A 57,671-nucleotide genomic window follows, 5' to 3' on the forward strand; every position below is an offset into this window, starting at 1 on the left:
AAAAATGCAATGACTCTTCGTCAAGGAGTATTAGCAGAAAAACTTATAACAAATATTGAAAATAGTGATGAGGAAGTTTGATTTACGCTCATTGGTGCGCTCAAATATCTGGGAACTGAAACCTTATTCAAGTGCACGTGATGAATTCTGGGGTGATGAAGGTATATTCCTTGATGCCAATGAAAATCCGTTTGGAAATAAAAACAGATATCCAGATCCGCACCAACGTACTCTTAAGAAATCTCTTTCTAAAATAAAAGGTATATCAGTTGATAATATCTGTATCGGAAATGGGAGTGATGAGATCATTGATTTGGTTTTCAGAATTTTCTGTGAACCGCAAAAAGATAGTGTAATCATTTGTCCCCCAACATATGGTATGTACGAAGTATCTGCTAATATAAACAACGTAAATATTATTAAAATACCACTCGACAGTAATTTCGAATTAAATGTTGATGAGATTCTCTCACAAAACGCAAAATGTCTTTTTTTATGCTCCCCCAATAATCCCACAGGAAACAGTTTAAAGAATATCGAAGTACTGATGAATGAGTTTAATGGAATTATTATTGTAGATGAAGCATACATTGATTTCAGCGATAAGCCAAGTTTTATTGGTCGTCTCTCTGAGTTTCCCAATTTGATCATTATGCAGACATTTAGCAAAGCCTGGGCATTAGCCAGTGCACGTGTTGGTATTGCATATGCTGATTCAAATATTATTAAGTTAATGGATAAAACTAAACCCCCATATAACGTAAGTAGATTTAATCAGGAAGTGGCACTAAAAGCCTTGTCAAAACCAAAGAAGTTCGAGAGGCGTCTGAAAGTTATATTAGAGCAACGGGATAATCTTCTTAAAGAGTTTACTAAAATATCTGTAATCAAGAAAGTTTTTCCTACAGATGCAAACTTCATACTCATAAAAGTTAGCGATGCGGATAAGTTATACAATTACCTTGTATCAAATAAACTAATTGTAAGAAATAGAAATTCTGTTATTTCAGATTGTATTCGTATAACAGTTGGCACACCAAAAGAGAATGAGGCTCTTATTGAAGCTCTCAAAAATTATACCGAAGGTTGAAAAATCATTAAATTAAATATGAAGAAAGTACTATTTATTGATCGTGACGGCACTCTTATTATTGAACCAGAAGATGAACAAATTGATAGCTTTGAGAAATTAGAGTTTTATCCAGGTGTATTTCAATATCTGTCACGCATTGCAGGTGAACTAGATTATGAGCTAGTAATGGTAAGCAATCAGGATGGTCTGGGCACATCATCTTTTCCTGAAGAGACATTTTGGCCTGTACAGAATATGATTTTGAAAACATTCGAAAATGAGGGTGTTAGATTTAGTGATATTCTGTTAGACAGATCTTTCCCGGAAGATAATCTACCTACAAGGAAACCAGGTACGGCTATGCTTACCCACTATCTTAAAGGAGATTATGATTTAGAAAATTCATATGTCATTGGAGACAGACTAACAGATGTTCAACTAGCTGATAATATGGGCTGTAAATCCATTTTAATAAGTAGCACTTTAAGTGAAAAAGCTACACTTACAACAACAGAATGGGAAGAAATCTACCGTTTTTTAAAATCTCAGCCTAGAATAGGAAGTGTTACACGAAAGACATCCGAGACCGATATCTCAATTAAAATAAATATTGATGGTAAAGGTAAAAGTGAAATCTCAACAGGCTTAGGCTTTTTTGATCATATGCTCGAACAGATTGCCCGTCATGCAAATGCAGATCTGTCAATAATCGTAAAAGGAGATCTGCATATAGATGAACATCATACAATAGAAGATGTGGGAATTGCATTAGGTGACGCTTTCCTTCAAGCACTTGGAAAAAAGAAAGGAGTTGAGAGGTATGGTTTTATGTTGCCAATGGACGATTGCCTGGCACAGGTTGCGATAGATTTTGGAGGCCGACCCTGGTTGATGTGGGAAGTTGATTTCAAGCGAGAATATATTGGTGACATGCCTACTGAAATGTTCATGCACTTTTTTAAATCTTTCAGCGACAATGCTAAATGCAATCTTAACATCAAGGCGGAGGGCGTAAATGAGCACCATAAAATAGAAGCTATATTTAAAGCCTTTGCACGAGCTATTAAGATGGCTGTCAAAAAAGGTGAAGGTACAGGCATACCCAGCACTAAAGGAACATTATAATTGTTTTAATACAGTTAATAACATACAAACGTAATGGTTGCAATTATTAAATACAATGCAGGTAATATTGCTTCAGTAAAAAATGCTGTTGAGAGACTTGGTTTTGATTGTGTAATCACTGATGATATAAATAAAATTCAGAATGCAAACAAAGTGATATTCCCAGGTGTTGGAGAAGCTAAATCTGCGATGAACCATCTAACTAATAACGGATTAAGTGGCTGTATTAAATCTTTACTTCAACCAACACTCGGTATATGTTTAGGACTTCAGCTACTGTGTCAGTACTCAGAAGAGGGAGATACAGAATGTCTTAAGATTTTCGAAACTTCAGTAAAAAAATTCCCTGCAGATGATATCGTTCCTCACATGGGTTGGAACAACATCTCAATAAACACAGAACCGCTATTTAAAGGATTAAATAAAGATGATGCTGTTTATTTTCTTCACAGTTACTATGCAGGAATTTGTGAACAAACTATTGCAACCTGTAATTATATTTTACCTTTTAGTGCAGCAATGAGAAAAGATAATTTCTATGCCACCCAGTTTCATCCTGAAAAATCGGGAGATGTGGGTGAACTTATTTTAAAGAATTTTCTTGAATTATAATGTTAAGATGAGAATTATACCTGCTATTGATATTATTGACGGAAAGTGTGTCAGATTAACAAAAGGAGACTACAGCACACAAAAAACATACAACGAGAATCCGCTGGAGGTTGCTAAAGAGTTCGAAGCTAACGGCATTAAATTTCTTCACCTTGTAGATCTTGATGGAGCCAAATCAAATCATATTGTAAATCATCATATATTAAATGAAATTGCCTCTAAAACATCGTTGAGTATTGATTTTGGAGGAGGCATCAAATCCGATAATGATGTAAGGATAGCATTTGAAAATGGCGCAAAACAAATTACAGGAGGCAGTATAGCCATAATTAATCCTGAACTGTTCACTGAATGGCTGTCAAAATATGGAGCCGATAAAATTATTCTGGGAGCCGACAGCTACAACAGGAAAATAGCAACCCACGGATGGCAGAAAGAATCACAAGTCGATGTAGTAGACTTTATTACCGATTACCAGAAAAAAGGTATTGAAATGGTGATTTGCACAGATATATCAAAGGATGGTATGTTACAAGGCCCTTCTGTGGAGTTGTACAGAGAAATACTTTCAAAGAGCCATATTTCATTAATTGCGAGCGGAGGTGTAACATCTATTGCCGACATACATTTACTTCAACAGATAGGCTGTGAAGGGGCAATAATAGGTAAAGCTATATATGAAGGCAACATCAGTATGAATGAACTCAGAGATTTTAATCCAGATTAAGAAAACCACCAACATTTTTATTGTTGGCAAAAGGATTATAAAGTAGTCAAATTAAAAAAAATATAATGCTAAAAAAGAGAATAATACCCTGCTTAGACATCAAAAATGGTCGCACAGTAAAAGGAGTTAATTTTGTTGGACTTCGCGATGCAGGTGATGCAGTTGAACTTTCTAAACGTTATGTATCTGAAGGAGCTGATGAACTTGTTTTCCTGGATATAACAGCAACAGTAGAAAACAGGAAAACACTTACAGAACTTGTTGAAAAGGTTGCACGTGAGATTAATATACCCTTCACTGTGGGTGGTGGAATAAGATCAGTAGAAGATGCCAGGCTAATAATAAAAGCTGGTGCCGATAAAGTAAGTATCAACTCCTCCGCAGTAGAAAGACCTCAACTTATAACAGAAATTGCCGATCAGTTTGGTAGTCAATGCGTAGTTCTAGCCATAGATACTAAAAAAGAAGATAATGGTGAGTGGAAGGTTTATGTTCATGGAGGCAGAACCCCTACCCCTTTATTAACAACCACATGGGCAAAAGAGGGAGAAAGAATGGGTGCAGGTGAAATACTATTGACTTCAATGAATTACGATGGAACTAAAGCCGGATTCGACATAGAGATAACTGGTAAAGTTTGTGAAGCTGTAAACATTCCTGTAATTGCTTCAGGTGGAGCAGGCACTAAAGAGCATTTTGCAGAAGTCTTTAAGAAAACCAAGGCCAGTGCAGCATTAGGTGCATCTGTATTCCATTTTGGAGAAATCCCCATACCTGAATTAAAGAAATATTTAAAAGAACAAAATATAGAAATACGATGAAAATAGACTTTGAAAAGAGTGATGGTCTGGTACCAGTTATTGTACAACATACCAATACATTACAGGTCCTAATGCTGGGCTATATGAATAAAGAAGCGTTAGAAAAAACAGAGACAGAAGGTAAGGTGACCTTTTTCAGCAGAAGCAAAGGTAGACTATGGACAAAAGGTGAAACTTCTGGTAATTACCTTATGGTTGAAGATATTAGGACAGATTGTGATAATGATACAATTCTTATAAAGGCAAAACCAATCGGACATACTTGTCACACAGGTAAAACCTCATGTTTTGATGGTGATAAAACTACTTCAAAAGGTTTTTTATACGAACTAGAGAAAGTAATTGAGCAAAGAATCACAGATAATACAGAAGGATCTTATACGGCACAACTATTCAGTAAAGGAATTAATAAAGTAGCACAGAAGGTTGGCGAAGAAGCTGTAGAGTTAGTTATTGAATCAAAGGATGATAATCTTGAATTGTTTAAAAATGAAGCAGCTGATTTAATGTACCACTTCCTGATATTACTTAAAACAAAGAATCTGCGTCTGGAAGATATCGAAGAGGTTTTATCCGATAGGCACAAATAGTCAAACTTTAGCTTTTGGATAAAAGCTAGTTTGATAAATCTGTACGCCAGGAAGATAATGTAAAAAAAGGGTGATATCACATAGTGAAATCACCCTTTTAATTATCAACTAAAAAATATTATATTATGGTCCTAGTTTCGTTTAACTGGACAAGGTCAGAAACATATTAAGCTTCTGCTTCTACCATAGGCTGTACTGATACGTACGAGCGATTATTTTTTCTCTTGCGAAATACCACAACTCCGTCTACTAAAGCAAACAGTGTGTGATCTTTTCCAATACCTACATTTTCACCCGGGTGATGAGAAGTACCACGTTGACGAACAAGAATATTTCCTGCTTTAGCTATTTCTCCACCATACAATTTAACGCCCAATCGTTTACTTTCCGATTCGCGGCCGTTCTTCGAGCTACCAACTCCTTTTTTATGTGCCATTTTCTTCTGATTTTAACTGATTAAGCAATAATTTCTTTAACTCTCACTTCTGAAAACTGTTGACGATGTCCGTTTAGTTTCCTGTAACCTTTTCTTCTTTTCTTTTTGAAAACGAGTACTTTGTCACCTTTTACGTGAGAAAGAACTTCTAAAACTACTTTTGCTCCATCCACTACTGGAGTTCCAACTGTGACTTCACCATCTTTATCAATGAGCATCACCTTTTCAAACTCCACTTCGCTACCTTGCTCAGCATTTATTCTGTGGACGAATAATCTTTGATTTTGTTCAACTTTAAATTGTTGACCCTGAATATCTACTATTACGTACATATATAAAATAACTTGACGTTATATGCCTGAGGCGAGCCACTTAGTGCGACTTCTTATAGAGCCTATTGGCAAAATGAGGTGCAAAATTAGATAATTTAATTGTAAATCACAAACTAATCATCTGATTTTTTCGAGATTATTATATGCATTTCCAATATTTTCAATTATATCGGAAGCAACAAATGATCTGGGATTAATTGATTTGGTTGTAAAATCTGCAGTCATACCATGAATGTAAACCCCTACTTTTGCGGAATCAATAGGATTATATCCCTGAGCAAGCAGACTTGTTATAATTCCGGTTAAAACATCACCGCTTCCGGCTGTTGCAAGTGCAGGAGTACCTGTACTGTTCATATAAATATTTTCAGAATCTATGATTAAAGTATATGCACCTTTCACAACAATTATCAAGTTATACTTTTGTGCGAATAACCTTGTTTTCTGAATTTTATCATAGTCGTCGCTCCATCCACCAACCAATCTTGAAAGTTCACCCGGATGTGGAGTTAATATAGTATCAGGTTTCAGTAGTTCTATCCAATTGTGGTTCGAGGAAAGAATATTTATTCCATCTGCATCTATAACCAATGGTACTTTATTATTAATTAAAAAATCGTGGAGTGCTTTTTTTGTCTCTTCATTTTGTCCCATTCCCACTCCAATACCAATTGCATCAGGCTTAATTTCGAAATCAATATTGGAGATATATCTTTCACCTCTATCCTCTATTGCCATCGCTTCGGGAAAATTGATCTGAATAACCTGTACACCACACTTTGGCATATACGCGGTAACTAATCCACACCCTGTTTTCAAAGCAGCCCTCGAAGCTAAACAAACTGAACCACACTTTCCAAGACTTCCACCCACTATGAGAGCATGACCTACAGTACCTTTATGTGCAAATAAATTCAGGGGCTTAATAAGTTTCGATATCTCACTTTTCTCAGTAAAGTAAATATTACTATCAGATTCGGAAATTGCTTGTTCATTCAATCCAATATCAATTATAGTAACATTACCAGTAAACAAGTTATTTTCCGGTAAAAACAGAGCCAGCTTTGGTATTTGAAATGTTACTGTTTCTGTGGCTTTAACAGCAAAAGTTGTTTTTCTTTCAAGAAAGAGACCGCTAGGCACATCTATACTGATAACTTTTGCGCCACTCTCATTTATTTTCCCAATTACAGATTCAGCAATTCCGGTGACATCTCTCGAAAGTCCGGTCCCGAAAATCCCATCAATAACCACATCATATTTACATATATCTGGTATTTGATCTTCATTATAAATTTTAATTATTGAAATATTCTCTGCTTTAGCACGGCGGAAATTATGAGCACAATCTTCGCTATATTGATTCTTATACTCAACAATACACACCTTTACACTGTAACCCGATTTATGTAGTAAACGGGCAATAAACAACCCATCTCCACCATTATTCCCTACTCCGGAAAAAATAAGTACAGAAGTGCTTTTATTAGAATATTTCTCGATGAACCAGTTGTAGAATGCAGTAGAAGCCCGCTTCATTAACTCAAGCGAAGAAATAGCTTCTCTTTTGATGGTCTCGGCATCTACATACCGAATCTGTTGTGAAGTGAGTATTTTCATAGATAGATCTTACCATGAAGAGTGCGCAGGATGAGACTCGAACTCACACGCCGTAACCGGCACTACCCCCTCAAAGTAGCGTGTATACCAATTTCACCACCTGCGCTTGATAAGGTGCCCGGAACAGGGGTCGAACCTGCACGTTGTTGCCAACACTAGTCCCTGAAACTAGCGCGTCTGCCAATTCCGCCATCCGGGCGTCAAATTTACAATTAAAAGAACGTTTTAATTAATATTCTATTTTGCGGATGCAAAGATAGAGGATTTTTCAAACTGTTACCAACATTTTCAGGATTTTATTTAAAAAAAAGAGAGCTATCTTTCACAGACAGCTCTCTTCGTCCACAATGAATGTTATAATGAATGTATAATAAAAATAATGAATCTTATAAAGTAACTGGTGTATAAGAACTTCTATAGCTTCTTATCCTTTTTCTTGCAACAGCAGGAGGTTCATTTTCCCTGTACTCTTCCAACACATCGCTCACCTCAACCGACTTACCTGCAGGTACTGCAATTTCTACTGTAATACTCTGTTTGCGATACCCTTGTTCAGCTGGTACAGAGAAAAACTCCGGCAATAATATGACTGAATCTTTTTGAACAATATTATAGCTGAATTGCTCAGCATCGCTCTTTGCCTGACGTAGATCATTTCCGTATGATGCTGCAATCTTCCTCACATGAAAAAGTGAATCAGTGCTTTGTCTTATCTGCAGATTTATGGAGTTAAAGAGTAATGAATCTTCGTTTACATTTTTATATGGAAGTTCATCTATTCCAGGATTATATCCAAAACCGAATCTATATTCTGCATAATCATTACGATATGGCTCCATCTCTATATATAATTTTCCAGAAGAGGTAGGATTCAAGACCAAAGTCTCTTCATCAGAAGCTTGTGCTTTGAATTTATCAGCCACTTCAGATGCAAGTATACCTGACATAACAAGACCCGAGAACCACAATATTGAGACAACAACACCAATAAACGGGCGTGATTTAGCTTTCATAACACGGCGTATAATCCATATTATAATTGAAATAATAGGTACAACTGTAAGAGCTATTAAAGAAGCTATCAGAAGGTTATTTTCATATCCCGGATCAATAAAAAGCGACTTAAGCGATATTAGCTGTGTGCCTGCAAAAAACAGACCTCCAAAAACTGCAAGTAGTGTCAGTGCAAATATTCCGGCAAATGTAAAAAACACTATTTTTAAGAGAACCATAAAGACATTCATACATCCAGATCTTTCTGAACTAGCCGAATCTGAATATTTCCTCTCACTTTTCGGAGGTTCAGGAGGCATTTGTGTATTATTGTTCTTGAAACTGTTCTCAGAACCAGTATTATCAGCTGCATTTTTGGATTTAGTGCTTGCAACATTATCATTAACCCTGTTTCTGATATTTTTTATATAGTCATCTTCGCCCATCATCTCGAGCTTCTGTTTCACTGTCTTAGCCTCAGGCACAATAGCCCAAAGCACTAAATATAACAATAATACACTGCCATTTATATTCCAGTTAAAATCAACATCCTTAAAAAGGTGACTCAGTGGAAAAAATGATATGATTCCAAATATATTTATAAAAAGAGGCAATATAAAAATCAGACGGGGTATCCATGACTCAATCTTAAAATAAGCTGCTATACCACCACAAATACCTGCTATATACTTATCATTTGGATTTCTGTAAAGTCTCTTAGTCACATTAGATTCAAGCGGTTTAGCTTTAAGTACAATCCAAAGAATTATATATACCCAGAATAAAATCCCGAAGAAAATCACAAACAACAGTCTAATCCATGTTGGATCAATTTTAAAATAATGTGCAACTCCACTACATACACCACCAATGATTTGATCTTTTGAGTTTCTGTTAAGAGTTCGTGGTTCTTCTTCAGACTTAAGTTCAGATTCTTCTGAAACCTCTTCATCTATTTTCTTAGATTCAGATTCTGAATCTACTTTATACTCAGTATCAAAATCTTCAGGTCTACCAATACTGTTAATTATTGATTCAACGTCATCATCAGTAATACAATTGATTCCTAATTTCAACCTATTTCCGAATAACTCAGCAATACGGTTCTCAATGTCGTTAACAATTTCATCACCACCATCCTCTTGGGAAAAATACTTTTTCAGGCTTTCGATATATTGCTTCAATATTTCGTAAGCAGTTTCTTCAATTGCAATAACTTGTCCCTGGAAATTAATATTGATTACCTTTTTCATACGATTAAATATATTTTTTGCAAGTATTCGGATTTATTCGTCGCCATTATTATCAGTTACACTCTCTACCCTATCTTCACTCTTTTCCTCTTCATCTGCTTCTGATGAAGCCTCTAAATCAGCACATATGTCATCAGATTTCTGACGAGTCAATGTCTCTACTCCTGTAGCAAGCTCATTCCATGTAGTCTCAAGGAGCGAGTAAAAAGCACACCCTTTTTCGGTCAGACTAAAATATTTTCTTGGGGGGCCAGATGTACTTTCTACCCATTGATAGCTTAATACTTCGGCATTCTTAAGCCTGTTGAGTAATGGATAAAGCGTTCCCTCCAGAAGTTGTAGACCGGCATTTTTCATCTCCTCAATGATATCTCCCGGGTAAGCTTCTCCTCTTTTTATTATTGAAAGAATACAATACTCCAAAACTCCCTTTCGCATTTGACTTTGTGTATTCTCTATATTCATGATCTTATTTATTTATCTTAAAATATACCTGTGCCCGATTTTTTTTTATACAAATATACTTTAAGCAAGGTATTATGCAATACAAAGTACCAAATGATTTTACTAATTTAACGTTATTTAGCAACAAAGATATTAAAAACAATTATTATTTAGCTATTCTAACACTTTATTTGTTGCAGCAAAATATTTAATCTATATTTGTAATACTAATTTAGAAGTTATGTCGCTAAAAGGAAAACATATAGTTTTAGGTATAACAGGCAGTATTGCAGCCTATAAATCAGCAGTACTTACCAGATTACTTGTAAAGCAAGGTGCTGAAGTGCAGATTGTAATCACGCCAGCAGGAAAAGAATTTATCACTCCTGTTACTTTATCAGCTTTATCAGGAAGAGCTGTGATTAGCGAGTTCTTTGCTACCGGTGATGGTACGTGGCACAGTCATGTTGACCTGGGCTTATGGGCTGATTTGATGATTATTGCACCTGCCACAGCTTCTACACTGGGTAAAATGGCTAATGGAATTGCTGATAATATGCTGATAACTACTTACCTCTCAATGAAAGCACCTGTATTTGCTGCTCCGGCAATGGACCTGGATATGTTTAAGCATGTATCTACTCAACGAAATATTCAGAGACTTATTGATGATGGTGTGCATATAATTGAGCCTGGTATAGGAGAGCTTGCCAGTCATCTCGAAGGTAAAGGCAGAATGGAGGAACCTGAGAATATTGTTGCAATACTGGATAAATTTTTCAGTTCAGATAGTGTAACTTCTAAAGCAGACGATTTAAATAAAAAAAAAATTCTGATAACAGCGGGACCCACTTATGAGCGTATTGACCCTGTCAGATTTATAGGCAATTTCTCTTCAGGCAAAATGGGTTATGCCATAGCGGAAGAGTGTGCCTCACGAGGTGCCGAGGTAACTCTTATTACCGGACCTGTTAATCTCACAGCAACAAATAAAAATATCAAAACTATTAATGTAGAATCGGCTGAGGAGATGTTCCAAGAATCTATGAATATATTTCCTCAGATGGATATAGCTATTTTATCTGCTGCTGTTGCCGACTACAAGCCATCTCATTCAAAAGACAAAAAGATTAAGAGAAAAGAGAGTGAGAAAATTACAATTGATCTTACTCCTAATCCGGATATTGCCGCCTCACTTGGGAAAATTAAAAGGTCTGACCAGCTTCTTATCGGTTTTGCATTGGAAACCAATGATGAAGAGGCTAATGCTATAAAAAAGCTGGAGAAGAAGAATTTCGACTATATAGTACTCAACTCTTTGCAGGATGAGGGAGCTGGTTTTGGAAAGGATACAAATAAGGTGACAATAATTTCCCGAAAAGGTGAAAAGGTGGCATTCGGATTAAAATCTAAGAAAGAGGTTGCAGTTGATATTATTAACACTGTTTTATTCTCAAATTTTCATAAATAAGTCTTTTATTTTTTGTACTTTAGTTCAATTCTTTTTATTTATAAGCAAACTACAGTACATCTATTGCCTCTCATAATAAGGCATAACATTTTAATGTGTAAAAACCACTAATAATGATTTTTAGAACTTCTCGATATATATCTGTTTTACTAGTACTACTGTCTACATTATCAGCATATTCTCAGATTTACAGATATCCTGTAAACATACCTCCTGCATTAAGTGGAGGTTTTGGGGAGCTTAGAAGTAACCATTTTCATTCCGGAATCGATTTCAAAACTCAACAGGCTGTTAACAAGCCCATTTTGGCTATTGAAGATGGTTATGTTTCAAGAATAAGTGTATCTCCGGGAGGATATGGACTTGCTCTGTATCTTGATCACCCGTCAACCGGACACACGAGTGTTTATGCTCACCTGAACAGTTTTTCGAAAGAGATTGCCGATTATGTGAAATCAAAACAATATGAGCTTGAAAGCTACAGTATTAATCTTTATCCCGAAGCAGAATTATTTCCTGTAAAACGTGGACAGCAGATTGCTTTGAGTGGCAATACGGGCAGTTCAGGTGGTCCGCATCTCCATTTCGAGATACGTGATTCCAAGTCTGAAGATCCTTTAGATGCTCTTGAATTTTTACCTGCAATAGCTGATACTCAAAAGCCCGACTTGAGAGGAATTGCTTTTTATCCTGTTAAAGACAGGGGGATTATTAATGGTTCAATAGACCCAATCAGAATTAATATCAGTAAGGATGCCAATGGTAATCCGGTGCGACTTGGCAGAACAATTAATGCATGGGGTCTTATTGGTATAGGAGTTAAGGCATATGATAGAATGAATGGTCAGAATAACATTTATGGGGTAAAGTATATCAGATTGTTTGTTGATGGTAACCCTGTCTTCAGCAGCACAATCAACCGATTTTCTTTCTCTGATACAAGAATGTTGAACTCTTTTATCGACTTTGTTGACTTCAAGAAGAACAGATCCTACTTTATGAAGTCGTTTATTGAACCTGGTAACTCCCTACCCTTCTACAACTCTATAAATAATGGGTATGTTGAAATAGATGAAGAAAGGGAGTATGACTTTCATTACGAACTTGAAGATCATTATGGTAACACACTGAGTTACAGATTTAAGGTTAACGGAATGCAACAACCTATTCAAAAAACAACTGAATGTAAAAACAGGATGTTGTGGAATACAGATAACTCCTATCTGGAAATGGGATTCAGCATTTATATCCCATCAGGTAACCTCTATTCTGATTTATGTTTCAATTACGAAAAAGAGAAAAACAGCAGCTACTATTCTGACATTCATTCACTGCATAACAATCCTGTACCTCTACATAACAGTGCTGATCTATGGATAAAACTAAATAGTGATACTCTTAGCAACAAGAATAATTATGGCATTGTCAGACTTAATGATAACGGCTCCGACAGTTGGGTTGGGGGCAAATATAACAGAGGCGGGATTTCAGTTTCAATAAGAGAACTGGGAGATAGTTATGCTATATCGGCAGACACTCAGCCACCTGTAATCACTCCTCTGGCACCGGAAAACTGGACTAGTCAGCGACGTATTCGGATAAGGCTTACTGACAATAAAAGTGGGATTGCCTCATTCAGAGGCGAGATCAATGGTGAGTTTGTGCTGTTTACTCACGATTCTAAATCATCTGTATATACTTATGATTTTGATGAATCGAGACTCCCTAAGGGAGAGAAGCTAACTTTAGTATTTACTGCAACTGATGCCGCAGGAAACAGCAGCGAATACAGGAAACAGCTATAATCCCAATGTAGCTTTCACAAGCATTATCTCTCTTTCACTACCTGTGTGCTTACCTTCTACATCTGATAGCTTCACACACTCCTGCCACTCCTCTTTTGCTGTCATTTTACAGCGAAAGAGCTTCATGACAATATTCATGCTTTTTATTTTTGATGAGACATCATTGGTAAGGTTAGTGCCAATTCCAAAAGTTGATCCTATTCGATTGTTGCAGTAATTCTTAATTTCTATTGCTTTATCTACATTAAGACTATCTGAGAACACCAGATACTTCATCTTTGGATTAATTCGCAACTCTTCATATCTGCGAATTACTTTATCAATAAAAACAAACGGATCTCCACTATCATGTCTCAGACTTGTAAACAATGCTGCATGTTTCTTACTGAAATTGCGAAGGAAAACATCGGTTGTATATGTATCAGTGAGAACAGTGCCAAGATCACCATCAAAAACATTTATCCAATCTTCCATTGACATATAATTGGCCATCTTATAGCCATATATTGATCCATGAAACTGAACCCATTCATGCGGATGAGTGCCTGAAACACTAAGGTTGTGCTTGTATGCCATGTAAACATTACTGGTGCCATATAAACTATCACCTGCATGTTGCTTAAGAAGCTCTGTAACTCTGTCTTCCACTTCAAAGCTAAACCTACGCCGCATTCCAAAGAGTGAAAATGTTATATCATGCTCTTTCATTCTCATCGCTTTTTCAATAGCAGCCTCCTCCATATACTTCCTGTCGGGATATTTTCCCATCTCCCTGAAAAACAGCTCTGACACTGTTGCAAGTATAGGAGTTTCCCAAAGTGTCACCCTATAAAGGAGTCCTTTAGCGTTTATATGTAGCTTTTTATCTTCAAGCCTGATATCAACCTCAGAGGGGTCAAATCTGAAACCTTTAAGGAAATCTATATAAGTGGGTGGTAAATATGGCATCTGTTGCCTGATAAAATTCTCCTCTCCTTGAGAAAGTGATAAAGTTGACATCTTCTCTATCTCTTTTTTCAGCAGTATGTCAAACCCATCAGGATAATCACCATTACTCCTATCCACAAATTCAAACTCTCCATGTGCTCTTGGGAAAAGCTTGGAATAAGCATAGCTTGTTGTAAACTTATAAAGATCTGTATCAAGCAGACTTCTAATAACACTCATATTTTACTGAATTAATGATATCAACTGTTGTTAAATAAATAATTAATAATCTTTTCAGATTAGCCGATAATTAAAATTATTAATAGTTAAAACATTTATAGTATAGATTCGTTCAAATTTATCCGATTTTAATATAACAATTTTGCAGAAACAAAACCATTGGATATCAGTAATAATCTCGTTATTCATTATTTGATATATAAATATAGGACAGAAGGTACTCATTATGCAAAACAGGTAATATAGTCATCAATATTGTATATCGAAATATTATTAAGACAATAGATTGGCTGAATTTTAATCTTGTTTGGCCTTTACCCTTGCCTTCTCTTCCTTCTAAATATATAAGGTATATAAGAAGAAGGTAAGAACAATGTAAGAACAATGTAAGAATAAGGTATGGGTAATGTACAGGTTGAATAGCGGTTCTGCAAAATAAATAAAGGGATGCAACTGTTTATTGCATCCCTTTAAAAAATATAATCAAATCAAAATTGTTTCAAATCATATCTTCAATATTCCAGACAAATGCTCTTAAGCCAAGGTTGGGTGACTCATTATCCAGATCTTTTAGATATTTCAATAAAAGTGGAACCCTGTCATCTTCTACAATTGTGAGAATTGAATTATTAACTGAAGGCCACGCATGAGAACCATAATGAGGAATTCCATTTTTACTGCCTCTGCCATGAACTTCTCTCCAGGAAGTAAATCCGCGTATATTTAATGTGTTCAGATTTTCAACAATCTCATCGTAGTGAGCCTGGTCTAATACAATCATTACTGCTTTCATAAATCTCTTTTTTTCATTTATTCTAACTAATTACTACCTGTTTTCCTCAATAACTAAACGATGTTTCTTACGTCTGCGACGAACACCATAACCCGCCATCATAGAATAAAGCGCAGGTATTAGTATAAGTGTAATAATTGTGGAGAATGTCATACCACCAATAATTGCTATACCAAGTGCACGCCACATTTCGGAACCTTGTCCGGTACCTATTGCAAGAGGTATCATACCCAAAATAGTAGTTAAAGTTGTCATCAATACCGGACGTAACCTCGAGCGTCCACCATGAACTACTGCTGTAATAATTGACATACCTCTTTCACGATTCAGGTTGATATAGTCGATAAGCACAATAGCATTTTTTACAACCATACCCACAAGCATGATAAGTCCCACATATCCCATTATTCCCAGTGGCTCACCGGTTATCGCAAGTAGAAGCAATCCACCCGTAAAAGCAAAAGGAATTGTAAGAATAATCATAAACGGATAGGTGAGAGATTCAAACTGAGATGCTAGTACAATATATACAAGAATTGATACTATCAGCAGAAGGAGTGCAAGCTCGGCGAAGGACTCTTGCTGATCTTCGAGAGTACCACCAATTTCTATCTGCACACCTGTTGGAACATCAATCTGTGCGAGAATTGCATCGACATCTTTAACTACCTCACTCAAGGCTCTGCCGTATATTGTTCCAGTAACTGTGACAATTCTTTCACGGTCCTGCCTGTCGATTTGAGGTAGTGAAGAAGATTCTACTACCGTACCCAGATCTCTTACTCTAACTCCAGAACCCATTGGGTTATAGATTAGGATATTTTCAATATCCTCGATAGATTGACGATATTGCTCTTCAAAACGAACACGTATGTTATACTCTTCACCATCTTCACGATAACGTGACATTACCAGACCGTTTATTCTGTTACGAACTGCATTAGAAGCTGTTGCCATATTAAGACCATTCAGTGAAAGTTTTTCGCGATCGAACTGAATCTGATATTCCATACTATAATCCTTACGTGAAATAACAATATCTCTTAATCCATCTACTTCAGATAATTTACTGTTCAGTTCTGCAGCGATAGCATCTGTAACTGCAAGATCATATCCGAAAACTTTCACTGCAACATTGTTTCCTCCTGCCATTCCCATATCACCACCACCAGGCATCACCTGGAAGCGATTGAGTTCCGGCATTGAAGCGAGATCATTTCGCATCTCATCTGAAATATCATATATAGTTTTATCTCTATATTTAGCTTCCTTGAGTCGGATGTTATATGTCATAATATTTGGGGCATTATCCTGCATTGCTGCGTAAGTATCACCTTCACCGGCAGTACCAACTGAAAAAGAGATAATTTCAATTTCCGGATATTTATCCCTCAAGTTATTTACAATATTATGTCCAACCTCCCTTGCAACTTCCATACGTGTACCTGTTGGCATCTCAATAGTTAATCCTATACTATTATTGTCTGATTCAGGCATGAAGCTTGTTTTAAGAGTAATAGCGGAAATAATTATACCTATTATGAATATCACAACAACTCCAAACAGTGTTGTTCTCCTTCTTCTTGAAACCCAGTTTACCAACTTGCTATATCCATGATCAAGTTTATCGAGCGCAGGTAATATGTTGTTGTGATACCATCTGTCGAACCCATTCATTTTAATATCTTTTACTGAGCGCAACATATGTGAACTCATCATTGGTGTGAGAGTAAGTGATATTATCAATGAAAGAGAGATGATAATAGTAACCATCCAGCCCAACTGTTTAAACATAACTCCTGCAAAACCGCCTACCATTGTCATCGGCAGGAACACTGCAATAATGGTTAGTGTTGATGCGATAACAGATAGCGAAACCTCTTCTGTTCCATAAACAGCTGCCTGCTTTGGACGACTGCCTCGTTCGATATGAGAAGTAATATTTTCAAGTACAACGATAGCATCATCAACTACCATACCTATGGTGATGGAGAGAGCCGAAAGAGATATGATATTTATAGAGTTACCCGTTATAAAAAGGTATATGAATGATCCGATAAGCGAAATTGGGATTGTAACCATTACAATAATGGTTGCACGCCATCTGCCCAGGAAAAACAGTACTACTATACCAACAATTATCAAAGCCAGGAAAATAGTCTCAAGCAAACTATTGATTGATGTTTTAATGTAGTCTGATGTATCCATTACAGACTCAATCTCAATATCTGGTGGCAGAGACTTCTGCAGTTCAGGCAATGCTGCATTAACAGCATCTGCAATTGCAACAGTATTAGCCCCTGATTGCTTTTGTACAATTATACTTGCACTTCGTCTGCCATTAGTATAGTTTTCCTGTACTCGTGATTCAAGAGTATCGCTAACAGTTGCAACATCTCTTAGATATACAGGACGCCCCATGCTGCTTCCAACAACTATATCATTCAGATCTTTACTATTCTTGAATTCACCTTCAAGACGTAACATATAAGTTTGGGAACCTATATCGATGTTACCAGCAGGTACGTTTACATTTTCAGCAGCAATTACCTGTGCAATCTGTTCTAGTGACATGTTATATGCTTCAAGCTTGGCTGGTACTACATTTACCTGCACTTCACGCTGAGGGGCACCTCCTACCGATACAGTTCCTACTCCTGTAATACGATTTAAGGGGTTTGCAACCTGCTCATCAAGAATCTTATATAATGCATTGGCACTTTCTTCTGCTGTAGCCGAAAGGACTACTACAGGTATCATGTCTGAACTGAATTTAAGAATCATGGGATCTTCAGTGCCATCGGGAAGAAACCCCGATATTAGGGACACTTTATCTCTCACATCATTCATTACAGCATCCATATCGGTACCATAATCAAACTCAAGCATTATCATTGATAAGCCGTCTCTCGACTGAGATGTAATCTCTTTTAGTTTCTCGGTTGTATTTAATACATCCTCGAGTGGTCGTGTAACATTTGCTTCCACATCCTGTGCTCCCGCACCCGAATAGGTGGTCATGACCGACACAATATTAAGGTCGATATTGGGATAGAGGTCGATTGGCAACTGTCTGTAAAACAGAAGTCCAATCAGTACAACTCCGATAAAAATTAGTGATGTTCCCACGGGATTTTTTACCGCGGTTTCATATATTTTCATATATCTGTTCTATTTTATCCTATTTATATCTTAGATAACACATAATTAATTAATCTATCACTTCAACTTCCGAACCATCAATAAGGTTGGTATTTCCATGAATAATTACCTTGTCTCCGGCATTTAATCCCGAAATGATCTCATACTTGTCATCAATTCTTGCACCTAGTTGAACTATAGTATATTTTGCTTTACCGTTCTCTTCAACAAATACATAGCGGTCGTTTGATCCTACCTGCTTAAGCACTGCTAAATCGCTGAGCAGAGGACGGTCATTTGTTCCAAAATTCATTTTCACGCGTGAGAACATACCTGGACGAAGCTTCTGATTATTATTTGGAACTGAAACCTCAACTGTGAAAGTGTGTGATACCGGATCGATTGTGGGGTATATCAGGGATATCTTACCTTCAAACACCTCATCTCCAAGGGCATCAGCTTGTACTTCAACTGGCATTCCAATTTTTACCTGACTGTAAAATCTTTCGGATACATTAAGTGTAACCTTCACAGGGTTCATACTCTCAATTGTTAGAATTGGCAATTGCATTGCTACGTCACCCGGATCGTAATTACGAGCGGTTACTACTCCATTTAGGGGACTTACGAGTTTGGTATTTTCTCCCAAGTTATTCATTGCTGTTTCTGCAACATCCAGCTGAGTTTTTACCTGATCGAGCTGCTGTTTTGAAATACCTCCTACTTCATACAACTCTTTATATCTTTCGAAATCTCTCCTTAAAGTAGCAACCTGTGTTTCCTGTTGTGAATAAGTAGAAGCATCCATTGCAACAAGTACCTGACCTTTTCTTACTTGTGATCCAACTTCAACATAAATCTCACGAATACGTCCTCCCATTGCAGGAGCGATATTGTTTACCTTATCGGCCTCAACAGTTGCAGTAAATGTGGAAATCTGATCTACGGGAACCAGTTTAACCTCTTCCACACGCACTTTTGTCTTTTGTGATGCTTCACTTTCTGTGCTTTCGGTTTGTCCCGATCCACCACATGATAATAGCAGAGCAATCGACAGTAATGGAATAAACTTAAATAAGTTTTGCATTTTCATAAAGTTATATTGTTTTTATTTTTCAGTTTATTAAATATTAAATTCTAAATATTGTATATCACCAGTTAATATCTTCAATAGGTGCAATCTCATAACCGATTACCTTTTCCAAATCGGCCTTTGCAGCCAGATAGTCATATATAGCATTTCTGTTTTGAAGTTCTGCATTAAGAACGGCAAGTGCAGCTGCATTTACATCAACAATTGTTCCCATTCCTGTTTCATATCTCTTCAAGGTTATTTCGTGACCCCTGCGAGCCAGTTCTACAGAAGACTGTGAGGCTATTACCTGTTCTATATTTTTGTTTATCAGATCAAAATTATTTTTTATGGATAGCTTTAATGATCTCTCCAGATTTTTACGCTGTTCCCCTAGCTGGTGCAGTTGGATTTCTGACTGTTTTACATTATGATATCGCTGTCCACCGCTAAAAAGAGGAATTTGAAGTGTTATTCCAATTGTTGAATATGGATCCCAACGATAATCACTGAATCGAAAGTCGTTATTCTGACTCATATAAGTCCAATTGAAAGAAGTAACAAGTGAAGGTGCATACTGCAGCTTCTGTATCTCATATGCATTTTTTGCCTGCTGAGCCTGTAAATCGAACTGCTTAATATCACTATTCTGCAATAATGACGTATCTGCAGGTATTATAATGTTTGAAATTGTAGCTTCATATTCATCAAGTGATCCCGTTACTTTTAGTGGTAAATCACCATCGATACCCATTAGCATATTCAATTGAAGTTCTGCAATCTTTCTCATATTTTCTGCCTGCAGAATATTGGGGATCAGACTCTTTAACCTAACCTCGGCAGTAACAACATCATACTCAGCAACTATGCCCTGGTTATATCTATTTTTAATATTAACAAGGTTTAATGAGTCGGTCTCATATGTGAGCTTTAATACATTATAACTATCCTGAGCAAGTAATAGACTGAAGTAGGCTTTCTTAACCTGGTTGATAAGATCAATTCGCGAAGCTCTGGCCTGCTCCATTGCGAGTCGTATATCCACTTCGCTCATCTGAATATTCTTCCATAATGAAGGAACAACCAATGGCATATTCACATTAAGACCTGCAGTCCATACATTAAAACGTCCCATTTGAATTCCATCACCTGATGATTCTGGATCAGGTGACATCATTTTACCAAATACTTCTAAAATCTTAAGTTCTTCGGGAGTATAATCATTTGGATCTATATCACCCCCGAAACCAAATCCTTCATCAAAATATACTGTTTGCCTTTTAATTGCACGCTGATACGATCCAATTACATCCATCTGAGGAAATAATGCACCATATGCGCTTTTTTTAGCATACTCCTTCTTTTTAATTTCCATATCAGCCACTTTCACGGTGGGATTTTCACTCAGTGCAATTTCCAGTGCACTGTTTAAATCGATGTGCAAACTATCAGTTTGCTGAGCATTTGCAACGTTCAGTCCATTAAGACTGAGTAACATCACTAAAAGCATCATTAACATCTTTGGATTCATAATAGATTTATTCATCTTTCAACTTAAATACTTTATTTTATTTTTATACCTTCGAATCAATGAACTAATAAAACTCATTTATTAAACGACTTATCTCTATTAATTACTCTTTTCTTTTTCGAGATAAGCATCAATTATTTTTATTCCTTTCTCTGTCGATATGCCTCTGACAAAATTTATCATCATTGTCTTGAATAGTTCATTAAAAGAGAATGGTGGTTTTTCTATGTATGAGGCTCGTAAATAGGTGTGTGTGCTCTCTTCAACTAAAAATGCAGCTATCTTAATATTAAGATCTTCACGTATATATCCCTGATTAATACCCTTTTGCAAAAACTCTTGTAAGAAAATATTATTCTCTTCCATATTTTTCTGGATCAATGCTGCTACTTTAGGATAATATTTATATATATCCTGAAAGAATTTAGCATTACACTCGGGCATTTGAGACTGTATCTCGATAACTTTCAAGAAAACCTCAACTACATTATAATCATCAGAAAGGTATTCTTGAAAAGCCAAATTACGATCATCTCTTAGCTTGATCATTAGAGAAGTAAGGATATCCTCTTTATCCTTAAAATTCTCGTATATAGTTCTTTTAGATATTCCCAAAGATGTTGCAAGCTCATCCATTGAAACACTTTTTATGCCATATACGAAGAATAAATCTTCTGCTTTCTTTAATATTCGATCTTTTATTTCCATTTGCTGCGTTTTAAAATGCGTGCAAAGGTAATTAGTAAAACTTGAAAACTCAAAACAGTTTTCCAGGTTTTAACATACTTTATTATAAGATCTTTTCATATTTTACAATTTAAGTACATCTCTGAGGGATTTATAACCTGAAGCGCTGGCTCTGATTTGGTCTCCGTTGTTAAGTGTTAGCATTTGATTTTGCTTTTCGTATAGCTCAATGCGTAGTATTTTTTCAACATTTACAATATAAGATCTATGAACTCTTACAAATTTTGATTGAGGTAAACCTGCTTCATAATACTTCATAGTATCCTCTTTCATATATTTACCATGATCAGTAACTATTTTTACGTAATCACCATCAGCCTCAATATATATGATATCCTGAACAAGAATTACATGAATTTTATTTCCTACTTTCACGGCAATACGTTCTATTGCTTCTGAACCTTCATCTGTCTGTTCCGGATTTAGTTTAGTTTCATTACTATCTGCTTTGAAATCTGTATCTGGCTCTGTTTCTATTTTATTTTCCACAACAACCATTTTATAATGTATAAACTGAATATCAATAATATATAACAACAACCCTATGAATGCGTTCATTGGAATTATATCAACAAACTTCTCAATATTTTCACTTCCAAGAATATAGTAGGAGGTAGCAAAACTTAGGCCTACCCAAACTGCTGTTACAAGAATACCTAATGCAAAATAATTTATAAATTGCTGTATAGGTTCAAGTTTTACATAGTTAGCTGATGGAATTACTATCAATAATAATCTGCATATTCCCAAAAGCAATAATCCATCGATCATACTTTTCAGTAAAAATATATTGAAAGAGAATGAAACGAGTGGTTGATATGCGAGGGTGTTCAACACAGCAAAAATGGCACTTAGAAGTAAAAGTATCAACCATTGAATCTGTGTATATGTGAATATAAATTTCATTCTTTAATTTATGTCTATAGAATTGAGCATCCTCCGAATGTAAGATTTCCTTGCAGAATCAATTTCCTTGATTGATCAGTTTGAGAAACTAATCTTTTATCTTCAACTCCACCTAATACTGTATGAATTCTTGTTTCGACAAGCCAGCTGTCAGGTATGTATAGTTCTATTCCACCGAAAATTGCAGATATATCCAGATAGGTCTCCCCTTCAGGAAGTGTGGTTTTGCGAAGGTCAAGAACTACACCGCCAAAAACTGCACTTATACTTCCACCATTAAATACAGGGTCTAAAAATATACTTTCTGAGCCACCAAAAGTTACATTTTTATTAATTACACCATCTCTATTTTCTGTTGATTGAAATTGCATTGAACGGTTTCCACAACCTCTCATACTCCTGTTTCTGCCAGAAATAACATTAAAAACAATTACTATTCCAACTATAATTAGCAGTAATGGCCAATAAACATTCGTAAAATTATCTTGAATACCGCTTAAATAGTCAGGATATGCTTCTGCTAATCTGGGTAGTAGAAAAAATATACCTGCAATAAGCCAAATAAATCCAAAAGCAAAGTCTCTCTTTGAGAAGCTGATTACAGATAGTATAATAAATATAATAGGCCATGAAAAAACAACAGATCTGAGAACAGGGTCAATCCATCCAAAATTAAAAGAAAGAAATAGAAACCCGGCAAGTATAAGAAGTATTCCAAAAGTAATTCCTTGTACTTTTGGAGTTTCATTTGGCTTAAATTTTTTTTCCATATGTAAAAATATTAAATTGTTTAAAATTTATCAATTATCTTAAAGTATTTAGCTATGTATATAACACTACTGAAATTACATGACTATGAATTAAGTTTCGCAAAGATATGCTAAGAGGGTTACCATGTACAATAATAAATCGATGAACATCATTAATTTCCCCGACGAATGAAGTAATTTCTACTGTAAATAATAGCTTATTTTACAAATAATGATAAAATAGTTATCTTTGAAATTAATATCTCAAGAAGTTAATATCATATGAAAAGCAAAAGGTATTTTATATTCTCGGTTCTGGCGATTAATCTATTATTTTCTGTCGGTTGCACAGGAGGTAAATCTAATGTAACAGAGATTAGTGAAATTGTTATCAATGGAGAATCGATGATTGATGAAAAAGTAATTGTTGAAGGATTATGTACTCATGTATGTGAAAAGAGTGGTATGAAACTATTTCTGAAGGATGAAAAGAGTGATTTCACAATACGTGCTGAATCAAGTGCTACTCTTGGTAAGTTTGATCCTGATTGTGTGGATAAATATGTAAGAGTTGTTGGTACAATTGCTGCAGATGAACAAATTGTTAACAGTACTAATACTCATCACACTGAGGAGTGTGAGTCAGAAAATTCACAAATAATATTTCACATTGAAGCTGAACATTATCAGATAATCGAGTAAAGAAAATTATAAACTATCGCATTATTTTTATAATTTTGTGCATATTATTATTTTTACTGCACAAAAACAATCAAAATGACAAATAACAAGTTGCGTAAAGATGCCCTTGATTATCACTCTCAGGGGCGTCCGGGAAAGATTGAGGTTTTACCTACCAAACCTTATAACTCTCAACATGATTTATCTTTAGCTTATTCACCGGGTGTTGCTGAACCATGCCTTGAAATAAAAAATGATCCGGGTGCTGCATATAAATATACTGCTAAGGGAAACCTTGTTGCAGTTATATCAAATGGAACAGCTGTTCTTGGTTTAGGTGATATAGGTGCCGTTGCAGGAAAACCTGTTATGGAAGGAAAAGGTCTTCTCTTTAAAATATTTGCAGGCATCGATGTTTTTGATATTGAGGTTAACGAGAAAGATCCTGAAAAGTTTATTCAGATAGTTAAAGCAATTTCTCCAACATTCGGTGGTATCAACCTGGAGGATATAAAAGCACCTGAGTGTTTTGAGATTGAGGAACGCCTGAAAGCAGAACTCGATATTCCTATTATGCACGACGATCAGCATGGAACTGCTATTATATCGGCGTGCGGACTACTTAATGCTCTTGAGCTTAATGGTAAAAAAATTGATGAAATAAAGATTGTTGTTAATGGAGCGGGTGCTGCAGCTAATTCATGTACTCAACTATATATTGCATTAGGAGCGAAACTTGAGAATATTGTGATGCTAGACTCAAAAGGTGTAATAAGTAAATATAGAACAGACCTTAATGAGCGCAAGAAACCATTTGCAACTGACAGAAAAATAACAACTCTTGAAGAGGCAGTTAAGGGTGCTGATATGTTTCTAGGATTATCTGTAGCTGATGTGCTGACTACAGACATGGTAAAATCGATGAGTAAAGATCCAATTGTTTTTGCACTTGCTAATCCTAATCCTGAAATTTCTTACGAGCTTGCAATGAGTGCAAGAGAGGATATAATATTTGCGACCGGACGTTCAGATCATCCTAATCAGATAAACAATGTACTTGGATTCCCATATATTTTCCGTGGTGCTTTGGATGTTCAAGCAACATGTATTAACGAAGAGATGAAAATTGCAACTGTTTATGCTCTGGCTGAACTCACAAAAAAAACAGTTCCTGATGTTGTTAATACAGCATACAGTATCAAAAAGTTACGTTTTGGCAGAGATTATATAATTCCTAAACCACTTGATCCAAGACTTCTTACAACTGTTGCTCCTGCTGTAGCTAGGGCTGCCATGGAGTCAGGTGTTGCCCGCAAGCCTATCGAAAATTGGGAGGAATATGATCATAAGCTGCGTGATCTTATGGGTCTTGATAATAAGATGGTGCGTAGAATGTACGAAATGGCGCGACTAAATCCTAAACGTGTTGTGTTCTCTGAGACTAATCATCTTAATATGCTTAAGGCTGCGGAAAATGCATATGCTGAAGGTATATGTCATCCTATTTTATTGGGAAATGAAGAGAAGATTGCAAAGATCGCAAAAGAGAACCAGATTAGTCTTAATGGAATAGAGATAGTTAATTTACGTCACGATCGTGAAGAAGAGCGTAGATTGCGTTATGCAGAAATCCTTTCCAAAAAGAGAGAACGTCAGGGAATGACTTTTGAAGAAGCTGCTGAGAAGATGTTCGAACGCAACTATTTTGGAATGATGATGGTTGAAACCGGAGAGGCGGATGCAATGATAACAGGTGTATTCAGTAAATATGCCGACACTATTGAAATTGCTAAAGAGGTGATTGGTATCCGTGAGGGTCTTAACCATATTGGTGCAATGCATATAGTAAACACTAAAAAAGGTATGCTGTTTCTTGCTGATACTCTATTCAACAGACATCCTGATACAGATACTTTGATAGACATAGCTAGATTGGCTGATGCTACTGTTAAGTTTTTCAATCATGATCCTGTAATAGCGATGGTTTCCTATTCTAACTTCGGGTCAGACTCAGTAGGCAGTCCTGCGAGCGTTCACCAGGTTGTTAAAACACTTCACGAAAGATATCCTGAAATGGTTGTTGATGGTGAAATGCAAGTTAATTATGCCCTGAATAAAGAATTGAGAGATAAGAAATATCCTTTTACACGTTTACGCGATAAAGAGGTAAATACACTTGTTTTCCCTAATCTGAGTTCAGCCAATGCTTCATACAAAATACTTAAAGAAACTGGAAAGAATGATATAATTGGTCCTATTCAAATGGGACTAAACAAACCGGTACATATTTTAGATGTAGATACTTCTGTGCGTGATATAGTAAATATGGTAGCCGTAGCAGTTATTGATGCAATTGTTGAAGAAAATATAAGATTAAATAATTTATCAAGAATAATTTAGGTATCTTCATCATTCAATAGAAACATATCTAATAAACAATCAAAATATTATGTCAAAAAGAAAAAGATTTATGCTTCCTGAAACGGAAATACCAACACAGTGGTATAATATTACTGCTGAGATGAAAAATAAACCTTTACCAATGATCAATCCACAAACAAAAGAGGAACTCAAAGCTGAGGATCTGTTTCCATTGTTTGCTGAGGAGCTATCACGCCAGGAAGTAAACCAAACTGATACATGGATAGATATTCCAGATGAAGTAAGAGATAAATATAAAATATATCGTCCCACTCCGCTGGTAAGAGCAACTGAACTTGAGAAAGCACTTGATACACCAGCGCATATATATTTTAAAAATGAAAGTGTTAGTCCCGTTGGTTCACATAAATTGAACTCAGCATTACCACAAGCTTACTATAATAAAGTTGATGGAACAACTAACATTACTACAGAGACCGGAGCTGGTCAATGGGGTACCGCACTTGCATTCGCTGCCAAAGCATTTGGTCTTGAACTTGCAGTCTATATGGTAAAGATAAGCTACGAACAAAAGCCTTACAGACGTTCTCTTATGCAGACATGGGGTGCTCAGGTAATTGCATCACCAAGCATGTCTACCAAGGCTGGACGTAAAATCATTACCGACCATCCTAACTATCAGGGAAGTTTAGGTACTGCTATTTCTGAAGCCATTGAATTAGCAATGCAAACAGAAAATTGCAAATACGCTTTAGGAAGTGTTTTAAACCATGTTTCATTACATCAGACTATTATTGGACTTGAAGCTGAAAAACAGATGGAGATGGCAGATGAGTATCCGGATATTGTAATTGGTTGCTTTGGAGGTGGTTCAAATTTCTCAGGCATAAGTTTCCCATTCATGCGTCACAACTTCACAGGTGAAAAGAAAACACGTTTTGTGGCAGCTGAGCCTGCATCATGTCCTAAACTGACCAGAGGGGAATTTAAATATGACTTCGGAGATGAAACTGGTTATACCCCACTTATCCCAATGTTTACACTAGGACATAAGTTTACACCGGCAAATATTCATGCTGGGGGACTTCGATATCATGGCGCAGGTAGCATTGTTAGTCAGCTTCTTAAAGATGGCTATATTGAAGCAGTAGATATAAAACAGCTTGACTCTTTTAATGCTGGTGTATTATTTGCTCGTACTGAAGGTATTGTTCCTGCACCTGAATCAAATCATGCAATAGCAGCAGCAATTAATGAGGCTTTAAAAGCTAAAGAAGAAGGAAAGAAAAAAGTAATTCTGTTTAATCTTTCAGGACATGGCTTTGTAGACATGAGTGCTTATGATCAATTCCTCGCTGGTGATCTTACAAATCATGTAGTTTCGGACGAAGATATTAGTAAGTTTTTAACAGAAGTCTGATATAGCTGAAAATGAGTATTAACAAAGAGCTGAGACTAATTTAATCCAAAAAAATAACATAAATAATTTGGATATTACGTATAGACCATTTATCTTTGGAATACATAAATGATGAAGTTACTGCCGCATTGGTCGATTGGGGAACTCATCAATTACATTTTATAAACCGAGACTCGTTTTTGGTTTCAATGGCGGGCCGCAGCCTTCGGGATTCCGATTTATCGGAACAGCGGATTACAAAGAAACTAAGACACTCAAATCCTGTCAAACGGAGTTTCGTCTTATTCCACCGATGCGGCTTCTTATAGAAAGCAGATTAGCAATATATTTAGTAATATAGCAATCTGCTTTTCATTTTATATACCACTTTTATGAATCTGGCAAAACAATATTTGGAGCTTTTTCTGGTTTTCTTCAAAATAGGAGCCTTTACTTTTGGAGGAGGCTATGCCATGATTCCACTAATACGCAATGAGGTTGTCAATAAAAAGAAATGGCTTGCTGATAATGAGTTTATGGATATGCTAGCATTAGCACAATCTGTTCCGGGACCAATTTCTTTAAACACAGCAATATTTGTAGGCAATAAAAGACTAGGCTTTAAAGGAAGTCTGTTTACTGGTGCTGGAATTATTCTCCCGTCCTTTATTATAATACTTCTTATTGCAATAGTCTTCACCCAGTTCAAGGACAACCAGGTTGTTGAACGCATTTTCAGAGGAGTTCGACCAGCAGTAGTTGCACTTATTGTAGCACCTCTTTTAGGTTTAGGTAAATCTGCCGGGATAAAAATAAGCAATATCTGGGTTCCAATAACAGTGGCCCTTTTAGTTTGGTTGCTAAAAATATCACCAGTATATATTATATTATTTTCAGCTATATTCGGGATTCTCTATTTTCTATTTATTAAACAAAAAACGAAAAAGTAAATGGAACTGACGGAATTATATTTGCAGCTTTTTATATCGTTCCTGAAAATAGGTCTGTTTGGCTTTGGTGGTGGCTACGCCATGTTACCTCTCATCCAAAGAGAGGTTGTTGACATACATGGCTGGATTAGTGTTAACGATTTTACAGATATAGTAGCTATTTCTCAAACAACACCTGGGCCAATAGCCTTCAACTCTGCCACGTATATTGGATACACAGCGATTACCGAAGCAGGATATTCAACAGGTTATGGAATATTGGGATCTGCAATCAGTACTTTAGCTGTTAGTATTCCATCATTAATATTAATGACACTGGTATGTCTGTTTTTCTTCAGACTTAAAAACAATCCTTGGTTACAATCTTCATTATCAGTATTAAAACTTACAATAATTGGTTTAATTGCTTCTGCAGCTCTGATGTTGATGAACGAACACAATTTTATTGACTATAAAAGCTGGATAATTTTTACAATTATCATGATTGCATCAATAAGGAAAGTCGATCCAATATTACTGATTGTACTATCTGGTATTGCGGGACTAATACTTTATTAATAAGATAAATATATTATTTGAACTAATTTATTTCTCAGTTATTACTTTATTTCTGTTACCTTTAATTAGAATTATCAATAAGAAAAGTAATATTGCAGCAATAACAACCCAAAACCACAATTCCACATAAAAGGGATCGTTACTATAATCAATATTGATATCCAACTCTTCAATATTCACTGTTTCAGACGAAATGACCGGATTTACTGATAAAAGGAATACAGAAATAATTACTATTACAGTCTTACGGCAAAAAGATGTGAATTTCATTTCATATTTTTTTTTGATAAGCGAGTCGCTCCGATCCATCAGAAACGTATATAATTCCACAATAGTGGAATCCTAAACTACCAAGAATCTTTTGCATAACAATATTATTTCTGTGTGTATCAACTCTGATATTCGGGCATTGAGTAAAACACCATTCAAAACATGCTTTAGCAACACCTTTCTCTTTACCCGATGATGCAATCCTGTGAACAGTGCCATATAGCTCGTCATTTAACCATTGGCCATCATAAATCTTCAAGTAAGTTGGATCTTCACCAATAATAAAACAAAAAGTACCAACAATTTCTCCTGCACTATTTTCACATATAAAACTGTGCCCAGCCTCTATCTCTTCGGTTATAAACTTCTCTGTAGGATAACCATTTATCCACTGACCTTCATTACCGGTACTGCGCATAAAATCACGGGCAATATCGTAAATCGGCATGATCTCCGGTAAGTCTTTATAAGTAGCAGGTCTGATTTTGGTAATCATCGCACTTAAAAAGGTTATTTTTTAGTTGATCTTTTTCCTGTAGTTTTCTTAGTTGATGTAGCTTTAGCCGTCTTAGTTTTTCCTTTATCGGCTGTTTTGCTAGTACCTTTCTTAGTTGTTGAACTTTCTGCAGATTCAGACTTCTTTGTTTTCTTGCTTTTAGATTTTTTATCCTTAGCGCTATCTTCAATAATTCTTTTACACTCCTCAAGAGTCAACTTTTTAGGATCAGTTGTCTTTGGTATCTTGTAATTTGAATTCTGATACTTGATATAAGGACCATACCTACCATTCAAAACCTGTAGATCAGAATCCTCCTCAAATAATTTAATAGTCTTCTCCTTATCTTTCCTCTCCTTATCTTCAATAAGCTCGATAGCTTCCTCTAATTGTATCTCGAGTGGATCAACACCTTTTGGAATAGACACAAATTTATTATTATGCCTGATATAAGGTCCAAAACGTCCAATACCAATAACAACATCTTTATCTCTAAACTCTCCTATATTACGTGGTAGTTCAAATAATTTTAATGTTTCTTCAAGAGTGATTGATTCAATCGATTGAGATTTTTGAAGAGATGCGAATAGAGGTTTTTCATCCTCCTCCGGAGTACCAATTTGCGCCATTGCACCATAACGTCCAATCTTTACTGATACCTGTCTGCCTGATTTCGGATCAACACCCAATACCCTTTCACCAGCCTTATGCTCCATACGCATATTTGCTGTCTCCTCAACAATCGGATGAAAGACATCATAGAAATCAGATATTGATTTATTCCACTTAGCTTTACCTTCGGCAATTTTATCAAATCCCTCTTCCACTTTAGCCGTGAAATTATAATCTATTATAGAAGGAAAATATTCTACCAGGAAATCATTCACAACAATACCTATATCTGTGGGGAAAAGCTTATTCTTATCTGCACCGGTAGTTTCAGTTTTTTCAGAATCTTTTATTTTTCCTTTTTTAAGAAGAAGGACATTAAAATTTCTTTTTTCACCATCAATACTTTTTTTCTCAACATACTCTCTGTTGATTATCGTTGAGATAGTTGGAGCATATGTTGAAGGACGTCCAATGCCCAGTTCTTCCATTTTTCTAACCAATGAAGCTTCAGAGTATCTGGCAGGACGTTGAGAGAATCTCTCAGTAGCAGAAACTTCCTGCATTTCAAGTACTTCACCCTTTTTAACCGGTGGTAATATACCATCCTCTTTCTCCCCATTCTCATCATCAGTACCTTCAAGATACACCCTAAGGAATCCATCAAACTTTATTACCTCACCATTGGCTACAAACTTACCATCCGTATTTGACACCGAAATATTGGCAGTAGTGCGTTCAAGTTCTACATCAGCCATTTGCGATGCAATAGTTCTCTTCCAGATAAGGTTATACAGTTTCTTCTCTTGAGCCGTACCCTCAATCTCATGTTCACTTATATATGTAGGGCGTATTGCTTCGTGAGCCTCCTGAGCCCCTTTTGATTTTGTACTATACTGACGAGACTTATGATACTTTTCACCATACTGATCTATAACCTCAGTTTTGGCAGTACCAATTGCCAAACCCGACAAATTCACCGAGTCTGTTCTCATATATGTGATCTTACCCGACTCGTACAGTCGCTGTGCAACCATCATAGTCTGCCCCACAGAGAAACCCAGTTTACGTGACGCTTCCTGTTGAAGAGTTGATGTAGTGAAAGGAGCAGCAGGTGATTTTTTTGCAGGTCTGGTTACAACATCCTCAATGGAAAAAACCGAACTCTTTAATTTCTCAAGAAGTTCCAGTGCCTCTTCTTTTGTTTTCAGACGCTTGTTATACTCTGCTTTAATTTCGTAAGTCTGTCCATTTTCCACTTTCGAGAAAACTCCAACCACCCTGTATGATGCTTCTGAATTAAAGTTTTGTATCTCACGCTCACGCTCAACAATTAATCTTACAGCAACAGATTGTACTCGACCAGCAGAGAGAGCCGGTTTAATTTTTCTCCATAATACAGGAGATAGTTCAAACCCTACAATTCTATCCAGGACACGTCGAGCCTGTTGAGCATCAACCAGATTCTTATCAATCTTTCTTGGGTTTTTTATAGCTTCAAGAATTGCATTTTTCGTAATCTCGTGAAAAACAATTCTCTTTGTATTTTCCTCTTTAAGTTCAAGAGTTTCGAAAAGATGCCAGGAAATAGCCTCACCTTCACGGTCCTCATCAGAAGCCAACCATACAGTATTAGCCTTTTTAACAGCAGCCTTCAGTTCTGATACTATTTTCTTTTTATCATCCGGAACCTCATAGATAGGTTCAAAGTTATTTTCAACATCAATACTAAAATCCTTCTTCTTCAAATCACGTATATGCCCATAACTCGACATTACATGAAAATCTTTTCCAAGAAATTTTTCTATCGTTTTTGCTTTCGCGGGTGACTCAACAATAACCAGGTTCTTTTCCATCAATTGTTCTTTTCTTCTTTAGCTTTTTGTAAGCAGATAGCTTTCAAATTAATGATTTAGCACTACTTTTAGGGTGCAAAAGTAGTAATTTTGTGGTTGCAACAACAGTTTTTTTAGAATTTCCTTGATTATTAAGTAATTTTCATAAGATAATAACACTATTTATTTTCATTTAATACCACCCCATAAATAGATGACAGCATTTCAGATAGCTGTGTTGAAAGTGATTTACGAACTCTCAACTTCATTCGGCACGATTCCTTAAAATCCTGAGTCCACTCCACCTCTTCAAACTGTTTTAATACTCTCATAACATCATTAAGATGAATGTATTCGAAATCGATTACTATAACATCATCAACAGTCCTTGTTATTATCTCTGCATTTGCAATTGCATCCGCTGCAGCCTCTCTATATGCTTTAATCAACCCCCCTGTACCAAGCAGTGTACCACCAAAATAACGTACAACCAGAATAAGCACATCTGTAAGTTCAAATGAGTTAATCTGTCCTAATATTGGTTTACCCGCTGTACCGGAAGGCTCACCATCATCATTATACCTGAACTCTTTTCGCTCCCACCCTAACATGTATGCCCAACAAACATGCCTGGCATTATAATATTTCTTACGATATTCCTCCAGAATCCCCATTGCCTCGTCAGCACTCTTCACGGGAAATAGAAATGATAAAAACTTACTCTTTTTTTCATTTATATATCCCTCAGAAGGTCCTGAAACGGTTTTATAGCTGTCGTCCATAGTTTTTATTCACTTTCTCATAATATAAACAAAAGTAGTATAATTATGAAATGTATCAAACTATAGTAAAATAGCAGAGATATAGACTTCAGCTGAAGTTGTTTCGTCTTAGTCTTTTAATGATTTAAATGTAATTGGATATGGAATAAATTAAGACTATCTAAACAGTACTGATTATCTCACATTTCATCTTGAGATATCCTATATATTACTTAGAAGTTAATAAATTGGCTCAAATTAACAGGTGCCTTTATTTAATAAATCCTCTTTTATACAGCAATAGTATCAATCATTTTATCCAAATTTAGGCTACGTGCAGATGCATCGAATATTTTCCTGTACTCACCATTAATTTTATAAAGATTCTCGTGCGAGCCACTCTCTACAAGATAACCATCCTTTAAAACATGAATCACATCCGCCTCAACAATCTGCGATAAGGAATGGGAAATTATAACCACTGTTCGCCCCTCCTTTATGGCATCAAGACTCATTTTAATATGTTCCGTTGCTATTGCATCCAGACTTGCTGTAGGTTCATCAAGGAAAATAATGGGAGGATTCTTTAAAAACAGTCGCGCAATTGCAATTCTTTGCTGCTGACCTCCACTTAGGTTTGAAGCATCAGTATTATAACCTTCAGGCAATAACAATACCTGTTCATGCAGAAAAGCTTTTTCTGAGGCTTCTATCACCTCATCATGTGTTGCATCTAACTTTCCATACAAGATATTGTCATATACTGTACCTTTAAAAATATGATTTTTCTGCAATACCAAACCGATATTATCCCTTAAAGATCCATTCTCATAATCTTCCAGATCTATTCCATCAAGCTTAATCACACCATTATCAGGCTTATAAAACTTACAGAGAAGATTGATCAAAGTACTCTTACCTGCACCACTCAGGCCAACAATTGCAGTTGTCTTTTCTTTTTCAAGTGTTAGACTCACATCTGTAAGGGCTTTCTTACCATTTGGATAGGTGAAATTCACATTGTTTACTTCAAACTGACCTTCAACATCCTTTGCTTTTATATCTCCACCTACCTCAACAGCATCATCATTATCAAGCACATCAAAAAAACCATCCGCATAAATAAGAGCATCATTTACCTGGTCATAAATTCTATGAAGCTGACTGATTGGAGCCGAGACATTACGGAAAAGCATTATGTGCATCATTATGGCACCAATACCCATCTGTCCGTTCAGAACTAAATATACAGTAAGTATTATTATTAGTACAACCCCGATTTGTTGTATGAATGACTTCAAGCTCTCAAATACATAGCTCGTGCGACGTGTCTGCAGTTGGTTATCCAGCATCTCCATCTGCAGCTCATACTGTTTTTCACCCTCTGTTTTCTCTCGAACAAAACTTTTAATAACTGTGATTGAGTCGATAATATTAATGAGACCGTGATTTTTACGTTCACGCTGACCTCGCAATTGCATACGCCACCCTTTTAGTCGATATGCCTGTCGCTGACTAACAAAGAAATATACAGGAATTATTACAAGAGCCATCAGCCCTACATACATATTAGCATTAAACATAACCACCAGGGCAATTACAGCAGTGGAGAACAGAGGCAGGATATCAAGAAAAAAGTTTTGTACCAACCTAATCAGACTCTCAACCCCACGATTTATTCTGGTCTCCAGATAACCTGTCTGATTATCCGACTCCGCAAAAAACGACATCTTGTAAGTAAGCAACCTATCCACAGCCTTCTGAGACAGGTCGCTACCAACCTGTATTCGTATCTTCTCACCAAAATATTTTTGTCCAAACTGAATACCAATATTCAGCAACTCATTTGCAAGCATTATTGCAGAAATAATCAATAACAGCCTCATACCATTCACAATAGGATCAGGCTGACGCAGCAGCTCCTCCACACGATTTATTGTCTCGTTCACCAAAAGGGGATTCACCTGTGCGGCAAAAGATCCTATCAGTGTAAGTAAAAGTGTTCCTGCAATCATACCCTTGTAAGGTTTTACAAACGGCAATAGGTTTCGGAAAAGCGCTTTAAAAGATTGGGAATAAGTATCATTTTTTTTCATCCCCTGTTGGACTGTCAATGTACATTAAGGTTTAACTACAAGTCATTAACAAAGAAAAGCGACACCATTAAGGCATCGCTTTTTCTACATATATCTATTAATTATAGTCCTCAGAATCTTTTATAAGATCAGGGAAACATTATTTAATTCAAATCAGCATTTTGAAGCTCCACAGTTGCGGCATTTGAGACATCCCTCTTCATAAACAAGTGTCTCCTGACCACAAACAGGACATTTCTGGCCTTTAGCTTCAGTTTCGTTTGGCAGATATTTCTTAAGTGCACGCTCAACACCATTCTTCCATGTATTAATGGTTTCGCTATCCAGTTCAAGGCCCGATACCAACTTAATAACCTGATCAATAGGCATACCGTAACGAAGAACACCGGAGATAAGTTTTGCATAATTCCAGAACTCTGGATTAAACTTGCCATCCAGACCTTCGATAGTTACTTTGTAGCCACGGCGGTTCTGAAACTGGAAATCGTAGTGCTTTCTGCCATCATTATCATAAGCTTTAATGATTTTACCGGAAGTAACACTCTTAGGAATCATGATACCATCATCTTCATCATTGATACCGGTAAAGATTTCGTAAGGTCTTCCATTAAGCAAACCGATAAATGCAATCCATTTCTCCTTATTATTCTGAAATTTTATCACATCTGCATCAAGCTCGATAGGACGAGAAGTAACAACAGGTGGCATTTCGAAACAGTCCTCTGCTTTTTTCTTATCTTTTGTCTCAGCATCTCCGTTAGATATTAATACACCTGATCTTGAACCGTCACGATAAACTGTACAACCCTTACAACCACTCTTCCATGCCTCCATGTAAAGTTCTCCTACCAGATCCTCAGAAACATCATTTGGCAGATTAATTGTTACACTTATTGAGTGATCAACCCACTTCTGTACACGTCCCTGCATACGAACCTTTTGCAACCAGTCAACATCATTGGAAGTAGCCTTGTAATAAGGAGACTTAGCAACCAGTTCATCAATTTCGGCATTCGTATATTTTTTAGTAGTCGAGTATCCATTTGCTTCCATCCATGTAACAAACTTATGGTGGAACACGATGTATTCTTCCCATGAATCTCCATTCTCATCTACAAAGTCAATCTTAACATCCCTGTCATTAGGATTCACTTTGCGTCTTCTGGTATATACTGGAAGAAATACCGGCTCAATACCTGATGTTGTCTGAGACATCAGACTGGTTGTACCAGTTGGTGCAATGGTGAGACATGCAATGTTTCTTCTACCATATTTAACCATATCCTCATACATCTGGGGACTTGCTTCTTTAAGACGGTTGATAAATGGATTATTCTTCTCACGCTCTGCATCAAATATCTCAAAAGCACCTCTTTCCTTAGCCATTTTAACAGAGGAGGTATATGCATTAATTGCAACTTCGCGATGCACCTTCTCCGAGAAGTCATTTCCTTCATCAGTACCATATCTGATACCTAGTGCTGCAAGCATATCACCTTCTGCTGTGATTCCAACACCTGTACGGCGTCCCTGCAATGTTTTGCGCTGGATTTTCTTCCAAAGATTCCTCTCAGTAGATTTAACCTCTTCTGTTTCAGGGTCAGCATCAATCTTCTCAAGAATCTTATCAATCTTCTCTGCTTCCAGGTCAACTATATCATCCATAATACGCTGAGCCAACTGAACATGTTTGGCAAACAGCTCAAAATCGAAATAAGCATCCTCTGTAAACGGATTAACAACATATGAATACAGGTTGATTGCCAGCAAACGGCAGCTATCGTAAGTACACAAAGGAATCTCTCCACAAGGATTGGTAGATACAGTTTTGAAACCAAGATCTGCATAACAGTCGGGCACCGATTCTCTGACAATAGTATCCCAAAACAGGACACCCGGCTCTGCAGATTTCCATGCATTATGTACAATCTTTTTCCACAGCTTCTGGGCATCAATTGTTTTTTCATATTTAGGATTATCTGAATCAATTGGAAACCTCTGCTTGTAAGTCTTCCCAGCAGAAGCAGCTTCCATAAACTCATCATCAATTTTAACAGAGATATTAGCTCCTGTCACTTTACCCTGCTCCAGTTTAGCATCAATAAAATCTTCCGAATCGGGATGCTCAATTGATACGCTAAGCATTAATGCGCCACGACGACCATCTTGTGCAACTTCGCGAGTGGAGTTTGAGTAGCGTTCCATGAAAGGAACCAGACCGGTTGATGTAAGTGCCGAGTTTTTTACAGGCGATCCTTTAGGACGGATATGAGACAGGTCGTGTCCCACTCCACCACGTCTTTTCATCAATTGCACCTGTTCTTCATCAATACGGATGATCGCGCCATATGAGTCGGCACTACCATCCATCCCAATAACAAAACAGTTTGATAATGATGCAACCTGGTAATCGTTCCCTATACCGGTCATTGGACTACCTTGTGGAATAATATATTTAAAGCGATCAAAGAGGTCAAAAAGTTCCTGTTCGCTTAATGGATTTTTATATTTCTTCTCAATCCTGGCTATCTCTTTAGCCAGTCTCCAATGCATATCTTCGGGAGTCTTTTCGTAAATTACACCCTGACTGTCTTTAAGCGCATATTTGCTTACCCACACCTTGGCAGCTAGCTCATCTCCGCTGAAATAGTCCAGCGACGCCTTATACGCTTCGTCGAAAGTGTATGTCTTTTTTTTCATAAGCTGTTGGTTTAATAATATAAAATGATTAAAATTGGTGCTAATAAGCAAATACAATGAACATTTATTTTTTAATATCTGATATTTTTCACTGTCAGACTTATTTTGCCATGCAAGTTTATTGAAAGTTTATCAGAGCGCAAAATATTTACAAATATATTTATCAACAATCATGTGAAATTTTCTAAATTAATTTATATCAAGCTGATTATGTGCTATTTAAAAAAAACACAAAGACAAAATGTTTTCCAGACAGGAAAAGTATACTGATTTATAGATAGATAAAATATACAAGTTGATTAAAGTTAACAACCTATAAATATAAAGAAAAAAATCACTCAGCACCATTAACTCGCTGAGTGATTTATAATTCAGGTATAGTATTTGTAAAATTTTGTCTCTTTTTTATTCAATATACTTCACCGCACCCATGAATAAAATAGAACCCGTGGAATTTTCCCTAATTATATAAATGAATGGTCGGTTTGCATTAAATGTTGCTGTTCTGTCAGGCTGATAAGAGGTAAGTTCAATTCCTACTACCGTTACTGCAGCTGCTTCTGTTCCAACCTCATCAGTATTTATATATGTAAATTGTTCTACGAAAGAGATGAATGCATCAGCATCAGTCATTCTTGAAAAATCTGCTGCCCCTGGCTCAAAGGCTATACCCATACCCATCTTTTCAAGAACATCATTAAGCACCCTGCTATACTCTGTCTTGAATTTAGGCAAGTAGAGATCTACCTGAGTGCTGCGCAGCCCTGAAACAAGATTGCCCCAGGAGTTACTGTTCTGCAATTCTTGCGTGACATCTGCAAGCTTATTACCCTCCTTTGGCAGTAGCACAATCATACTGAATGCCTGATTTCCATATGGCAGCTCTACAATCTGCATTGTTTGGTTTTCGTTATATTTGAAGCTGGATTTCTGATGCATCATATCAACGTTCTTTGTTTGGCCATCCTCACTGTAAAAAGGTTTGCTTGATGTATTCCGGGAATTAAACTCCGATGTCCATATACCTTTAAAATAGAGAGCATTCATCAGATACATCAAAGCATTTGGGTTTGTCTTATCCAGAACGTGTGTTATCAGGTTATTCGTGTTGTCGGCTGCCCATTTATTCATCAGCTTTACAGAATTAGCATCAGAGAAATCTACCGATTCAACTGTAGAATTAAAATATTCATTGTTTAATCTTATAAAATCATCTTTAATTTTTATATTCTTATTAGTCCATATAGAGTTAGCAATTGCCAGCTTAGTTGAGGGATCGGTCTTCAGAAGTGCCTCCCTGAGCTTCTCATAATATTCATTAACTTCCTGATCTGTATATCCGTCAAGTTTAAGTACCTTTTGCATTACAGCTTTGGTTTCTCCATCGGCACCGTTCCATGTCATTGCCAGCGCCATACTCAGACTCAGAGGGGATATCATAAAGTTTTTATCCAACTCGGCTGCCTCCTCATTAAAAACATTAGCAAAAAACTCAATCGCAAACTGCTGGTCAGATTTCACCATTTCTGCCTCAGAACCTCGCAGCTCAATTTTAATTGGGTCAGGCAGCTCTTTATCAAGATCACTGTTGCCTTTTTCACATGATGCAGATGATAAGATTGCCGCAATGGTAACAAAAATAAGGGTAGTAATTTTTAAGTTCATTTGATTATATAGTTTTTTTATTAATAGTTCCTTTTAGTACTATTATAAGTATGATGCTTTATATGGTAAGAAGGTTGCATAGGAAATGATATTTAACAATTCAATGTAATACAAATGGCAATATAATATCTGATTGAGCTGATTTTTGTATATACATAATTCATTCAATCTACATTCTTATATAAGGTATATAAGAAGAAGGTAAGAACATAGTAAGAAACAGTTAAGAATGAGGTATCTATCTTCTACATTTCAGGCACTGAAATTAGTCTGAAATTAATATTAAAACTAAACTTGATGTTGTTTTCTGTTAACATAGTATTTTGATAAAATAATTGCTTATTTTTGCACCTAAAATCCACACTTAGATTCACCTTTTTAATTTTTGCTGTAATGAGAAAATGGCGCATTGAAGATTCAGAAGAACTTTACAACATAAATGGTTGGGGAAACGGTTATTTCTCCATTAATGATAAGGGAAATGTTCAGGTTACACCCACCAAACAGGAAGAGATTAGTGTTGACCTTAATGATCTTATGCGTGAGCTATATTTGAGAGATGTAGTTGCACCAGTATTAATTCGTTTTCCGGAGATTCTTGATAATCGTATAGAAAAAATATCGCAGGGCTTTGCAAAAGCTTCAAAAGAGTATGATTATAAGGCAAAGAATCATATTATTTACCCCATTAAGGTAAATCAGATGCGCCAGGTGGTTGAAGAGATTGTATCAAGTGGCAAGCGATTCAATATTGGTCTGGAAGCCGGCTCAAAACCAGAACTGCATGCGGTTCTGGCTATTAATACCGATAATAACTCTCTTATAATATGTAACGGATACAAGGATGAAAGTTATATTGAACTAGCTCTGCTTGCACAAAAGATGGGCAAGCAGGTGTTCCTGGTTATCGAAAAGCAAAATGAACTGGAGCTGATTATCAAGATTGCTAAGCGACTAAAAGTGAAACCAAATATTGGTATCAGGGTGAAGCTTTCAAGCTCAGGTAGTGGCAAGTGGGAAGATTCGGGTGGCGATGCCAGTAAATTCGGTCTTAATTCAAGTGAAATTCTTGAGGCTCTTGAGGTACTGAAAAAGAATAATATGAGCGACTGCTTCCGATTGATTCATTTCCACATTGGTAGCCAGATCACTAAAATTCGCAGGATAAAAACTGCTCTTCGTGAGGCTGCACAGTTTTATGTTCAGCTGCACGCTATGGGCTTTGGTATTGAATATGTTGATATAGGTGGGGGACTTGGAGTTGATTACGACGGTACAAGGTCTTCTTTTACGGAGAACAGCATCAACTACTCTATTCAGGAGTATGTGAATGACTCTGTTTCTACCTTTGTGGATGCTGCAAATAAAAACGAGCTTCCTCATCCTAATATTATAACTGAATCGGGACGTGCGCTGACTGCACATCATTCGGTTCTTATTTTTGAGGTTCTGGAAACGACTACTCTTCCTGAATGGCCTGAGGATAAGGAAATTCAGGAGGATGACCATGAATTGGTTAAGGAGCTTTATAAAATTTGGGATACGCTTACTCAACCACGAATGCTTGAAGCATGGCACGATGCTCAGCAGATCAGGGACGAATCGCTTGACCTGTTCAGTTTGGGTATGCTTGATATAAAAACGAGAGCTCAGGTGGAGCAGTTGTACTACTCTATTGCCCGTGAAATAAATTTAACCAGCTCCAGGGCAAAACATGCTCCTCAGGAACTGCGACAGTTATCAAAGCTGCTTGGAGATAAATATTTCTGTAACTTCTCTCTGTTTCAGTCGTTGCCCGACTCATGGGGTATTGACCAGGTGTTTCCAATAATTCCTATACATCGACTTGATGAGAAGCCTGACAGAACTGCTACTTTGCAGGATATCACATGTGATTCTGATGGTAATATATCTAATTTTGCTTCTCAGGATGGTTACCGATCTACTTTCCTGCCGGTTCATTCTCTTAAAAAAACGGAGCCATATTACTTGGGGGTTTTCCTTGTAGGTGCTTATCAGGAGATCTTGGGTGACCTTCATAATCTATTTGGAGATACTAATGTGGTTCACGTATCAACAAGTGAAAATGGTTATCATATTGATCAGGTAATTGATGGTGAGTCTGTGGCAGAAGTGCTTGAGTATGTACAGTATAGTCCTAAGAAATTAGTACGTACTGTTGAAACTTGGGTAATGAGTTCTGTGAAACAGGGTAAGATATCTGTTGAAGAGGGTAAAGAGTTTTTATCCAACTACCGTTCTGGTCTGTACGGATATACATATCTGGAGTAACATTAGTCATACACTCCCATTGTGCACTCTTCATCACTAAGCTCAAACTCAATTGTGCAGTGTTGGACTCCTATTTTGTACATTGAGTCTCTGATTCTGGTTTTTAACATATGCTGGTCGGTCATGCTCAACTCCCTTTTGAGCACTACATGAAGGGTGAGTACGTTATACTCACCGTCAACCGACCATGCATGCAGGTCGTGTACAGCACTTACTTCGTCTATATTGAGCATCATATCTTCTACATTTTCGATATCTAGTTTAGAGGGACTGCCTTGTAATATGATATGCATGCTTTCTCGTAAATTGCGGAAGACGTTTAAAAGTATAAACAGGGCTATCGCAATTGATAATATTGGATCGATTATTGGTGCATCAATAAATAGCATTATTCCTGCACCAACAAGTACTGCTACCCAGCCTAATACATCTTCAAGCATATGAAGTGAAACTACTCTCTCGTTTAATGAACTGCCTTTTCGTAGTCTGATTAATGCAATACCATTAATTATGATGCCCAAAACTGCGAGCAGGAGCATACCTTCGGCATCAGGTTGCTCAGGATTAAAGAGGCGGGGAATAGATTTAACAAGTATCAATATACACCCCACGAACAGAATTACAGAGTTAATTAATGCTCCTAAAAGTGAGAAACGTTTATAACCGTATGTAAAATCGTGTGTTCGTGGCTTTTTAGATATTTTCTGAAAGTACCAGGAGAGTCCCAAAGTTATACTATCACCCAAATCATGTACTGCATCGGATAGTATTGCCATACTATTTGTCAACACTCCTCCAATTAATTCGATAATCGTAAAAGTGAAATTAAGGAAGAAGGCAGTTTTGATATTTTTTACATCATTATTGCCATGGATATGATTGTGTGCATCCATAAAACCTATCTGTTATCAATAATAACATTGAGAGAAAAAGAAAGTTCAGTGCTGTCATATAACTCATTATTATGTATATTTGTTATTAAATAATTAATTTATAAAATATGAAACAGTTATATTTAACAATTATATATGGCATGATTATGATCACCGCCTGCAATACTAATAAAGAAGAAGTGAAAATATTAAAACAATCTGATTTTCCTGCACCACCGGTTGCAGAAGTAGTCCCCGATACGTTTGAAAATTTCGGTCAAAAGCGTATCGACAACTATTATTGGCTTAAAGACAAAAACAATCCGAAAGTTATTGAGTATCTGAATGCCGAAAATGAATATACCGAAAGTGTTATGGCCTCTACTAAAGAACTGCAACAGACTATCTATGATGAGATTTTGGGAAGGATAAAGGAGGATGATGAGAGTTATCCTTCATATATAAATGGGTATTGGTATTATAGTCGCACAGAAAAAGGCAAGCAATATCGAACATATTTGCGCCGCAAGGGTTCATTAGATGCAGAAGAAGAGGTCATCTTTGATGTGAATAAGATGGCAGAAGGGAAATCTGCTTTTATTTTTGCAGGTTATTCTGTTAGTCCGGATAATAATAAAGTAGCATACCTGTTCAACGAGACAGGTTCTTATGCCGAGTATGTGATGAAGATTAAGGATTTAAACACTGATGAGGAGATAGGTTTCACTGTAATTGGTGCTACCTCTGTAACTTGGGCTAATGACAATAATACTCTGTTTTATGGTGTTATCGATCAGACTTTACGTCCTTATCAGATTCACAGAAGAGGGCTAAACGAACATCAGAGCACTTTGATTTATGAAGAGAAAGATGCGAAATTCAGAACTTATGTTTCCGGTACTAAAACTAAAGAGTATATATTTATTGGAAGTGCAAGTTCAACTACTTCTGAGGAGAGGTATATATCTGCTGACAGACCACTGGATGAATTTAAAGTTTTTATGCCACGTGTAAAGGATGTAGAGTATTCTGTTTTTCCGCATAAGGAGAAGTTTTTTGTAAGTTATAAGGATCGTGAGAATCTGAATTCTATGATTTATGAAGTTCCTCTTACTGGTTATGAGGATAAATCGACATGGAAAGTTTTCTTACCTCATGATGATGATGCCAGGTTAGAGGGTATTGATATAGTTAAGGATTATATTTCTGTAGAGTTACGCAGAGAAGGACTTACAGAGATTATTGTTATGTCTCTGAATGGAGGCGACACAAAAAAAATTGTTTTCCCTGAACCGGTTTATTCAGCATCTATGGGTGGTAATCCCGAGTATGAAGCAACAACAATTAGATATACTTATACTTCGTTAAATAGACCTACTACTCTTTATGAGTATAATATTTTAACTGGCGAATCAATCAAGTTAAAAGAACAAGAGGTACCATCGGGTTTTAATCCTGATGATTATACTGTGGAAAGGTTATGGGCAACTGCTCCTGATGGTGTTCTGGTTCCAATGGCAATAGTATATAAGAATGGATTGAAAAAAGATGGTAGCAACCCTGCATTGATCTATTCATATGGTAGTTATGGTTACAGTACCGACGTACATTTCAGTGCAAGCATGTACAGCCTGATAGATCGAGGTTTTGTTTATGCTATTGCACAGATACGTGGTGGAAGTGATCTGGGTGAACAGTGGTATGAAGATGGTAAGCTGCTGAATAAAAAGAATACTTTTACTGATTTTATAGCATGCAGCGAGAAGCTGATTAATGATGGGTATACTTCATCTGATAAGCTTGCAGCTATGGGTGGAAGTGCTGGAGGTTTGCTTATGGGTGCAGTAAGTAATATGAGACCTGATCTTTATCAAACAATTGTGGCGCAAGTTCCGTTTGTGGATGTTATAAACACCATGCTTGATGATACTTTGCCTCTAACAACGGGTGAATATGAAGAGTGGGGTAATCCAAATGAAGAGGAGTATTATAACTATATTCTCTCCTACTCTCCTTATGATAATATTTCTGCACAGGATTATCCTAATATACTGGTGACTGGAGGTATTAACGATTCGCAGGTTCTTTTTCATGAGCCGGCAAAGTATACAGCTAAACTCAGAGCACTTAAAACGGATAACAATATTCTCATTCTGAAAATGAATATGGAATCGGGACATGGAGGTGCAACCGGTCGTTATGAAGGTATCAAGGAAACAGCTTTTGATTTTGCATTTATATTAAACAGGGTAGGAATTTATAAATAAATATGAAAAAACTTGAACTCCACTGGAAGATCTTAATTGGTATGGTTGCCGGAATTTTATTCGGCTTTGTTATGAGCTCTTTCAGTTGGGGTTATGATTTCATACTAAACTGGATTGCTCCTTTTGGTACAATATTTATAAGATTACTGAGATTAATTGCAATTCCTCTGATCTTGGTTTCGCTGGTTAAAGGGGTATCTGATCTGAAGGATATATCTACGTTTAAGAATATTGGTATTCGAACAATAGTATTGTATATAATAACAACCTGTATAGCAATTACTACTGGTCTTGTTCTGGTAAATATAGTAAAACCGGGAGCGGGGCTTTCTGCGGAAACAATTGAGGAGCTAACAGTAACTTATGCCGGTGATAATACTATCACTTCTAATATTGAACAGGCGGAGTTTCAGGAAATGAGTAAACCGCTCGACTTTTTAGTGGATATTGTTCCTGATAATATTTTTGGTGCTATGAGCAATAATCAGCTCATGCTTCAGGTGATTTTCTTCTCAATTCTATTTGGGATCAGTATGCTTTTGGTTGATTCAGAGAAGACCAAACCTCTGTCTAAGCTTTTTGATTCGTTGAATCATGTGATACTGAAAATGGTTAATATCATCATGATGATAGCCCCATATGCTGTATTTGCATTGCTGGCTCAGATTATTGTAAGTTCAGATGATTCGGAAATTCTGCTTAAACTGTTAAATTACGCTACAACCGTAATTGCTGGTCTGTTTATCATGATTAGTATTTATCTAATCATTCTTTATCTGTTCACAGGGAGAAAACCTTCATGGATTATTAAAGGAATTGCACCGGCACAATTGCTGGCATTTTCTACAAGCTCAAGTGCAGCTACTCTTCCGGTAACAATTGAGAGAGTGACTAACAAATTGGGGGTTGATCATGAAGTGTCAAGTTTTGTGTTACCGGTAGGGGCAACAATAAATATGGATGGAACTAGTCTTTATCAGGCTGTTGCAGCAGTATTTATTGCCCAGGCTCTTCATATCCCGCTTGATTTTATGGATCAGCTTACAATCGTACTCACTGCTCTGTTAGCTTCTATAGGCTCGGCTGCAGTACCTGGTGCAGGCATGATTATGCTGGTGATTGTTCTTGAGTCTATTGGTATACCCTCAGATAAAATGGCAATTGGGTTGGCTTTAATTTTTGCTGTGGATCGTCCACTTGATATGTGCAGGACTGTAGTTAATATTACAGGTGATACTCTAGTTTCAGTTTTAGTTGCAAATTCTATTGGAAAAATGCACGACCCTGAGAAAGGATTGGAGGTTGATAAAAGTTATCTTTCTGAATAGATTAATTATGATACAGGTTAAACGTATATATGATTCTGTAACTGAAGATGATGGTTACAGAGTGCTTATCGATCGGTTGTGGCCGAGGGGGTTTTCAAAAGAGGATGCTAAAGTCGATCTATGGATGAAAGAAATTGCTCCCTCAACAGAGTTAAGAAAATGGTTTCATCATGATCCTGATAAGTGGATGGAATTTCAACAGCGATATAAAGATGAACTGGTTAACAAAAAAGAACTTATTGATCAGCTACTTAAGCTTGAGAAAGAGAAAAAAGTAATAACTCTGCTTTTCTCGGCAAAAGATAGGGAAAAGAATCAGGCTATGGTATTAATTGAGGTTTTGCGTGATAAAGTATAGCAGGGTAAGTATTCATTATAATACTTGATAATGAAAATATTAAAAGAAGTATTACTTATAGTAACAAGTCTCTTTACATTAAATTCCTTTTCTCAGGAAATAGATAATGACCTAGATTCAACAATTTATCTGAATGAGATTATTGTCAACGCATTTCAGATAAGCACGTTACAACTTCATGTCCCCGGATCTGTATCAGTTCTAACAGGTGAGGAGATACAGATAACTGATGGTAATAATTTTGCTCATACTTTACATTCAATACCTGGCATATATATGCATAGTGGTACATATTCCACCAGTAGAGTTATAATTAGAGGTGTTGGTAGCAGAACTCCATATAATACAAATCGTATTAAATCGTACTTGAATGATATACCTATAACATCTTCTGATGGTATTTCTACACCTGAGGATATTGATCTAATGGGAATTGGTAGGATGGAAGTGATTAAAGGACCTGCCTCTGCAACTTACGGCTCAGGTCTTGGAGGTAATATAATCCTGTATACTCCTAGATCAACCAAGGAGGGTGCTGCAGCGCTTATACAGTATGGGAGTTTCAATACTATAAAAGCTGCCGCTTCAGGCAATTATATCAATCAAAATTTAAATCTATGGGGTACTATTTCTCATGTGAATAGTGATGGGTATCGTGAAAACAATCGCTATAGACGTACCTCTTTTATTTCTTCAGGTGAATGGGAACAAAAAGATTATTCATTGGAGTATACTCTTATGCTGATTGATCTGAATGCTCAGATACCGAGCTCTGTAGGTAAGTCTCTTTATGAAAGCAATCCTAAAGCTGCAGCAGCTAACTGGAGTGCAATTGAGGGATATAAAAAGTATCAGCGAGCTATAGCAGGGGTTACTTTAACTAATCTGTTTTCTGATAAATGGACAAATAAATTGAATGTATTTGGCAGATGGGCGGATAGTTATGAGAGACGACCATTTAACAACCTTGATGATGGCACTTCAGGTGGTGGAATAAGCAATAGGCTATCATATCACAATAATCAATGGGATGCTATGATAGGATTTGAATGGGTCAAAGATGTATATAGGTGGAAAATGGATCTGGAAAATGAAATGATAAATAAAAATAGAGAGTCAAGAGATCATTATAATTTATTTAGTATGATCTATTGGCGTCCTGCATCCGAGTGGAATATTTCTCTTGGTGGTGCTGTAAACAAGGTTAACTATTTACTTCGCGATCAATTCCTTAGCAATGGCGATCAATCTGGAGAACGTAGTTTCCCTCTTATTTTCTCTCCCAGATTAGGTATTAATTATGCACCATCTGAGCTTTTGGCTTTTTATGGCTCTGTTGGACATGGTTTCTCTATGCCTTCTCCAGAAGAGACACTCCTTCCTGAGGGTGACATAAATAAGGAATTGAAACCTGAACAGGGAGTTCAGTACGAAATGGGTTTTAGACTTAATCTATTTAGAAGAGCTACTACAATTGAAGCATCTGTTTATTATATCAATCTGAATAATCTGCTTGTTACAAAACGTTTATCGGAAGATATATTCACCGGAATTAATGCAGGAAAAACAAGCCATAATGGTTTTGAATTCTTAATAAAACAGAAAATACTCAGGCTATCTTCATTCCCTGGCACACTAAATCTTAATGCAAATTATACATGGTCGATTAATAAGTTTGTTGATTTTACTGATAATGATCAAAAATTTGATGGAAATAAGCTCCCGGGAATTCCTGCACAGATTGCTCACGCAAATATTCTTTGGCAACCTTTTACAAGGTTAAATATTGATACACAGCTTCAATATGTTGGAGAGCAGTATATGGATGATGCCAACTCTTTAATTAATGAAGGCTATTTTATAGCGAATATAAGGAGTTCATATAGCTTTTCTGTATCAACTAATTATAATATAGAACTTTTCACGGGTATAAATAATATAACTAATGCACACTATTCTCCAATGCTTACTGTGAATGCTGTGGCTTTTGGAAATGCTGAACCAAGGTACTATTATCCCGGATTACCTAGGCACTTTTATAGCGGTATAAAACTATTCCTTTAGCAGTTATATAAAGTATAGGGGCTTTGTATTCTCATCTTATTTCAAAATTAAAACTGAAATTGCAACAAAAATAAGAGCCAAATCTAATATTAGTAATATTAAATATCGTATTACGAATAATTTGCTATCTTTGACACTGTTTTTGTTTCAATTGTATACATATAGCTCCAGTATATTAAATTAACTTCTGAAGTGATGTGTATACTTTATAATATTATATGACTTTACAATTGTTTTATTCATATTATATTAATTAATGTGTATGCCTGAATATTTTTTTTAGAAATTATGGATATAATTATAAAGAATAGTGTATTGTCAAAATTGTCCGAACTGATAAAAGAAAAAGAACAAGCAATAATTGATGCCAACAACTTAGATATTGAAACTTTCCCGGAAATGGATGAATCAATGAAAGATCGTCTGAAAGTGGATAAGAAAAAGATTGGAGATATGATTAAGTCTCTTGAAGAAGTTGCTGCACAGGATGATCCTGAAGGGAAAGAGTTGTATAACTTCACTCGTAAAGATGGCTTGCATATTGTTAATAAAACAGTTCCATTTGGCACAATACTAATAATATATGAGTCTAGACCAGATGTTACTATTGAAGCTGCGGCAACGGCATTTAAAGCAGGAAATAAAATTTTGCTGAAGGGTGGAAAAGAGTCATTAAATACAAATACTCTTCTGACTGAATTGTGGCAAAAAGCTCTCTCTGATAATAATGTGGATAAAAACTATGTTGAATATTTGAACCTCTCTCATTCAGAAACTCAGAAGTTGATCAAAGAGAATACAAGAAAAGTGGATCTGATAATTCCCCGTGGAGGAGAACGATTGATTCAATTTGTATTGAACAATTCATCAGTACCTGTCATAGTAAGCGGCAGAGGAAATAATTTCCTTTTTATAGATGACAATGTTGATTTTGAGATGGCTACACAACTCGTTATCAATGGAAAGAAACGTATCAGTGTATGTAATGCGATAGATAAGGTACTTATACACAGAAGCATGAACAATATTCAGGAGAGAATCAAATTCTTGGTAAAAAATCTTAAGGAAAATGGTATAGACGTATGGGGAAACAGTGAGATTACAAAAATATGTAATGAGATAAAAGAGGAGAATGATGTTGCAACTCTCTGTGAAGAGTATCTTGCACCTAAACTATATGTATCACTAGTGGATGATCTTAAAGAGGCAATTGAAATGATTAACCAATATTCAGGAGGACATACTGCTGTAATTGCAACGAATAACCAGGAAAATGCTTATAAGTTCATGCAAGAGGTTGATTGTGCAGCAGTTTATCACAATGCATCTTCACGTTTTACAGATGGAGGTCAGTTTGGTGTAGGAGCTGAAATTGCAATTAGTACTCAAAAACTTCACTTTAGGGGACCACTTGGATCTCAGGAACTTGTTACTAATAAATGGTTTGTATATGGTGAAGGTCATATAAGAGAATAATTTCATGAAAAAAAAACTTATAATTAAAATAGGTACTTCCACATTAACTGCCGGAACTAATAGAATATCATTTGCAGTAATTGAGAGTCTAGCCAGACAAATCGTAGAACTAAAAAAAGATTACGAAATTGTAATTGTATCTTCGGGTGCAATTGCCACTGCACGTCAATTCGTAGAAATTAGCGGTTATCAGAAGAGAGTGGATTCCAAACAGGCTATGGCTGCAATTGGACAGACTAAACTAATGGAGCTATATGACGGCATTTTTCGTACTTTTGGATTAAATATTGCCCAGATTTTACTTACCTACCGTGATTTTGAAAACCCTGTTGCAATTGAAAATACCAGGAATACAATAAACAGACTATGGCAAGTAGATTATATACCAATTGTAAATGAGAATGATACCGTTTCTATAGAAGAAATAATGCTTGGTGATAACGACAAGCTCTCTGCATTGGTAGCAACAATAATTGATGCAAATCTACTTGTATTAGTTTCAGATATTGATGGGATATTTAATCAAAATCCCCATCTTCATTCAGATGCTAAATTAATTGCAGAAGTAACGGATCTTGAATCTATTATGAATTTTATTGAAGAGAAAGAATCTACACTTGGTACAGGAGGTATGTCTTCAAAAATACATGCTGCAGAAATCTGTATGACTAATAGTGTAGAAATGTGGATTGTAAATGGTCAGCGTGCTAACTATATAATTAAAGCTCTTCACAATGAAATTCCTTTTACTAGATTCAAAACAGAAAAAGTTAAGAAATGAAACAAGGGTTTATAGGATATGGTAATCTCGCCAATGCGGTTTATCAAGGTTTAAAAGAAGATAGAAGTATCGAGTTTGCTTATTATGCCAGAAATAGAAAAAATGTTGACTTGCATTATTTTCAAGATATGGAGTCACTTGTATTATACGCTGATGTTATATGGCTTGCTGTTAAACCTCAAGATCTAGCGGGTGTATTAGAACAATTAAAGAAAAGTGATCTTTCAGAAAAAACAATTATTTCTCCTGTTGCCGGAAAGAGTATAGCATATATTGAGAGGTACTTGGGTAATAAAACCACTATTATTCGTATAATGCCTAATCTGGCAATGGCATTTAAAGCATCTGTTACTGCGTTCAGATCCAACAAACCTGATAGTGAAAAATCAGAAAGAATATTTAATCTATTAGGAAAACTTGGAAAAGTAGTTAAGCTTGAAGAAGACGGATTTGACCTGTTCACCTCTGTTTTTGGAAGCGGCCCGGCATTTATTTTGGCTTTTATAAAAACTTTTAAAAATAAAATACAGGAGTTTGATCTTCCCGGATCACTTCTTGATGAATTACTTCTTGAATTAACAAGAGGAACAACCCTCTACTTTATGCAGAATCAGAAGGACTATAGCATAGAAGACCTTATAAAAAACATTACAAGTAAGGGTGGTACTACACAAGCTGGTTTGGAATATTTTCAATCCCACGATATTGGAAAGCATTTCGAGGGAGTTCTTGATGCAGCAAGAAACAGATCGAAAGAGTTAAGCAGTAACGGGGGCTAAAGATCCAATACAGCTCTAATTAATTATAAACAGAATAGATTAAATGAACCATACTACATGAAAGCTATTATCAATTCTTCTCCTCTTTAGATTTATATGCAATTGCGTAATAGCGTATCTGTTTTATAACTGACAATAGACCATTAGACCTAGTAGGAGATAGATGTTCAGTCAATCCTATCTCTTTCATGAAGCGAAGATCAGTACCAATAATTTCATCAGGAGTACGTCCATTGAAAATACGTAACACCAAAGCAAGCAAACCTTTAACTATAATTGCATCACTTTCGGCTTCAAAAAACAGTCTCCCATTACGGTAATCTGTCTGAAGCCAAACCCTACTTTGACAGCCTTTAATTATATTTTCAGGAATCTTATATTTTTCTTCTAATGGATGCATCGCGTTACCTTGTTCTATGATATATGCATATTTATCCATCCAATCATCATAGATACTGAACTCATCAATAATTTCTTGTTGTATTTCGTTAATTGTCTGCATTATAACTTTTCTGTATAAATCACTTCCATAACGGTTTGTCCAACCGCTTTCAATGTATTTTTATCTATATTACGCATATCATCATTCAGAGTATGCCAATGAGGTACAAAACCAGTTCTTGTATCCCTCTTAAGATTTATAATATTTGCACTTGGAGCTCTGTGATGCTGATTCACAGGCAGGTGATCGTCAGTTATATACCCTCCTCTCTGTGAAAGAAAATAGTTTGTATAACCAAGTTTTGCTGCTGTGCTCCATATTTTATCAACAATATTTGAAGCATACTGAAGTGAATAACCCTCTCTTAAAAAAGTAGCATTTACACTTCCAACCATATCCAGCAGAATTCCATAATTTGCTTTATAGTTATCAATATGAGGCTGTTCAGACCAATATTTCGACCCTATACACCACCAATCACCCTGCACCCATTCTGAACTATTCGAAGGTTGTCCCCAATCCTCCAAATCAAAGAATATAATATCAATACCAATTCCACTATTTAAAGTATTCTGCTGAAGCTGTCGTGCAATTTCGAGAATCACACCTACCCCACTTGCACCATCATCAGCACCTAAAATAGGCTGATTAATTTTATCCGGATCACTTTCTTCATCTGCAAAAGGTCGTGAATCCCAATGAGCAAATAAAAGTATTCTTTTCTCCTCTTCAGGATAATAACTTCCGATAATATTGCGTAAAGTGAAATTTTGTCCATTGTAGTGAGTAACATCAGCGTTCTGCTCAATCACTTCTGCCCCAAACTCTTGTAATTTAGTTACAAGATAATCTCCACACAGTTCATGGGCTTTAGTTCCCGGTACACGAGATCCGAATGCCACCTGCTTTTCGATAAAAACATATGCTGAGTCTGCATTGAATTGTGGAGAAACCTGAGTGTATGGTTCTGACATCACTATTTTTTTTCGAGACTGACATGAATTACATGAAATTGTAAACATTAATCCCAAAAATAATAACAGCACAAGAGAAAATATCCTTAGATGTCTCATTTTATTAAATATTTCTTTGATAGGAATAGTCTGATATTCCAATATTATTATAAGTCTCCTTCAGAGCATCCTCGTCATCAGAAATAACAAGGAGTTTGTCTCCGGCAAGTAACTCTGTCTGCCCTGTTGGAACAAAATACTGTTCCCCTCTTTTAACCATTACCACTAGCGTTTTATCTGGTAATGGAAGTTCAATAAGATTCTTGCCATAATTAAGAGTCTCTTCAGAGATATGTATCTCAGTCATTGCAGATTTAATTTCTTCTGCAAACTCTACATCAAAATCCTCAAATTGCTTATATTTAGGAGGTTTTTCCGACAATCCCAACCATCTTGCTACTGCCGGCAATGAAGTTCCTTGAATAAGCAATGACACAATGGTTATCACAAAAACCATATTAAATATCCATCTTGCGTGAGGTATATCACCAGCTGCCAGAGGAAGAATAGCAAAAATTATTGGTACAGCCCCCCTTAAACCTACCCATGAGACATAAAATTTGTCTTTAACACCAATCTTTCTGAATGGTAATAGAGTCAGAAAAACTACAATCGGACGACCAAATAAAATCAGGAAAGCTGAAACAATCAGAGCAGGAACAGCCACGTTAATCAATTCACTCGGATTCACCAGTAATCCTAAAGTTAAGAACAATAGAATCTGACTCATCCAGGCAAATCCATCCATGAATTTCATTGAAGTACGTTTATGAGTGAACTTCGAATTACCAATAACTAGTCCGGCAATATATACTGCAAGGTAACCGTTACCTTGCAGATAATATGTAGCAGCATATATAAATATTCCCAGTGTTAAGAGTAGTATCGGATAAAGAGCCACATTCTCCATTCGGATACGATTAATAATTCTAACTGCCCCCTTGCCAAAAAGATACCCAAGAACAAACCCAACAGCCAGTTGTACAATTACCATGAGTATAACCACTAAATAATTTGGATTATCTCCAGACTGTATAATCTGCATAAACATGAGTGTAAGCATAAAAGCCATTGGGTCGTTACTACCACTCTCCAGCTCAAGCAACGGTCTAAGGTTATTCTTCAGAACCAAACCTTTAGATCTTAATATGCCAAATACAGAAGCAGAATCAGTGGATGAAAATATAGATGCAAGGAGAAAAGCAGTCACCAGGCTAACACCCAGTGCAGGAAACATTAAACCAGATAACATGTATATAAATACACCTGTAAGCAATGCTGTTAATAGAACGCCAATAGTTGCAAGTACAACTCCTGGCCCTATAATTGGTCTAATTTCCTGAAATTTGGTATCAAGTCCACCCGAAAAAAGAATAATACAAAGACAAATCGAACTGATAGTTTGTGCTACCTGAACATTTTCGAACTGCAGGCCGAAACCGTCTGAACCAAAGACCATACCAACTATAAGGAATAGTAAAAGGACAGGCACTCCGTATTTAGATCCCGCTTTTCCAACCAGCATACTTATAAAAAAAAGCACGGACCCTACAAGCAACATTAATTCAGTACTTATCTGCATTTTTCACTATTATTTGTGACAGTTATTATATGAGTAAAATTAAAATATCAATCAAAAGACTGACCTTTATTTTGTTTAAACAATATCTTATCATCTCCAACTATCAGTTCTGCTTTTTCTCCCATCAATAACGGCAAATTATGTTTAACATGCCCTACTGGAAAATTAAAACATACAGGAAACTCATAGTCTTCAACAACATTTCTTATAGATTCATAAAGTGAAGCATACATTAAATCATCCTCCTCATAATCCGTGAACTTACCAACAATTAATCCACTAATCTTTGAAAACATACCAGAGATTTTCAATTGGTAAATCATTCTGTCCACTCTGTAAGGAACTTCACCAATATCTTCAATAAAAAGAATACCTCTATGAGGTATCCTTATATATTTCGAGCCCAGCAAACCACAAAATACAGATAGATTACCGCCAAAAAGTTTACCCATAGCCCTACCTTTTCTGTTTATGATATCGTATCCCTCAGTAGGGATTTCATATGCGACCGGTTGACCAAAAAGTATACTTTTAGTATATCTGACAGATAAATCCTCTTCGCCTTCTTCTGAAAAATGTTTAGCCATAGGGCCATGTATTGAAATGATACCATTTTTTTGAAGAGCAGAATGCAGTGCTGTTATATCACTATAACCAATTACCCACTTAGGATGTTTTCTAATTGAAGAAAAATCCAATTTATCTAAAAGGTGAATAACTCCATATCCTCCTCTGGAACAAAGAATCAGTTTGATTAAAGGATTATCTAAAGCACTTTGAAGATCATAAAGACGTTCTTCGACCGAACCACTAAACCTGCCATTTTCACTAAGAGCATATCTGCCAATCTCGGTTTTTACACCCCAGCTATCCATTATTGATGCAGCATCCTTCGCGAAGGATTCATCAATTTTCCCTGATGGAGAAATGATAACAACCTTGTCATTTAGCTTTAGTGGAGCTGGTCGAAGCATAATTTCAATAGTTAATGACTAAGCATCAATATTTGCAAGTCGTGCATTTTCTTCAATAAACTCTCTTCTTGGTCCTACCTCCTCACCCATCAGCATTGTAAAGATAATATCTGCATCAGCAGCATTCTCAATTGTAACCTGTTTAAGAGTACGTCTTTCAGGATCCATGGTTGTAGACCACAATTGTTCAGCGTTCATTTCACCAAGACCTTTATATCTTTGTGTTGTGATTGCATTCTCGTTACCGTCACCATATTTATTAATAAAATCCTGTCTCTGACGCTCATTATAACAATACTCCTCTATTTTCCCTTTTTTACATAGGTAAAGAGGTGGAGTTGCAATATACACATAACCTTTCTCAATTAATGGACGCATATAACGGAAGAAGAAAGTAAGAATAAGAGTATCAATATGACTACCATCTACATCAGCGTCAGTCATTAATACTATCTTATGATATCTAAGTTTCTCAATATTTAGTTCTTTTGAATCTTCTTCAGTACCTATAGAAACCCCAAGAGCAGTATATATATTTTTAATTTCCTCACTCTCAAGAACTTTATGAGGCATTGCTTTTTCAACATTAAGAATCTTACCACGGAGAGGTAAAATAGCCTGAAACATACGGTCGCGTCCCTGTTTTGCAGTACCTCCCGCAGAATCTCCCTCCACAAGGAAAATCTCACTAAGCTTTGGATCTTTACTAGTACAATCTGCAAGTTTCCCCGGTAAGCCTCCACCAGACAGAGGCGATTTGCGCTGCACCATCTCCCTTGCTTTTCGGGCTGCCTGGCGAGCTGTTGCGGCAAGAATAACCTTTTCCACAATCACCTTTGCCTCTTTAGGGTGCTCTTCTAGATAGTATTTCAAAGCCTCTCCCGTAGCCTGATCCACTGCTCCCATTACTTCAGAGTTACCCAGCTTGGTTTTAGTCTGTCCCTCAAACTGAGGTTCAGCAACCTTAACAGACAAAACAGCAGTGATACCCTCTCTAAAGTCATCACCACTAATTTCTACCTTCACCTTATCAAGCATTTTCGAATCTTCGGCATACTTCTTTAAAGTACGAGAAAGCCCACGTCTGAAACCAGTAAGATGAGTACCTCCCTCAATAGTATTTATATTATTTACATAAGAGAAAATATTCTCGTTATAAGTATCATTATACGATAATGCTATTTCTATGGGTATACCATTCTTCTCAGTAACAATATGAATAGGATCCTGGATAATTGAATCTTTATTTTTATCGATATATCGTACAAACTCTTCAAGTCCAGTTTCTGAATAAAAACGTTCACTTTTATATTTGCCGTCCTCACCCTGCACTCTTTTATCTGTCAGTGTCATAGTGATACCCGAGTTCAGATATGCTAGTTCACGCAATCTTGTAGCTAGAATATCATATCTGTATTCAAGTACTGTAAAAATAGAATCATCCGGTTTAAAAGTGATAATTGTACCAGTCTTATTGGTCTCTCCAATAATTTTCACGTCTGCAAAAGGTTTACCTTTTGAGTACTCCTGAACATAAATCTTGCCATTTCTGTGAATTTCTGCTTTTAGATAAACCGATAAAGCATTAACACAAGATACACCAACACCATGAAGTCCTCCTGAAACTTTATAAG

47 protein-coding genes, 2 tRNA genes and 1 pseudogene (2 of these 50 cut by a window edge) are annotated in these 57,671 nt (G+C 36.3%); 22 read left to right on the top strand and 28 right to left on the bottom strand.

Annotated features, from left to right (window positions below; genetic code table 11):
- The 7 genes from hisD to hisIE all read left to right on the top strand — a co-directional run.
- Positions 1 to 81, top strand: the 3' portion of a protein-coding gene (gene hisD / locus PHO43_RS00255) for a histidinol dehydrogenase (protein ID WP_288010953.1). It extends 1,245 nt beyond the left edge of the window; 81 of the gene's 1,326 nt are visible here — the last part of the coding sequence; the start codon falls outside the window, past its left edge; its stop codon occupies positions 79 to 81.
- Positions 68 to 1,090: a histidinol-phosphate transaminase gene (gene hisC, locus PHO43_RS00260; protein WP_288008717.1), complete on the top strand. Its 1,023-nt coding sequence runs from the start codon at positions 68 to 70 to the stop codon at positions 1,088 to 1,090. The genes hisD and hisC overlap by 14 nt, the downstream gene beginning before the upstream one ends.
- An 18-nt stretch (positions 1,091 to 1,108) precedes the next feature.
- Positions 1,109 to 2,197, top strand: a complete 1,089-nt coding sequence (gene hisB / locus PHO43_RS00265) for a bifunctional histidinol-phosphatase/imidazoleglycerol-phosphate dehydratase HisB (RefSeq protein WP_045089393.1) — start codon at positions 1,109 to 1,111, stop codon at positions 2,195 to 2,197.
- Positions 2,198 to 2,230: 33 nt separating this feature from the next.
- Positions 2,231 to 2,809, top strand: coding sequence for an imidazole glycerol phosphate synthase subunit HisH (gene hisH, locus PHO43_RS00270; RefSeq protein WP_045089392.1), 579 nt, complete (start codon positions 2,231 to 2,233; stop codon positions 2,807 to 2,809).
- Between the two features lie 7 nt (positions 2,810 to 2,816).
- On the top strand, positions 2,817 to 3,536 hold the full coding sequence (gene hisA / locus PHO43_RS00275; protein ID WP_045089391.1) for a 1-(5-phosphoribosyl)-5-[(5-phosphoribosylamino)methylideneamino]imidazole-4-carboxamide isomerase: 720 nt from the start codon (positions 2,817 to 2,819) through the stop codon (positions 3,534 to 3,536).
- A 65-nt stretch (positions 3,537 to 3,601) separates the two neighbouring features.
- Positions 3,602 to 4,357, top strand: coding sequence for an imidazole glycerol phosphate synthase subunit HisF (gene hisF, locus PHO43_RS00280; RefSeq protein ID WP_045089390.1), 756 nt, complete (start codon positions 3,602 to 3,604; stop codon positions 4,355 to 4,357).
- Positions 4,354 to 4,947: a bifunctional phosphoribosyl-AMP cyclohydrolase/phosphoribosyl-ATP diphosphatase HisIE gene (hisIE, locus tag PHO43_RS00285; RefSeq protein WP_288008713.1), complete on the top strand. Its 594-nt coding sequence runs from the start codon at positions 4,354 to 4,356 to the stop codon at positions 4,945 to 4,947. Before hisF ends, hisIE begins: the two co-directional genes overlap by 4 nt.
- A gap of 166 nt (positions 4,948 to 5,113) precedes the next feature.
- On the opposite strand, the gene rpmA is transcribed toward hisIE, so the two are convergent.
- The 7 genes and pseudogenes from rpmA to PHO43_RS00320 all read right to left on the bottom strand — a co-directional run.
- Positions 5,114 to 5,383, bottom strand: a complete 270-nt coding sequence (gene rpmA, locus PHO43_RS00290; RefSeq protein ID WP_045089388.1) for a 50S ribosomal protein L27 — start codon at positions 5,381 to 5,383, stop codon at positions 5,114 to 5,116.
- A gap of 20 nt (positions 5,384 to 5,403) precedes the next feature.
- Complete coding sequence (gene rplU / locus PHO43_RS00295; RefSeq protein ID WP_045089387.1) at positions 5,404 to 5,715, bottom strand: 50S ribosomal protein L21; 312 nt, start codon at positions 5,713 to 5,715, stop codon at positions 5,404 to 5,406.
- A gap of 117 nt (positions 5,716 to 5,832) precedes the next feature.
- On the bottom strand, positions 5,833 to 7,335 hold the full coding sequence (locus PHO43_RS00300) for a bifunctional ADP-dependent NAD(P)H-hydrate dehydratase/NAD(P)H-hydrate epimerase (protein WP_045089386.1): 1,503 nt from the start codon (positions 7,333 to 7,335) through the stop codon (positions 5,833 to 5,835).
- Between the two features lie 22 nt (positions 7,336 to 7,357).
- Positions 7,358 to 7,441, bottom strand: a tRNA-Leu gene (locus PHO43_RS00305).
- 9 nt (positions 7,442 to 7,450) lie between these two features.
- Positions 7,451 to 7,534, bottom strand: a tRNA-Leu gene (locus PHO43_RS00310).
- A 187-nt stretch (positions 7,535 to 7,721) separates the two neighbouring features.
- Positions 7,722 to 9,581, bottom strand: a complete 1,860-nt coding sequence (locus PHO43_RS00315) for a PspC domain-containing protein (RefSeq protein ID WP_288010954.1) — start codon at positions 9,579 to 9,581, stop codon at positions 7,722 to 7,724.
- A gap of 171 nt (positions 9,582 to 9,752) precedes the next feature.
- Positions 9,753 to 10,046: pseudogene (locus tag PHO43_RS00320) on the bottom strand (PadR family transcriptional regulator); the annotation flags it as partial.
- A 220-nt stretch (positions 10,047 to 10,266) separates the two neighbouring features.
- On the opposite strand from PHO43_RS00320, the gene coaBC reads away from it, so the two are divergent.
- Positions 10,267 to 11,496, top strand: coding sequence for a bifunctional phosphopantothenoylcysteine decarboxylase/phosphopantothenate--cysteine ligase CoaBC (gene coaBC, locus PHO43_RS00325; RefSeq protein WP_045089384.1), 1,230 nt, complete (start codon positions 10,267 to 10,269; stop codon positions 11,494 to 11,496).
- 113 nt (positions 11,497 to 11,609) lie between these two features.
- Positions 11,610 to 13,301, top strand: a complete 1,692-nt coding sequence (locus PHO43_RS00330; protein WP_288008708.1) for a M23 family metallopeptidase — start codon at positions 11,610 to 11,612, stop codon at positions 13,299 to 13,301.
- Here the strand turns inward: PHO43_RS00330 and pncB are convergent.
- The 8 genes from pncB to PHO43_RS00370 all read right to left on the bottom strand — a co-directional run bounded on the left by pncB (position 13,296) and on the right by PHO43_RS00370 (position 23,428).
- Positions 13,296 to 14,468: a nicotinate phosphoribosyltransferase gene (pncB, locus tag PHO43_RS00335; protein WP_053826483.1), complete on the bottom strand. Its 1,173-nt coding sequence runs from the start codon at positions 14,466 to 14,468 to the stop codon at positions 13,296 to 13,298. The two genes, PHO43_RS00330 and pncB, sit on opposite strands and share 6 nt — an antisense overlap.
- A 499-nt stretch (positions 14,469 to 14,967) precedes the next feature.
- The gene (locus PHO43_RS00340) at positions 14,968 to 15,261 is read right to left on the bottom strand and encodes a PG0541 family transporter-associated protein (protein WP_045089381.1); all 294 of its coding nucleotides are present in this window, start codon (positions 15,259 to 15,261) and stop codon (positions 14,968 to 14,970) included.
- Between the two features lie 33 nt (positions 15,262 to 15,294).
- Positions 15,295 to 18,423: an efflux RND transporter permease subunit gene (locus PHO43_RS00345; protein WP_288008705.1), complete on the bottom strand. Its 3,129-nt coding sequence runs from the start codon at positions 18,421 to 18,423 to the stop codon at positions 15,295 to 15,297.
- 49 nt (positions 18,424 to 18,472) lie between these two features.
- A complete protein-coding gene (locus PHO43_RS00350; protein ID WP_082057431.1) occupies positions 18,473 to 19,489 on the bottom strand; it encodes an efflux RND transporter periplasmic adaptor subunit in 1,017 nt (338 codons plus the stop codon).
- Positions 19,490 to 19,553: 64 nt separating this feature from the next.
- Entirely contained in the window at positions 19,554 to 21,020 is a 1,467-nt protein-coding gene (locus PHO43_RS00355; protein ID WP_045089378.1) for a TolC family protein, read from the bottom strand.
- Between the two features lie 84 nt (positions 21,021 to 21,104).
- Positions 21,105 to 21,713, bottom strand: a complete 609-nt coding sequence (locus PHO43_RS00360) for a TetR/AcrR family transcriptional regulator (RefSeq protein ID WP_045089377.1) — start codon at positions 21,711 to 21,713, stop codon at positions 21,105 to 21,107.
- A gap of 102 nt (positions 21,714 to 21,815) precedes the next feature.
- Positions 21,816 to 22,658 carry a LytR/AlgR family response regulator transcription factor gene (locus PHO43_RS00365; protein WP_045089376.1) on the bottom strand — a complete coding sequence of 281 codons (843 nt, stop codon included), beginning with the start codon at positions 22,656 to 22,658 and terminating at the stop codon, positions 21,816 to 21,818.
- Between the two features lie 14 nt (positions 22,659 to 22,672).
- Positions 22,673 to 23,428, bottom strand: a complete 756-nt coding sequence (locus tag PHO43_RS00370) for a LiaI-LiaF-like domain-containing protein (RefSeq protein ID WP_045089375.1) — start codon at positions 23,426 to 23,428, stop codon at positions 22,673 to 22,675.
- Positions 23,429 to 23,689: 261 nt separating this feature from the next.
- Here PHO43_RS00370 and PHO43_RS00375 point away from each other — a divergent pair, with 261 nt between their 5' ends.
- The 5 genes from PHO43_RS00375 to PHO43_RS00395 all read left to right on the top strand — a co-directional run bounded on the left by PHO43_RS00375 (position 23,690) and on the right by PHO43_RS00395 (position 29,377).
- Positions 23,690 to 24,109, top strand: coding sequence for a hypothetical protein (locus PHO43_RS00375; protein ID WP_053826487.1), 420 nt, complete (start codon positions 23,690 to 23,692; stop codon positions 24,107 to 24,109).
- Positions 24,110 to 24,184: 75 nt separating this feature from the next.
- Entirely contained in the window at positions 24,185 to 26,488 is a 2,304-nt protein-coding gene (locus PHO43_RS00380; RefSeq protein WP_045089374.1) for an NADP-dependent malic enzyme, read from the top strand.
- A gap of 49 nt (positions 26,489 to 26,537) precedes the next feature.
- Positions 26,538 to 27,890: a TrpB-like pyridoxal phosphate-dependent enzyme gene (locus tag PHO43_RS00385; protein WP_288008700.1), complete on the top strand. Its 1,353-nt coding sequence runs from the start codon at positions 26,538 to 26,540 to the stop codon at positions 27,888 to 27,890.
- 371 nt (positions 27,891 to 28,261) lie between these two features.
- Positions 28,262 to 28,819, top strand: coding sequence for a chromate transporter (locus PHO43_RS00390; protein ID WP_045089372.1), 558 nt, complete (start codon positions 28,262 to 28,264; stop codon positions 28,817 to 28,819).
- Positions 28,820 to 29,377: a chromate transporter gene (locus PHO43_RS00395; protein ID WP_045089371.1), complete on the top strand. Its 558-nt coding sequence runs from the start codon at positions 28,820 to 28,822 to the stop codon at positions 29,375 to 29,377.
- A gap of 27 nt (positions 29,378 to 29,404) precedes the next feature.
- Here the strand turns inward: PHO43_RS00395 and PHO43_RS00400 are convergent, their stop codons facing one another.
- The 7 genes from PHO43_RS00400 to PHO43_RS00430 all read right to left on the bottom strand — a co-directional run bounded on the left by PHO43_RS00400 (position 29,405) and on the right by PHO43_RS00430 (position 39,809).
- Entirely contained in the window at positions 29,405 to 29,647 is a 243-nt protein-coding gene (locus tag PHO43_RS00400; protein WP_045089370.1) for a hypothetical protein, read from the bottom strand.
- 1 nt (position 29,648) lies between these two features.
- Entirely contained in the window at positions 29,649 to 30,143 is a 495-nt protein-coding gene (locus tag PHO43_RS00405; RefSeq protein WP_288010956.1) for a GNAT family N-acetyltransferase, read from the bottom strand.
- A gap of 14 nt (positions 30,144 to 30,157) precedes the next feature.
- Positions 30,158 to 32,608 (bottom strand): type I DNA topoisomerase, encoded by a 2,451-nt coding sequence (topA, locus tag PHO43_RS00410; protein ID WP_053826490.1) that lies wholly within the window; start codon positions 32,606 to 32,608, stop codon positions 30,158 to 30,160.
- A gap of 158 nt (positions 32,609 to 32,766) precedes the next feature.
- Positions 32,767 to 33,369 (bottom strand): IMPACT family protein, encoded by a 603-nt coding sequence (locus PHO43_RS00415; protein WP_053826491.1) that lies wholly within the window; start codon positions 33,367 to 33,369, stop codon positions 32,767 to 32,769.
- A gap of 269 nt (positions 33,370 to 33,638) precedes the next feature.
- Positions 33,639 to 35,444, bottom strand: a complete 1,806-nt coding sequence (locus tag PHO43_RS00420; protein ID WP_288008697.1) for an ABC transporter ATP-binding protein — start codon at positions 35,442 to 35,444, stop codon at positions 33,639 to 33,641.
- A gap of 153 nt (positions 35,445 to 35,597) precedes the next feature.
- Positions 35,598 to 38,144 (bottom strand): adenosylcobalamin-dependent ribonucleoside-diphosphate reductase, encoded by a 2,547-nt coding sequence (locus PHO43_RS00425; protein ID WP_045089366.1) that lies wholly within the window; start codon positions 38,142 to 38,144, stop codon positions 35,598 to 35,600.
- Between the two features lie 405 nt (positions 38,145 to 38,549).
- On the bottom strand, positions 38,550 to 39,809 hold the full coding sequence (locus PHO43_RS00430) for a serpin family protein (RefSeq protein WP_288010958.1): 1,260 nt from the start codon (positions 39,807 to 39,809) through the stop codon (positions 38,550 to 38,552).
- Between the two features lie 393 nt (positions 39,810 to 40,202).
- On the opposite strand from PHO43_RS00430, the gene speA reads away from it, so the two are divergent.
- Positions 40,203 to 42,101: a biosynthetic arginine decarboxylase gene (speA, locus tag PHO43_RS00435; RefSeq protein WP_053826493.1), complete on the top strand. Its 1,899-nt coding sequence runs from the start codon at positions 40,203 to 40,205 to the stop codon at positions 42,099 to 42,101.
- Positions 42,102 to 42,103: 2 nt separating this feature from the next.
- On the opposite strand, the gene PHO43_RS00440 is transcribed toward speA, so the two are convergent.
- Positions 42,104 to 42,994, bottom strand: coding sequence for a cation diffusion facilitator family transporter (locus PHO43_RS00440; protein WP_053826494.1), 891 nt, complete (start codon positions 42,992 to 42,994; stop codon positions 42,104 to 42,106).
- Between the two features lie 107 nt (positions 42,995 to 43,101).
- Between PHO43_RS00440 and PHO43_RS00445 the strand changes: the two genes are divergently transcribed.
- The 7 genes from PHO43_RS00445 (at position 43,102) to PHO43_RS00475 (ending at position 52,026) form a co-directional block, all read left to right on the top strand.
- Positions 43,102 to 45,240, top strand: a complete 2,139-nt coding sequence (locus tag PHO43_RS00445; protein WP_288008695.1) for a S9 family peptidase — start codon at positions 43,102 to 43,104, stop codon at positions 45,238 to 45,240.
- Positions 45,241 to 45,242: 2 nt separating this feature from the next.
- Positions 45,243 to 46,568, top strand: a complete 1,326-nt coding sequence (locus tag PHO43_RS00450; RefSeq protein ID WP_045089362.1) for a dicarboxylate/amino acid:cation symporter — start codon at positions 45,243 to 45,245, stop codon at positions 46,566 to 46,568.
- Between the two features lie 7 nt (positions 46,569 to 46,575).
- Positions 46,576 to 46,926, top strand: a complete 351-nt coding sequence (locus PHO43_RS00455) for a DUF488 domain-containing protein (RefSeq protein ID WP_197272020.1) — start codon at positions 46,576 to 46,578, stop codon at positions 46,924 to 46,926.
- A 30-nt stretch (positions 46,927 to 46,956) separates the two neighbouring features.
- Entirely contained in the window at positions 46,957 to 48,990 is a 2,034-nt protein-coding gene (locus PHO43_RS00460) for a TonB-dependent receptor (protein ID WP_288010960.1), read from the top strand.
- Between the two features lie 288 nt (positions 48,991 to 49,278).
- Positions 49,279 to 50,466, top strand: a complete 1,188-nt coding sequence (locus tag PHO43_RS00465; RefSeq protein WP_053826496.1) for a glutamate-5-semialdehyde dehydrogenase — start codon at positions 49,279 to 49,281, stop codon at positions 50,464 to 50,466.
- 4 nt (positions 50,467 to 50,470) lie between these two features.
- Complete coding sequence (gene proB, locus PHO43_RS00470; protein ID WP_045089359.1) at positions 50,471 to 51,247, top strand: glutamate 5-kinase; 777 nt, start codon at positions 50,471 to 50,473, stop codon at positions 51,245 to 51,247.
- Positions 51,244 to 52,026: a pyrroline-5-carboxylate reductase family protein gene (locus PHO43_RS00475; RefSeq protein WP_045089358.1), complete on the top strand. Its 783-nt coding sequence runs from the start codon at positions 51,244 to 51,246 to the stop codon at positions 52,024 to 52,026. Before proB ends, PHO43_RS00475 begins: the two co-directional genes overlap by 4 nt.
- Positions 52,027 to 52,096: 70 nt before the next feature.
- Here PHO43_RS00475 and PHO43_RS00480 read toward each other — a convergent pair whose 3' ends face one another.
- The 5 genes in view from PHO43_RS00480 to gyrB are tightly spaced (at most 47 nt apart) and all read right to left on the bottom strand, a layout consistent with a single transcriptional unit that may run on beyond the window.
- The gene (locus PHO43_RS00480) at positions 52,097 to 52,528 is read right to left on the bottom strand and encodes a SufE family protein (protein WP_045089357.1); all 432 of its coding nucleotides are present in this window, start codon (positions 52,526 to 52,528) and stop codon (positions 52,097 to 52,099) included.
- The gene (locus PHO43_RS00485) at positions 52,528 to 53,541 is read right to left on the bottom strand and encodes a M28 family peptidase (RefSeq protein WP_045090841.1); all 1,014 of its coding nucleotides are present in this window, start codon (positions 53,539 to 53,541) and stop codon (positions 52,528 to 52,530) included. Before PHO43_RS00485 ends, PHO43_RS00480 begins: the two co-directional genes overlap by 1 nt.
- A gap of 4 nt (positions 53,542 to 53,545) precedes the next feature.
- On the bottom strand, positions 53,546 to 55,063 hold the full coding sequence (locus tag PHO43_RS00490; protein WP_045089356.1) for a potassium/proton antiporter: 1,518 nt from the start codon (positions 55,061 to 55,063) through the stop codon (positions 53,546 to 53,548).
- 47 nt (positions 55,064 to 55,110) lie between these two features.
- Positions 55,111 to 56,037, bottom strand: a complete 927-nt coding sequence (locus tag PHO43_RS00495; RefSeq protein WP_288010962.1) for a S66 peptidase family protein — start codon at positions 56,035 to 56,037, stop codon at positions 55,111 to 55,113.
- Between the two features lie 18 nt (positions 56,038 to 56,055).
- On the bottom strand, positions 56,056 to 57,671 hold the 3' portion of the coding sequence (gene gyrB / locus PHO43_RS00500; protein ID WP_045089354.1) for a DNA topoisomerase (ATP-hydrolyzing) subunit B. Its footprint extends 343 nt past the window's final position; the window shows 1,616 of its 1,959 coding nt (coding positions 344–1,959); its start codon lies beyond the right edge, outside the window; the stop codon is at positions 56,056 to 56,058.

The sequence above is a fragment of the Lascolabacillus sp. genome, assembly GCF_028696275.1.
Taxonomy (GTDB): Bacteria; Bacteroidota; Bacteroidia; order Bacteroidales; family Dysgonomonadaceae; genus Proteiniphilum; species Proteiniphilum massiliensis.

Bases quoted from the DNA above. Each gene is read 5' to 3' on its own strand.
- PHO43_RS00375 (WP_053826487.1), top strand. From the start codon at position 23,690: ATGAAAAGCAAAAGGTATTTTATATTCTCGGTTCTGGCGATTAATCTA.
- pncB (WP_053826483.1), bottom strand. From the start codon at position 14,468: ATGAGTGTTATTAGAAGTCTGCTTGATACAGATCTTTATAAGTTTACA.
- PHO43_RS00490 (WP_045089356.1), bottom strand. From the start codon at position 55,063: ATGCAGATAAGTACTGAATTAATGTTGCTTGTAGGGTCCGTGCTTTTT.
- proB (WP_045089359.1), top strand. From the start codon at position 50,471: ATGAAAAAAAAACTTATAATTAAAATAGGTACTTCCACATTAACTGCC.
- PHO43_RS00495 (WP_288010962.1), bottom strand. From the start codon at position 56,037: ATGCTTCGACCAGCTCCACTAAAGCTAAATGACAAGGTTGTTATCATT.
- PHO43_RS00395 (WP_045089371.1), top strand. From the start codon at position 28,820: ATGGAACTGACGGAATTATATTTGCAGCTTTTTATATCGTTCCTGAAA.
- PHO43_RS00455 (WP_197272020.1), top strand. From the start codon at position 46,576: ATGATACAGGTTAAACGTATATATGATTCTGTAACTGAAGATGATGGT.
- PHO43_RS00480 (WP_045089357.1), bottom strand. From the start codon at position 52,528: ATGCAGACAATTAACGAAATACAACAAGAAATTATTGATGAGTTCAGT.
- speA (WP_053826493.1), top strand. From the start codon at position 40,203: ATGAGAAAATGGCGCATTGAAGATTCAGAAGAACTTTACAACATAAAT.
- PHO43_RS00385 (WP_288008700.1), top strand. From the start codon at position 26,538: ATGTCAAAAAGAAAAAGATTTATGCTTCCTGAAACGGAAATACCAACA.
- PHO43_RS00465 (WP_053826496.1), top strand. From the start codon at position 49,279: ATGGATATAATTATAAAGAATAGTGTATTGTCAAAATTGTCCGAACTG.
- rpmA (WP_045089388.1), bottom strand. From the start codon at position 5,383: ATGGCACATAAAAAAGGAGTTGGTAGCTCGAAGAACGGCCGCGAATCG.
- hisA (WP_045089391.1), top strand. From the start codon at position 2,817: ATGAGAATTATACCTGCTATTGATATTATTGACGGAAAGTGTGTCAGA.
- PHO43_RS00300 (WP_045089386.1), bottom strand. From the start codon at position 7,335: ATGAAAATACTCACTTCACAACAGATTCGGTATGTAGATGCCGAGACC.
- PHO43_RS00380 (WP_045089374.1), top strand. From the start codon at position 24,185: ATGACAAATAACAAGTTGCGTAAAGATGCCCTTGATTATCACTCTCAG.
- PHO43_RS00405 (WP_288010956.1), bottom strand. From the start codon at position 30,143: ATGATTACCAAAATCAGACCTGCTACTTATAAAGACTTACCGGAGATC.
- PHO43_RS00485 (WP_045090841.1), bottom strand. From the start codon at position 53,541: ATGAGACATCTAAGGATATTTTCTCTTGTGCTGTTATTATTTTTGGGA.
- PHO43_RS00400 (WP_045089370.1), bottom strand. From the start codon at position 29,647: ATGAAATTCACATCTTTTTGCCGTAAGACTGTAATAGTAATTATTTCT.
- PHO43_RS00425 (WP_045089366.1), bottom strand. From the start codon at position 38,144: ATGAAAAAAAAGACATACACTTTCGACGAAGCGTATAAGGCGTCGCTG.
- PHO43_RS00350 (WP_082057431.1), bottom strand. From the start codon at position 19,489: ATGCAAAACTTATTTAAGTTTATTCCATTACTGTCGATTGCTCTGCTA.
- topA (WP_053826490.1), bottom strand. From the start codon at position 32,608: ATGGAAAAGAACCTGGTTATTGTTGAGTCACCCGCGAAAGCAAAAACG.
- PHO43_RS00460 (WP_288010960.1), top strand. From the start codon at position 46,957: ATGAAAATATTAAAAGAAGTATTACTTATAGTAACAAGTCTCTTTACA.
- PHO43_RS00360 (WP_045089377.1), bottom strand. From the start codon at position 21,713: ATGGAAATAAAAGATCGAATATTAAAGAAAGCAGAAGATTTATTCTTC.
- PHO43_RS00345 (WP_288008705.1), bottom strand. From the start codon at position 18,423: ATGAAAATATATGAAACCGCGGTAAAAAATCCCGTGGGAACATCACTA.
- PHO43_RS00365 (WP_045089376.1), bottom strand. From the start codon at position 22,658: ATGAAATTTATATTCACATATACACAGATTCAATGGTTGATACTTTTA.
- PHO43_RS00330 (WP_288008708.1), top strand. From the start codon at position 11,610: ATGATTTTTAGAACTTCTCGATATATATCTGTTTTACTAGTACTACTG.
- PHO43_RS00445 (WP_288008695.1), top strand. From the start codon at position 43,102: ATGAAACAGTTATATTTAACAATTATATATGGCATGATTATGATCACC.
- coaBC (WP_045089384.1), top strand. From the start codon at position 10,267: ATGTCGCTAAAAGGAAAACATATAGTTTTAGGTATAACAGGCAGTATT.
- rplU (WP_045089387.1), bottom strand. From the start codon at position 5,715: ATGTACGTAATAGTAGATATTCAGGGTCAACAATTTAAAGTTGAACAA.
- PHO43_RS00340 (WP_045089381.1), bottom strand. From the start codon at position 15,261: ATGAAAGCAGTAATGATTGTATTAGACCAGGCTCACTACGATGAGATT.
- PHO43_RS00420 (WP_288008697.1), bottom strand. From the start codon at position 35,444: ATGAAAAAAAATGATACTTATTCCCAATCTTTTAAAGCGCTTTTCCGA.
- PHO43_RS00315 (WP_288010954.1), bottom strand. From the start codon at position 9,581: ATGAAAAAGGTAATCAATATTAATTTCCAGGGACAAGTTATTGCAATT.
- PHO43_RS00440 (WP_053826494.1), bottom strand. From the start codon at position 42,994: ATGGATGCACACAATCATATCCATGGCAATAATGATGTAAAAAATATC.
- PHO43_RS00370 (WP_045089375.1), bottom strand. From the start codon at position 23,428: ATGGAAAAAAAATTTAAGCCAAATGAAACTCCAAAAGTACAAGGAATT.
- PHO43_RS00475 (WP_045089358.1), top strand. From the start codon at position 51,244: ATGAAACAAGGGTTTATAGGATATGGTAATCTCGCCAATGCGGTTTAT.
- PHO43_RS00415 (WP_053826491.1), bottom strand. From the start codon at position 33,369: ATGGACGACAGCTATAAAACCGTTTCAGGACCTTCTGAGGGATATATA.
- PHO43_RS00390 (WP_045089372.1), top strand. From the start codon at position 28,262: ATGAATCTGGCAAAACAATATTTGGAGCTTTTTCTGGTTTTCTTCAAA.
- hisF (WP_045089390.1), top strand. From the start codon at position 3,602: ATGCTAAAAAAGAGAATAATACCCTGCTTAGACATCAAAAATGGTCGC.
- hisIE (WP_288008713.1), top strand. From the start codon at position 4,354: ATGAAAATAGACTTTGAAAAGAGTGATGGTCTGGTACCAGTTATTGTA.
- hisB (WP_045089393.1), top strand. From the start codon at position 1,109: ATGAAGAAAGTACTATTTATTGATCGTGACGGCACTCTTATTATTGAA.
- hisC (WP_288008717.1), top strand. From the start codon at position 68: ATGAGGAAGTTTGATTTACGCTCATTGGTGCGCTCAAATATCTGGGAA.
- hisH (WP_045089392.1), top strand. From the start codon at position 2,231: ATGGTTGCAATTATTAAATACAATGCAGGTAATATTGCTTCAGTAAAA.
- PHO43_RS00355 (WP_045089378.1), bottom strand. From the start codon at position 21,020: ATGAATAAATCTATTATGAATCCAAAGATGTTAATGATGCTTTTAGTG.
- PHO43_RS00450 (WP_045089362.1), top strand. From the start codon at position 45,243: ATGAAAAAACTTGAACTCCACTGGAAGATCTTAATTGGTATGGTTGCC.
- PHO43_RS00430 (WP_288010958.1), bottom strand. From the start codon at position 39,809: ATGAACTTAAAAATTACTACCCTTATTTTTGTTACCATTGCGGCAATC.